At 73.8% G+C, this 57,267-nt stretch carries 46 protein-coding genes and 1 pseudogene (1 of these 47 only partly in view); 19 read left to right on the forward strand and 28 right to left on the reverse strand.

Going from position 1 to position 57,267, the window contains the following annotated elements; translation table 11 throughout:
* Window positions 1-90 (forward strand): annotated as a pseudogene (locus ABT026_RS20640) (DUF3152 domain-containing protein); the annotation flags it as partial.
* A 396-nt stretch (window positions 91-486) separates the two neighbouring features.
* Here ABT026_RS20640 and ABT026_RS20645 read toward each other — a convergent pair.
* Window positions 487-879, reverse strand: a complete 393-nt coding sequence (locus tag ABT026_RS20645) for a peptidoglycan-binding domain-containing protein (RefSeq protein ID WP_351116198.1) — start codon at window positions 877-879, stop codon at window positions 487-489.
* 536 nt (window positions 880-1,415) lie between these two features.
* On the opposite strand from ABT026_RS20645, the gene ABT026_RS20650 reads away from it, so the two are divergent.
* Window positions 1,416-2,102 carry a LysE family translocator gene (locus ABT026_RS20650; RefSeq protein WP_351116199.1) on the forward strand — a complete coding sequence of 229 codons (687 nt, stop codon included), beginning with the start codon at window positions 1,416-1,418 and terminating at the stop codon, window positions 2,100-2,102.
* A gap of 101 nt (window positions 2,103-2,203) precedes the next feature.
* Complete coding sequence (locus ABT026_RS20655) at window positions 2,204-2,887, forward strand: HAD family hydrolase (RefSeq protein WP_351116200.1); 684 nt, start codon at window positions 2,204-2,206, stop codon at window positions 2,885-2,887.
* A gap of 53 nt (window positions 2,888-2,940) precedes the next feature.
* Here ABT026_RS20655 and ABT026_RS20660 read toward each other — a convergent pair whose 3' ends face one another.
* Complete coding sequence (locus ABT026_RS20660; RefSeq protein ID WP_351116201.1) at window positions 2,941-4,359, reverse strand: sulfatase family protein; 1,419 nt, start codon at window positions 4,357-4,359, stop codon at window positions 2,941-2,943.
* Window positions 4,360-4,639: 280 nt separating this feature from the next.
* A complete protein-coding gene (locus ABT026_RS20665) occupies window positions 4,640-4,735 on the reverse strand; it encodes a putative leader peptide (RefSeq protein WP_351116202.1) in 96 nt (31 codons plus the stop codon).
* 862 nt (window positions 4,736-5,597) lie between these two features.
* Between ABT026_RS20665 and ABT026_RS20670 the strand changes: the two genes are divergently transcribed.
* Window positions 5,598-6,470, forward strand: coding sequence for a pentapeptide repeat-containing protein (locus tag ABT026_RS20670; protein WP_502968021.1), 873 nt, complete (start codon window positions 5,598-5,600; stop codon window positions 6,468-6,470).
* A 114-nt stretch (window positions 6,471-6,584) separates the two neighbouring features.
* Here ABT026_RS20670 and ABT026_RS20675 read toward each other — a convergent pair whose 3' ends face one another.
* The gene (locus tag ABT026_RS20675; protein WP_351116205.1) at window positions 6,585-7,838 is read right to left on the reverse strand and encodes an MFS transporter; all 1,254 of its coding nucleotides are present in this window, start codon (window positions 7,836-7,838) and stop codon (window positions 6,585-6,587) included.
* A 213-nt stretch (window positions 7,839-8,051) separates the two neighbouring features.
* On the opposite strand from ABT026_RS20675, the gene ABT026_RS20680 reads away from it, so the two are divergent.
* On the forward strand, window positions 8,052-8,567 hold the full coding sequence (locus tag ABT026_RS20680; RefSeq protein WP_351116206.1) for a hypothetical protein: 516 nt from the start codon (window positions 8,052-8,054) through the stop codon (window positions 8,565-8,567).
* 63 nt (window positions 8,568-8,630) lie between these two features.
* Here the strand turns inward: ABT026_RS20680 and ABT026_RS20685 are convergent, their stop codons facing one another.
* Window positions 8,631-9,788 (reverse strand): cellulase family glycosylhydrolase, encoded by a 1,158-nt coding sequence (locus ABT026_RS20685; protein WP_351116207.1) that lies wholly within the window; start codon window positions 9,786-9,788, stop codon window positions 8,631-8,633.
* A gap of 444 nt (window positions 9,789-10,232) precedes the next feature.
* Between ABT026_RS20685 and manA the strand changes: the two genes are divergently transcribed.
* Together manA and ABT026_RS20695 are read left to right on the forward strand one after the other, a co-directional pair.
* Window positions 10,233-11,456 carry a mannose-6-phosphate isomerase, class I gene (gene manA, locus ABT026_RS20690; protein WP_351116209.1) on the forward strand — a complete coding sequence of 408 codons (1,224 nt, stop codon included), beginning with the start codon at window positions 10,233-10,235 and terminating at the stop codon, window positions 11,454-11,456.
* Window positions 11,457-11,635: 179 nt separating this feature from the next.
* Window positions 11,636-12,574 carry an ROK family protein gene (locus ABT026_RS20695; RefSeq protein WP_351116330.1) on the forward strand — a complete coding sequence of 313 codons (939 nt, stop codon included), beginning with the start codon at window positions 11,636-11,638 and terminating at the stop codon, window positions 12,572-12,574.
* A 103-nt stretch (window positions 12,575-12,677) separates the two neighbouring features.
* On the opposite strand, the gene ABT026_RS20700 is transcribed toward ABT026_RS20695, so the two are convergent.
* The 4 genes from ABT026_RS20700 to ABT026_RS20715 form a co-directional block, all read right to left on the reverse strand.
* Window positions 12,678-13,712 (reverse strand): LacI family DNA-binding transcriptional regulator, encoded by a 1,035-nt coding sequence (locus tag ABT026_RS20700; protein ID WP_351116210.1) that lies wholly within the window; start codon window positions 13,710-13,712, stop codon window positions 12,678-12,680.
* Window positions 13,709-16,261, reverse strand: a complete 2,553-nt coding sequence (locus ABT026_RS20705) for a glycoside hydrolase family 2 protein (RefSeq protein WP_351116211.1) — start codon at window positions 16,259-16,261, stop codon at window positions 13,709-13,711. Before ABT026_RS20705 ends, ABT026_RS20700 begins: the two co-directional genes overlap by 4 nt.
* Window positions 16,262-16,484: 223 nt before the next feature.
* Window positions 16,485-17,036, reverse strand: a complete 552-nt coding sequence (locus tag ABT026_RS20710; RefSeq protein ID WP_351116213.1) for an RDD family protein — start codon at window positions 17,034-17,036, stop codon at window positions 16,485-16,487.
* Window positions 17,037-17,218: 182 nt separating this feature from the next.
* On the reverse strand, window positions 17,219-18,112 hold the full coding sequence (locus tag ABT026_RS20715; protein ID WP_351116214.1) for a Vgb family protein: 894 nt from the start codon (window positions 18,110-18,112) through the stop codon (window positions 17,219-17,221).
* Window positions 18,113-18,693: 581 nt separating this feature from the next.
* Here ABT026_RS20715 and ABT026_RS20720 point away from each other — a divergent pair.
* Window positions 18,694-19,167, forward strand: a complete 474-nt coding sequence (locus tag ABT026_RS20720; protein WP_351116215.1) for a DoxX family protein — start codon at window positions 18,694-18,696, stop codon at window positions 19,165-19,167.
* A gap of 108 nt (window positions 19,168-19,275) precedes the next feature.
* Here ABT026_RS20720 and ABT026_RS20725 read toward each other — a convergent pair whose 3' ends face one another.
* Complete coding sequence (locus tag ABT026_RS20725) at window positions 19,276-20,694, reverse strand: FAD-binding oxidoreductase (RefSeq protein ID WP_351116217.1); 1,419 nt, start codon at window positions 20,692-20,694, stop codon at window positions 19,276-19,278.
* Between the two features lie 244 nt (window positions 20,695-20,938).
* Between ABT026_RS20725 and ABT026_RS20730 the strand changes: the two genes are divergently transcribed.
* Entirely contained in the window at window positions 20,939-21,457 is a 519-nt protein-coding gene (locus tag ABT026_RS20730; RefSeq protein WP_351116218.1) for an HD domain-containing protein, read from the forward strand.
* 52 nt (window positions 21,458-21,509) lie between these two features.
* On the opposite strand, the gene ABT026_RS20735 is transcribed toward ABT026_RS20730, so the two are convergent.
* The 6 genes from ABT026_RS20735 to ABT026_RS20760 form a co-directional block, all read right to left on the reverse strand.
* Complete coding sequence (locus ABT026_RS20735; protein ID WP_351116220.1) at window positions 21,510-22,433, reverse strand: DUF72 domain-containing protein; 924 nt, start codon at window positions 22,431-22,433, stop codon at window positions 21,510-21,512.
* A gap of 10 nt (window positions 22,434-22,443) precedes the next feature.
* Window positions 22,444-23,562, reverse strand: coding sequence for an NAD(P)-dependent oxidoreductase (locus ABT026_RS20740; protein WP_351116221.1), 1,119 nt, complete (start codon window positions 23,560-23,562; stop codon window positions 22,444-22,446).
* Between the two features lie 215 nt (window positions 23,563-23,777).
* Window positions 23,778-24,782, reverse strand: coding sequence for a TauD/TfdA dioxygenase family protein (locus ABT026_RS20745; RefSeq protein WP_351116222.1), 1,005 nt, complete (start codon window positions 24,780-24,782; stop codon window positions 23,778-23,780).
* 205 nt (window positions 24,783-24,987) lie between these two features.
* Window positions 24,988-25,068 carry a putative leader peptide gene (locus ABT026_RS20750; protein ID WP_351116331.1) on the reverse strand — a complete coding sequence of 27 codons (81 nt, stop codon included), beginning with the start codon at window positions 25,066-25,068 and terminating at the stop codon, window positions 24,988-24,990.
* Window positions 25,069-25,120: 52 nt separating this feature from the next.
* Complete coding sequence (locus tag ABT026_RS20755) at window positions 25,121-25,384, reverse strand: hypothetical protein (protein WP_351116224.1); 264 nt, start codon at window positions 25,382-25,384, stop codon at window positions 25,121-25,123.
* 357 nt (window positions 25,385-25,741) lie between these two features.
* Window positions 25,742-26,158 carry a nuclear transport factor 2 family protein gene (locus tag ABT026_RS20760; RefSeq protein ID WP_351116225.1) on the reverse strand — a complete coding sequence of 139 codons (417 nt, stop codon included), beginning with the start codon at window positions 26,156-26,158 and terminating at the stop codon, window positions 25,742-25,744.
* A gap of 107 nt (window positions 26,159-26,265) precedes the next feature.
* Here ABT026_RS20760 and ABT026_RS20765 point away from each other — a divergent pair, with 107 nt between their 5' ends.
* Entirely contained in the window at window positions 26,266-26,835 is a 570-nt protein-coding gene (locus ABT026_RS20765) for a PadR family transcriptional regulator (protein WP_351116227.1), read from the forward strand.
* Window positions 26,836-26,843: 8 nt separating this feature from the next.
* On the opposite strand, the gene ABT026_RS20770 is transcribed toward ABT026_RS20765, so the two are convergent.
* The 10 genes from ABT026_RS20770 to ABT026_RS20815 form a co-directional block, all read right to left on the reverse strand.
* The gene (locus ABT026_RS20770) at window positions 26,844-27,275 is read right to left on the reverse strand and encodes a hypothetical protein (protein ID WP_351116229.1); all 432 of its coding nucleotides are present in this window, start codon (window positions 27,273-27,275) and stop codon (window positions 26,844-26,846) included.
* A gap of 14 nt (window positions 27,276-27,289) precedes the next feature.
* Window positions 27,290-27,895: a class I SAM-dependent methyltransferase gene (locus tag ABT026_RS20775; RefSeq protein WP_351116230.1), complete on the reverse strand. Its 606-nt coding sequence runs from the start codon at window positions 27,893-27,895 to the stop codon at window positions 27,290-27,292.
* 111 nt (window positions 27,896-28,006) lie between these two features.
* Window positions 28,007-28,213 carry a hypothetical protein gene (locus ABT026_RS20780; protein WP_351116231.1) on the reverse strand — a complete coding sequence of 69 codons (207 nt, stop codon included), beginning with the start codon at window positions 28,211-28,213 and terminating at the stop codon, window positions 28,007-28,009.
* Between the two features lie 128 nt (window positions 28,214-28,341).
* On the reverse strand, window positions 28,342-28,683 hold the full coding sequence (locus ABT026_RS20785) for a hypothetical protein (protein WP_351116233.1): 342 nt from the start codon (window positions 28,681-28,683) through the stop codon (window positions 28,342-28,344).
* A 186-nt stretch (window positions 28,684-28,869) separates the two neighbouring features.
* A complete protein-coding gene (locus tag ABT026_RS20790; protein WP_351116234.1) occupies window positions 28,870-29,037 on the reverse strand; it encodes a hypothetical protein in 168 nt (55 codons plus the stop codon).
* Window positions 29,038-29,126: 89 nt separating this feature from the next.
* Window positions 29,127-29,867, reverse strand: coding sequence for an SOS response-associated peptidase (locus ABT026_RS20795; protein WP_351116236.1), 741 nt, complete (start codon window positions 29,865-29,867; stop codon window positions 29,127-29,129).
* Window positions 29,825-31,732, reverse strand: a complete 1,908-nt coding sequence (locus ABT026_RS20800) for a N,N-dimethylformamidase beta subunit family domain-containing protein (protein WP_351116238.1) — start codon at window positions 31,730-31,732, stop codon at window positions 29,825-29,827. The genes ABT026_RS20795 and ABT026_RS20800 overlap by 43 nt, the downstream gene beginning before the upstream one ends.
* Complete coding sequence (locus ABT026_RS20805; protein WP_351116239.1) at window positions 31,729-32,988, reverse strand: condensation domain-containing protein; 1,260 nt, start codon at window positions 32,986-32,988, stop codon at window positions 31,729-31,731. The genes ABT026_RS20800 and ABT026_RS20805 overlap by 4 nt, the downstream gene beginning before the upstream one ends.
* Entirely contained in the window at window positions 32,985-33,233 is a 249-nt protein-coding gene (locus ABT026_RS20810; RefSeq protein ID WP_351116240.1) for an acyl carrier protein, read from the reverse strand. The genes ABT026_RS20805 and ABT026_RS20810 overlap by 4 nt, the downstream gene beginning before the upstream one ends.
* Window positions 33,234-33,342: 109 nt before the next feature.
* Window positions 33,343-39,384 (reverse strand): non-ribosomal peptide synthetase, encoded by a 6,042-nt coding sequence (locus ABT026_RS20815; RefSeq protein ID WP_351116242.1) that lies wholly within the window; start codon window positions 39,382-39,384, stop codon window positions 33,343-33,345.
* Between the two features lie 618 nt (window positions 39,385-40,002).
* On the opposite strand from ABT026_RS20815, the gene ABT026_RS20820 reads away from it, so the two are divergent.
* The 6 genes from ABT026_RS20820 to ABT026_RS20845 are packed head-to-tail and all read left to right on the forward strand — an operon-like array spanning window position 40,003 to window position 51,300.
* Window positions 40,003-41,397 carry a class I adenylate-forming enzyme family protein gene (locus ABT026_RS20820; protein WP_351116244.1) on the forward strand — a complete coding sequence of 465 codons (1,395 nt, stop codon included), beginning with the start codon at window positions 40,003-40,005 and terminating at the stop codon, window positions 41,395-41,397.
* A complete protein-coding gene (locus tag ABT026_RS20825) occupies window positions 41,394-42,878 on the forward strand; it encodes a condensation domain-containing protein (protein WP_351116245.1) in 1,485 nt (494 codons plus the stop codon). Before ABT026_RS20820 ends, ABT026_RS20825 begins: the two co-directional genes overlap by 4 nt.
* Window positions 42,875-43,789 carry a thiamine pyrophosphate-dependent dehydrogenase E1 component subunit alpha gene (locus tag ABT026_RS20830; RefSeq protein WP_351116247.1) on the forward strand — a complete coding sequence of 305 codons (915 nt, stop codon included), beginning with the start codon at window positions 42,875-42,877 and terminating at the stop codon, window positions 43,787-43,789. Before ABT026_RS20825 ends, ABT026_RS20830 begins: the two co-directional genes overlap by 4 nt.
* Window positions 43,786-44,751: an alpha-ketoacid dehydrogenase subunit beta gene (locus tag ABT026_RS20835; protein ID WP_351116248.1), complete on the forward strand. Its 966-nt coding sequence runs from the start codon at window positions 43,786-43,788 to the stop codon at window positions 44,749-44,751. The genes ABT026_RS20830 and ABT026_RS20835 overlap by 4 nt, the downstream gene beginning before the upstream one ends.
* Complete coding sequence (locus ABT026_RS20840; protein ID WP_351116249.1) at window positions 44,744-45,871, forward strand: 2-oxo acid dehydrogenase subunit E2; 1,128 nt, start codon at window positions 44,744-44,746, stop codon at window positions 45,869-45,871. The genes ABT026_RS20835 and ABT026_RS20840 overlap by 8 nt, the downstream gene beginning before the upstream one ends.
* The gene (locus tag ABT026_RS20845) at window positions 45,871-51,300 is read left to right on the forward strand and encodes a non-ribosomal peptide synthetase/MFS transporter (protein ID WP_351116251.1); all 5,430 of its coding nucleotides are present in this window, start codon (window positions 45,871-45,873) and stop codon (window positions 51,298-51,300) included. The genes ABT026_RS20840 and ABT026_RS20845 overlap by 1 nt, the downstream gene beginning before the upstream one ends.
* A gap of 54 nt (window positions 51,301-51,354) precedes the next feature.
* Here ABT026_RS20845 and ABT026_RS20850 read toward each other — a convergent pair whose 3' ends face one another.
* Window positions 51,355-52,254 carry an alpha/beta fold hydrolase gene (locus ABT026_RS20850; RefSeq protein ID WP_351116252.1) on the reverse strand — a complete coding sequence of 300 codons (900 nt, stop codon included), beginning with the start codon at window positions 52,252-52,254 and terminating at the stop codon, window positions 51,355-51,357.
* Window positions 52,255-52,516: 262 nt separating this feature from the next.
* Here ABT026_RS20850 and ABT026_RS20855 point away from each other — a divergent pair, with 262 nt between their 5' ends.
* The 3 genes from ABT026_RS20855 (at window position 52,517) to ABT026_RS20865 (ending at window position 56,815) form a co-directional block, all read left to right on the forward strand.
* On the forward strand, window positions 52,517-53,152 hold the full coding sequence (locus tag ABT026_RS20855; RefSeq protein WP_351116333.1) for an HAD family hydrolase: 636 nt from the start codon (window positions 52,517-52,519) through the stop codon (window positions 53,150-53,152).
* A gap of 197 nt (window positions 53,153-53,349) precedes the next feature.
* Window positions 53,350-54,114, forward strand: a complete 765-nt coding sequence (locus ABT026_RS20860; protein WP_351116253.1) for an ABC transporter ATP-binding protein — start codon at window positions 53,350-53,352, stop codon at window positions 54,112-54,114.
* A 121-nt stretch (window positions 54,115-54,235) separates the two neighbouring features.
* A complete protein-coding gene (locus ABT026_RS20865; protein ID WP_351116255.1) occupies window positions 54,236-56,815 on the forward strand; it encodes an ABC transporter permease in 2,580 nt (859 codons plus the stop codon).
* Between the two features lie 104 nt (window positions 56,816-56,919).
* Here ABT026_RS20865 and ABT026_RS20870 read toward each other — a convergent pair whose 3' ends face one another.
* Window positions 56,920-57,267 carry the 3' portion of an SSI family serine proteinase inhibitor gene (locus tag ABT026_RS20870; RefSeq protein WP_351116256.1) on the reverse strand. 105 nt of this gene lie beyond the right edge of the window, so only the last 348 of its 453 coding nucleotides appear in the window; its start codon lies off the right edge, out of view; the stop codon is at window positions 56,920-56,922.

Consider the following 57,267-nt stretch of genomic DNA (forward strand, 5'->3'; position numbering starts at 1 on the left):
CACCGCCTGGGCTACGGGCACGTGGAGTGCGCCAAGGACGGCGGGCTGGCTCCCGTGATGCAGCAGCAGACGAAGTTCCTGGACCTCGACGACCCCCCCGCCCGCCGCCCGACGGACCTTTTTCGAGTGGATCGGGAGGTCTCCTCCGGTCGGAGTCGATCGATGCGGACCGGACGAGTTGCCGTCCCCCGTCATTGCCTGCCGGGCGACGGGAGAATTCCGTTCCGCCTTCACGGCGGACGAAATGGTGCGGCGATTCCCCGGGATCCCCGCGTTGTCGGTGCGATCGTGGTTCGTCACCGCAACGCGGGGGAACATCCTTCCTCTCTCGCTCCGGCGATTCACCTCAAGTCGGCGCCTTCGACTGGATGCCGATGCCTGTACGGCGCTCCCCCGGTGATTTCGCCCGAGCGAAGGAAAGTGTGCCGCGGAGACCCGATGCCACCCGAAGATTCGGTGGCCCCCTGCGCTGCCGGCCGCGGAACCTCAGTAGTTCCGCAGCCCGTGCCAGGTGCGCGGGCCGACGATGCCGTCGACGGCCAGTCCGTGGTCCGACTGGAAGGCGCGGACCGCCGACCGCGTGGCCGGGCCGAACCGACCGTCGATGCCGGAGGAGCCCACGCCGTAGCCCAGGGAGACCAGCAGGCACTGGGCCTCGCGGACGGTCCGGCCGTCGGATCCGTAGGAGACGGTGGGCGGTGTGACGCGGTGGTCGTAGCCGCACTCCCAGCCGACGGACGTGGCCGGCGCGACGGCGCCGGCAGGTGCGACGGCGCCGGCAGGTGCGACGGCGCCGGCAGGTGCGACGGCTCCGGCAGGTGCGACGGCTCCGGGGCCGGCCGTCACCGTCGCGCCGACGGCGAGGACGGCGGCGAGCACTGCCGTGGCGGCGAGGCTGCGAGCTCCATCGTCATGACCTTTCGTGACCTTTCGACAAAGAGGCGATTTCCGGTGCGGCGTGGCGACGTGGCAATACTCCGCGCATTTCCTCGCCACGACGCAAACCTTTTCAATCGCTCCCCTGAATGGCAAGGGAGGTCTGACGGCATGACGCGTTCTTTGTGTTCCGGTCCGGCATGGGCGCCCTGGTTCGCAGTTCAGGGTGGGCGGCAGAAGAAGTACCCGCGCGGCGCCGTGGCTCGAATTGCCGGGAAGACCGCACGGGCGATCACGGCGATCGCAAAAGGTCTGGACAATGCGACCGGAGAATGGCACTGCGCGACAGAAAGCGGCGTGAACACATGTCGTTCCGCGACGGGAAATTGCCGCCCCTCCTCTCGACTGCCGCACCGCGCCGACCTCCCACGGCGGACAGCGGCGACCCCGAGGCGCACCGGCGCCCGAACTCGCGAATCCTGCCCGATATCGGGCAGGAAACTGGAGGTACGAGCGTCACGCCTCTAGGGTGAGCGCCCATGATCGCTGTAGACGCCCTGTGGACCTTCACGGTGATGGTGGGTCTGCTCACCCTCACCCCCGGACTGGACACCGCGCTCGTCCTGCGCACCGCCGCGATCGGTCACCGTCGCCGCGCCTGGGGCGTGGTCCTCGGCATCCAGAGCGGCACGCTCGCCTGGGGCGTGCTCACCTCGCTCGGGGTCACCGCGCTGCTGACGGCGTCCGAGGTCGCCTACCAGAGCCTCCGTTGGGCCGGGGCCGTGTACCTGGTGTGGACGGGGGCCAGGATGCTGTGGGCCACCCGACGGCCCGGCGACGCGACGGCTGTCCGCACCGGCACGCGGACGGGGCGGGAGACCGCGCACGGAACCAGCACGTCGGCCGACGCCGGGGCGCGCGAGCGGGACACGTTCTCCGACGGCTGGCGGCAGGGCGCGGCGACCAACCTCCTGAACCCGAAGGTCGGCGCGTTCTACGTGGCGTTGCTTCCGCAGTTCATCCCCGCCGACGCTCCGCATCTGGCCGCGGGGGTGTTGCTCACCGGGGTGCACATCCTGCTCGGGGTGCTCTGGGCGTGTGCGCTGATCGCCCTCGCCCACACGGTCCGGCACCAGTTGCAACGGCCCGTGGTGCGCCGCCGGCTCGACCGCGTCACCGGTGCGGTCGTCGCCGTCTTCGGTGTGCGGCTGGCGCTTCAGGAGTAATGCGCGGACGACGTCGTCCGCCCTTTTCCCCGCCCCTTTTCCCCTTCGCAGTCCCGGTCCTGTCGTCGACAGGACCGGCAGCCGCCCCGAGAGGACGTTTCATGCTCCCTGGCCCCCTGCCCCTCGCCCCCGAGGCCGTGGTCTTCGACTGCGACGGCCTGCTGGTCGACACGGAGAGCTGTTGGAGCGTCGTGGAGTCGGCCGTCTTCGCGGAGCACGGGTACCCGTTCGGGCCCGAGCAGAAGGCCTTGGTCGTCGGCCGGACCGTGGAGGCCGCGGCGGAGGTCATGGCCGAGTACTTCGGCCGGCCCGGCGCCGGTCCGCACCTGGCCGCCGAACTGCTGTCGCGCGTACGGGCGGAACTGGCGCGGGGCGCCGCCGCTCTCCCGGGGGCGGCCGAACTGGTGCGGGCCTGCAGGGCGGCCGGGCCCGTCGCCGTGGCGAGCAACAGTCCGCGGGAACTGGTCGACGCCGCGCTGGAGTCCGCGGGCCTGGCGCAGTACTTCGAGCATTCCTTCGCGGCCGACGAGGTGCCCTCCCCCAAGCCCGCCCCGGACCTCTACCTCGCGGCGTGCGAGGCGCTCGGGGCCGCCCCCGAGGCCTGTGTCGCCTTCGAGGACTCGGCCACGGGCGCCCGGGCGGCACGCGCCGCCGGGCTGTTCGTCGCGGTCGTCCCGTCCCTGCCCGGGACCGCGCTCCCCCACGACTGGCTGGGCGCGGCCCTCGACGGCCCCGGGCTGCTCCGCTGGGCCCGCGGCCTGCCGCGCCGGGGGACGCCCCGCTGACGCGGCGTCCGCCGGGGCGGGTCCTCCCGCGGTGGCGGGAGGACCCGCTGCGCTCAGGAGGCGTAGGGCAGCAGCTCCGCGTCGGTCCTCTCCCAGGCGGCCCGCAACTCCGCTAGCAGTTCCGGCCGTTGTGTGGCGAGGTCCGCCTGCTCCCGCTGGTCGGCGGCCAGGTCGAACAGGTGGTCCTTGCCCGCCGCGTCCCGGTAGTACTTCCAGTCACCGCGGCGCAGCGCCCGGTTGCCGCGGACCCGCCAGAACAGGTCGCGTTCGGGTACCTGGTCGCCGCGCAGCAGGTACCCGGCGAAGCTGTGGCCGTCCAGCGGGTGGGCGGGGTCGGGCCGGGCGCCGCCGAGCTCCAGCAGCGTCGCCGTCCAGTCCGGGGAGTAGACCGGCTCGTGGCTGACCTGGCGGGCGTCGATCCGGTCCGGCCAGCGCAGGATGGTCGGCACCCGGATGCCGCCCTCGAGCAGCTCCGACTTGGCGCCGCTCAGCGGCCACTGGTAGGAGAAGCGCTCGCCGCCGTTGTCGCTGGCGAAGACGACGACGGTGTTCTTCTCCTGGCCGGAGCGGCGCAGGGCGTCGAGCACCTTGCCCACGGAGGCGTCGAGGTTCTCGACCATCTCCCGGTACTTCTCCACGGAACCGCCGTCGTCGTGGCGGAGGCCCCCGAGGGCGTCTCCGGCGCGGATCCGGTCGGCGATCTCCGCGGCGGCCTCCTCGTCGTCCTCACCGATCCACGGCCAGTGCGGGGTGGTGAAGTTGAGGTTCAGCAGCCAGGGGCTGTCGTGGTCGCGGCCGACGTAGTCGACGGCGCGCTCGGTGAGAACGGTGGTGTAGTAGCGGAGGTCCTTGTAGGTCGCGTCGCCCTCGTACAGGTCGTAGTCGCCGAGCTGGCCCAGCTTGGAGAAGTACTCCAGCGCGCCGCCGAAGTTGCCGAAGAACTCGTCCCAGCCCGACCGGGTGGGGCTGTAGTCCGGCAGCCAGCCGCAGTGCCACTTGCCGATCAGCGCGGTGGCGTAGCCGGCCTTCTTCAGCAGGGACGCCAGGGTGGGGTGGTGGGGGTCCAGGCCCTGGGACCGGTTGCCGATGGGCTCGGCCAGGCCGCCCTTGGTGCGGCCGGGGTAGCGGCCGGTGTAAAGGCTGAAGCGGGTCGGCGAGCAGGTGGCCGAGCCGGAGTAGGCGTTGGTGAAGCGCACGCCCTGCGCGGCGAGCCGGTCCAGGTGAGGCGTCCTGATGTGCGGGGCTCCGTAGACGGACAGGTCGGCCCAGCCGAGGTCGTCCCCGAGGATGAACAGGATGTTGGGCCGTCTGCCCGAGCCGTGTCCGGGGCGTGCCCGGAACGGCCGCTCGGCGGGTGAATCCGCCGCGGGGACCGCGGGGACGGCGTCGGCGGTGACGGTGGTGCCGGCGACGGCGCCGACCGCGCCCGCGCCGACCAGGCCGCCGAAGAGACGTCGGGATATTTCAGGCATGCCGATTCCTCAGGACGGCGCGCCCGTGGAACAGGGCGCGACAGGGTGAAGGGTGAAGGAGGGAGAACGAGAGGTGTGGTGGGCCCCGGCGCGGGAGACGCGGAGCCACAGGCCTCGGAGCGCAGCGGTCAGCGGGACGCGGAGGCTCGTTGCGGGAGCGGCCTCATCGCCGACACCGGGACGGGTGGTCCTGGCAGACGTGGAGGCGGGTCATCGCGCCGGTCGCGGCATGCGGACCGGACCCCTGCGGGAAGCGGCCCGGGAAACGGGCCCCGGAGGGTCAGCGACAGATGGCGCTGGACTGGCGGCACAGGTCGACGTGACGGCGCGCTACGAGCGCGACGATCGCCTGTGGATCAGCAGCCTTGGGCCTCATGGGCAGGGACGATGCCAGGGGGCGGTGGACGCGTCAACGTGGTGTCCGGTCCATGGGACGGGCCGCGCCGCGCGGTTCTGACCACCGGTCAGGCGCTGGGACGCGACCGGTGGGTGTGGGCCGGTCTGGGAGGATGGCGACCGCTCCCGGGGCGCCACCGCCGCGCACCCGGGAGGTGTTCGTCGATCGACAGGGGTGAGCGGTGTCCGCACAGCACGGTAGGTCCTCGTCCGGGGGTGGGCGCGAACGGGCGTCCGTCGACGGCGGTGACGGGTGGACGCGTCCCGGCCGCCCGGAAGGCCGCGAGAGGCCGGCGGCTCCCGCGGCACGTGGGCGTGACGGAGCCGGGTCGTCGGAGGGCCGAGGCCGGGGCGGCGGACAGCGCGGGGGCGCCGCCGAGGGCAGGCGCCCGCCGGAGGGCACGAGGGAGCGACGAGGCGGGGACGCGGGAGCGGACGGAGAACGGCGGGCGGGCACCGGACGGCCCCAGGAGCGGCGGGCGGACACCCGACAGAGCCGGGAGCGGCAGGCGGGCACCGGGCCGCGCCGGAAGCCCGGGCCCGACACGGAACCGCGCCGGAAGCCGCGGCCGGACACCGGGCAGGCACCGAACCCCGAGCCCGACACCAGGCTCCGCCGGCAACCGAGGCCGGAAGCCGAACAGGCCCGAAGACCCCGGCCGGATACCGCACCGAGCGAGAAGTCCGGGGCGAGCGCGGGACAAGGGCGGAAGCCCCGGCCCGACACGAAGCAGCGCCGGAAGCCGCGGTCCCGTGTCCCTCGCGCGGAGCGAGCCTCACGGGGGGACCTCGCGCCCACGCGCGAAGGCGCCGTGCCGAACCTCCCGGCCCCCGCGGCCCACTTGGAGGACACGGACCACCCGGCCCACCAGTCCCGTGCAGTCGGCCCGGAGCAGGCGAACCGTACGGCGCTCGCGGTCGGCCAGGACCTCCGGGCCGACTGCGCCAACTGCTTCGGCCTGTGCTGTGCGGCCCTCCCCTTCGCCCGATCCGCCGACTTCGCCGTGGACAAGCCCGCCGGGCAGCCGTGCTCCCACCTTCGGCGCGATTTCCGCTGCGGCATCCACACGCGGCTGCGCGACTCGGGGTACCAGGGGTGCACCGTCTTCGACTGCTTCGGGGCCGGGCAGAAGGTCTCCCAGGTCACCTTCGGCGGCGTGGACTGGCGGCGGGCGCCGGAGACCGCCCGGTCGATGTTCGCGGTCTTCCCGGTGATGCGGCAGCTGCAGGAGCTCCTGCGTCACCTCACGGAGGCCCTCGGTCTCGCGGCCGCCCGACCCGTGCACGAGGAGTTGCGGACGGCGCGGTCCCGGGTCGACGGCCTGACCCGCGGCACCGCCGAGTCGATCACCGCCCTGGACGTCAACGCGCTGCGCGGCGAGGTGAACCCGCTGCTGCTGCGGGCGAGCGAGCTGGTCCGCGCGGGCGTCCCGGGGCGCCCGCGCGACCACCGCGGCGCGGACCTGATGGGCGCCAGGCTGGCCGCCGCCGACCTCAGGGGCGCGAGCCTGCGCGGCGCCCTGCTCGTCGCCGCCGACCTCAGCGGGGCGGACCTGCGCGAGGCGGACCTGATCGGGGCGGACCTGCGCGACGCCGACCTGCGCGGCGCGGACCTGACCGGTGCTCTGTTCCTCACCCAGGCCCAACTCGACGCCGCGAAGGGCGACGCGGCCACCCGGCTGCCGCCGGCCCTTCGCAGGCCCACGCACTGGTAGGGCACGCGCGCCGGTGGCGCTCGTGGTCCCGGCCGGTCGTCCCCCGGCCGTCACGCCCGGGCACCGGACCCTCCCGCCGTCCGGGCGCGGTCCGGATCGCCCGGGCCCCCTGGTTCAGCTCGCCGGTACCGCAGGCCGTCGCGCGAGCGTGACGGCCAGTGCCAGTGCCGGCAGCAGCAGGGCGGCGCCCACGAGGTTGACGGCCCGGAAGCCGCCCGCGGCCAGGACCGGGCCGGCCAGCGCGGCGACGGCGGCTCCGGCGTAGCTCATGCCCGCGTCGGCGGCTCCCTGCAGAGGCACCCGCACCTGGTCGTCGTCGACCGAGGCGAGCAGCGCGGACGCGGAGAGGGTGGAGAGCGACCAGCCGAGGCCCAGCACCACCAGGGCCGTCGCGGTCAGCACTTCGCTGTTCCCGGACGCGGCCGCGTAGCCGAGGGTGACGGCGGCCCACAGGACGCCTATCCCGAGGAGCGCGGTGCGCAGCGGGCCCCAGCGGTCCGTGAGGCGCCCGAACAGCGGGCTGAGCCCGTACATGGCGGCGATGTGGACGCTGATGACCACGCCGACGATCCGCAGGGACATGCCGTGGTGCTGCATGTGCAGCGGCGTCATGACCATCACCATGATCATCGTGGAGTGCGCGGTGGCGAGCAGTACGACGGCGAACAGGGCGGTGGGGCGCCGTGCCGCCCACCGGAGGGCGGCCAGCGCGCCCACGGTGGCAGGCCTCGGTCCGGCGCTCTTGTCTCCCGTGCCGGTCCTCGCGTCGTCGCCCCGGTAGAGCAGGGCGATCAGCGCGCACGCCCCGGCGAAGGCCGTGCCGGACAGCAGGTACGGCCCGGAGAGCCCCAGCACGCCGACCGACTCGCCGGCGGTCCGGCCGAGTGCGGTGAGGTTGGGGCCGGCGACGGAGCCCACGGTCGTCGCCCACACCACCACGGCCATGGTGCGGGCGCGGACCTCGGGCGCGACTCCGTCCGCCGCCGCGTAGCGGGTCTGCAGGTTGCACGCGGAGGCCACGCCGAACAGACAGAACCCGGCCATCACGAGGGCGAGGTGACCGGCCGTGGCGGCCGCGACGACGAGTGCGGCGCCCAGGGCCGCGATCGCGTACCCGACGCCCAGCGACCAGCGGCGTCCGCGGCGTGCCGCCAGCCGGGCCAGCGGCACCGCGGCCAGTGCCGAGCCCAGGACGCCGACGGCCTGGCCGAGTCCGGCCAGTTCGACGGCCCCGAGGCGCTCGACCAGCAGCGTGGTCACCGTGATGCCCGACGCGACGCCGACGCCGCCGAGCAGGTTGCCCAGCACGAGCACCCCGATCCGCCGCCGCTCGGCCCTGCCGCCCGCCGCCCGCCCGCTCCCCGTCATGCGCCCCGCCCTTCTCTCCTCACGACCGCGCCGCCTGCCGGGTGCGTCGCTGCGGGGAAGGATGCCATGCCCCGCCGACGGCCCCGTGGGCGGTCGGCGGGGCTCCGACAGGACGGCGTGCGGGCAGCGTGGAGGCTGCCGGTCGCCCCGCCGACGTGCCCCTGCGGGCGACCCGGGGGTTCCGTGGGACCGGGACGCGACAGGATGTGGGGCATGAACACGTTCAGGGCGGGCGACCGGACGTTACGGCTGACCAACATGTCGACGGACGTCCTGGTCCAGGTGCTGATGCTGGCGGTCAGTGACCTCGCGGAGACGCCGTGGGACCACCGGTACGCGGCGCTGTGGGCGCTCCAGGACCAGGGGATGGCGGGGCTCGGAACGGTCGGGTTCGACCTGGCGGGCGTCCCCTGGGGGGATTCGGCAGCCGAGCGTAGGCGCAACACGGTGTTCGCCACGACGGTGACGGACCTGGCCGCGGCCGGGCACCGGTGGTGGGAACTGGACTACGAGCCCGCCCTGGCGGCGGCGCAGCTGCGCGAGGTGCGGTCCCTCGTCCTGCACGGCGCCCGTGTCGCCCCGCCCGGTCAGGGCGCCATCTGGTTCCCGTCCGAGGCGGAGGCCCTGCGCGCCTGCTGCGTGAGGCACCGCGTGCTGACGGGCCGTCCGCACCGGCCGGGGTGGTGCGTGCTGTGCGTGGACGAGGGGTGGGAGTCCTCGTCGGGGTGACGCGGCGTCGGCTCCCGGGGGGAAGGGAGCGCGGGGGCCGGCGCCGCGTCGGTCCCGGCGGTCTCAGTGGTCGGCGCGGCCGCCGCGGACGACGCAGGACCGGGAGTTCTCCCAGCCCCAGCCGTCGCCGTCCGGGTCGGTGGCACTGCCGTTCACGCAGTAGGGGTAGCCGTTGGGCGCCGTGCCGCCGCCCGTGCCCGTGCCGGAGCCGTAGACGGTGGCGCGCCGGGAGGTGGCGGCCACGCCGTTGGCGCCGTTGAAGAAGCGGCTGCCCCAGCTGGTGAGGGATCCGGCGTTGAAGCCGCTCACCATGTCGAGGTACTCGACCCCGCCGCCGTTGCCGCTCCACGACCAGCCGATGTAGCCGATGCCGAGGGACTGCGCGGTCGCCATGATGGCGTCCTCGTCCGGGTTGCCGTCACTGTGTTGGTTGCCGAACTCGCCGACGACGATGGGCAGTTTGTTGGTGACGAAGGTGTTCAGGTAGCTCTGCACCTCGGCCGCCGTGTCGTACACGCCGTACATGTGGATCGAGAAGACGGTGTTGCGGTCCGGGTCGGAGGCGAAGACCGAGGCGGCGTTGTCGCGCATCGTGTTCGACCAGTCCTGGCCCCAGTTGGGCGCGTCCACCATCAGCGCGTGCCGGAAGCCGACGCCGCGGAGCTTGGCGATCGCCCGCTTCGTGGCGTCCGTCCAGCCGGTGTAGTTGTTGTTGCCCCACGGCTCGTTGCCGATGTTGACGACGACGTAGTTCTCCTGGCCGTCCAGCGCGCTCTTGATGCCGATCCAGTAGTCCGCCGCGCGGTCGAGGGTGGTGGCCGCGCCGTCCTCGCCGTACCCGGTGGTGTCGTGCACCTCCAGGACGCAGATGACCTTGCTCGCCTTGCACTGGCCGATGATGGACGTCACCTGGGAGGCCGAGGTCTTCGTCCACCGGTCGCCGCTGCTGAGCACCACGCGGACGGTGTTGGCTCCCTTGGCGGCGATGTCGGCGAGGGAACTGGTCCGGTCCGGATACCAGGCGTGCGCGTGGTTGACGCCGCGCATCACGAACTGGTTGCCGTTGGCCTCGTGGATTCGCCCGTTGCTCACCCTGAGGCCGTTGGGCGCCGCCTCGGCCTCGCCGGTGGCGGGGCCGATGACGGAGATCATCAGACCGACTGCGGCGGCGAACGCCGTGCCGGCGACGGTGCGCAGTAAGCCTCTGCTCTTCGGTGCCATGGTGCTCCTTCGGGGGTCGGAGAACTCGGTGCGGGCGCGTCGGCCGGTCGGGGGGTCCGGCACGGACGCGCGACCGACGGCAACGTTGTCGCCCGTCGGTCGACACCTATGACAGCACCTGTTGTTTCAGTGGTGTCAATAGCGGCGTCGCGATTCTCGGAAACCATGGACAACGAAAGCAGCCGCGGCCAACTAAACCGGTCACTGAACAACACCACGCCTGCCGGACCTGTTGTCGACCCGGACGTCCTGCCCTAAGGTCCTGTCCGGCCATGCCAAGGCGATGCCGGGCCGACGACACAAGCCGAGTAAGGCAGGTCCGAGTCCACGCCCACCCCTCTCTACCGACACCGGCATCGACATCCTCGATGGGTATACCGGTTTAGTTGTTAACCCGCTCAACTGTCTTCCGGTCGCCCCTGAATGGCGGCTACGGTACCGACCGTGGATGCACTACGACCCGTCATCAAGCCCTATGCGTGGGGCTCCCGTCACGCACTGGCCGGACTTCAGGGCCGCGAGCAGCCGTCCGCAGGACCGGAGGCGGAACTGTGGATGGGCGCCCACCCCGCGGGACCCACGGGCCTGACCCGGGACGGCGCCGCGACCACCCTGCAGGCCGTCGTCGCGACCGCACCGGAGCGGGAACTCGGCACGGTGTGCGCCCGTCGGTTCGGCGGACGGCTGCCGTTCCTGCTGAAGGTGCTGGCCGCCGAGCAGCCGCTGTCCATTCAGGTGCACCCCGACCGCCGCCAGGCCCGTGCCGGGTTCGACGCCCGGCTGGACGGCGGTGCGGGGCAGGGGACCTACGCGGACGACTGGCCCAAGCCGGAACTCCTGTACGCGCTCACCGACTTCGAGGTGCTCGCGGGTTTCCGTGACTGCGGCGAGGGAGCCGCCGCGCTCGAGGAACTCCGCCTCGCGCGACTGCGCCCGGTGGTGGACGTCCTGCGCACCGGTGACGGCGCCCCCGCGCTCACCGAGGCCCTGCGCACCGTGCTCACGTGGCCCCGCCACGACCGCGCCGCGCTGGTGAACGCCGTCGTGGAGGCCTGCCGCAGGCGGGCCCGCGTGCCGGGACCCTACGCGGCGGCCTACGACGCGGTGGTCCGCATGTCCGCCCACCATCCCGCCGATCTCGGTCTGGTGGCCTCCCTGCTGATGTGTCACCGGGTGCTCGCGCCGGGAACGGCCCTGTTCATGCCGGCCGGCGGGCTGCACGCCTACGTCCGCGGGGTCGGTGTGGAGCTGATGGCGAGCTCCGACAACGTGCTGCGCGCCGGGCTCACCGCGAAGGAGGTGAACGTGCCCGAGCTGCTCCGGGTCACCGACCCTGCGGTGCGGGTTCCGGTGGTGTGCTCCGTCGCCGTTCCGGGGTCCGGCCGCACGCGGGTGTTCGCCTGCCCCGCCGAGGAATTCGCGTTGTACCGAACGGAGTTGGGCGCGCTGCCGGAACGTCTCGTCCCCGGGGTGGGTCCCCGCATCGTCCTGTGCGCGGAGGGCAAGGCGCTGTTGCGCGGGCTCGACGGCGATGAACTCCCGCTCGGCCCGGGAGCGTCGTGCTTCCTCTCCGACGCCGACGAAGGGGTCACGGCCGAGGGGGACGGCACGCTCTTCGTGGCCGCTCCCGGACCCGAGCCTGTCGCCGGGACGGCAGGGCCCTCCTGACCGACCTCCACACCTCAGCCCGTCCCGCCGTCATGTCCTCCTCCGGGCATGTCGTCGGACCGATCCAGCGAAGGAGGACAACGTTGTCCGTCACGACCCCCGACCCGGCCACCGACCGGCTGGACCAAGCCCCGGTCCCGGCCCCGGTCCCGGCTTCCGAGGGAAGGAGGAGCTCACGGGTGTACGCGGCCCTGGACATCGGCGGCACGAAGATCGCGGGCGCCCTGGTCGACGACGAGGGCGCCGTCCTGCACCGCGCCGAGACCCCGACCCCGGCCCGTGAGCCGGCGGCCCGGCTGGTGCGGGCCGTCGACACCGTCGTCGACGCACTGTCCGCGCACCCCGCCTGGGGCGCGGTGCGCGGACTCGGCATCGCCTGTGCCGGGCCGGTCGATACCCTCTCGGGCACCGTGAGTCCGGTGAACATCCCGGCCTGGCGGGGCTTCCCGCTGGTGCGGACGATGCGGGCGCACCCGTCGCTGCCCGACGGCGTCGAGCCGGTGCTGCTGGGCGACGCCGTGGCGATGGCGGCGGCCGAGCACTGGCACGGGGCCGCCCGTGGCGTCGCCGACGCGTTGTGCATGGTGGTGTCGACCGGCGTGGGCGGGGGGTTCGTCCTCGACGGCCGTCTGCACCCGGGCCCTTCGGGGAACGCCGGGCACATCGGCCATGTCACGGTCGACCTGGACGGCCCGCCCTGCCCGTGTGGTTCGCGGGGGTGCGTCGAGGTGTACGCCAGTGGTCCGGCGATCGCCCGTCACGCGGTGGCGGCGGGATGGAGACCGCTGGACGGCGCGGAGCCGACGGCCGCGGACGTCGCCGCGGCGGCGCGTCACGGCGACGGGCGCGCCCTGGCGGCCTTCGACCGGTCCGCCCGTGCGCTGGCCGCCGGCATCGCCGGCAGCGCGACCTTGCTGGAGATCGAGGTGGTGGTCGTCGGCGGAGGCGTCGCCCAGGCCGGCGACACGTTGTTCGGACCGCTGCGGCGTCACCTGCGGCGCTACGCGGCCCTGGGCTTCACCCGTGACCTGGAGGTACGGCCTGCCGCGCTGGCCCGGGACGCGGGGCTCGTCGGCGCGGCCGCCGCGGCGCGAGGGCGGGTCCCTGCGGGGCTCTGAGGGGCGGCGGCAACGGGCAGCGTGCTGCCGGGGCCCTGACCATGCCTGGGGGCGTGGCGGTACACCCGCCACGCCCCTCAGCGGCCTCGTCCTCCCCCGCGCCTCAGGGACGGGGAGGCGCGGTCGAGCCGCGCGGCATGAGCGAGGGCGTCGCCACCGGCCGGGAGGGCACCTCCTGCCCGGCGAGCACGTCGAACAGGACCCGCGCCACCTCCGCCCCGAACCCGTGCACGTCGTGGCTCATGGCCGACAGGGTCGGATGCGTCAGCCGGCACAGCTGGGAGTCGTCCCAGGCGAGCAGGGACAGGTCGTCCGGCACGGAGACGCCCATCTCCGCGGCGACGCCGAGACCGGCCACGGCCATGATGTCGTTGTCGTAGACGATGGCCGTGGGGCGGTCCGCCCCAAGGAGCAGCATCCGGGTCGCCCGGGCGCCCTCCTCGCCGGAGAAGGCCGTCTCGACGTGCCGGCCGCCGCCCAGGCCCAGTTCGTCCATGGTCCGCTCGAAGGCCTGCGCGCGGATGCCGCTGTGGCCCAGGTCGGCGGGCCCGCCGACGCGGGCGATGCGCCGGTGACCGAGGGCAGCCAGGTAACGCACGGCCTCGGCGACGGCGGTGGCGTCGTCCGTCCACACCGACGGGAACCCTCCGGTGAGGCTCGGGTGCCCCACGCCCACGGCGGGCAGACCGAGCCGGCGCAGAGGGCCGATACGCGGGTCGTCCTGGCGGAAGTCGACCAGGATCGACCCGTCCACCTGGCGCTCCCGCCACCAGCGCTCCTGGAGCGTGATCTCCTCCTCGAGGGAGCCGACCAGGCGCAGGAGCAGGGAGCAGTCGTGCTCGGCGAGCACGCTCTCGATGCCGGAGATGAACTCCATGTAGAACGGCTCGAGGCCGAGGAGCCGGGCCGGCCGGCACAGGGCCAGCCCGACGGTGTCGACCGACTGCCGCGACAGGCTGCGGGCAGCCGAGTTGGGCGCCCAGCCCAGGCGCCGCGCGGCCGCGAAGATGCGCTCCCGGGTCGCCTCGGACACGCCCGGCTTGTTGTTGAACGCCAGCGAGACGGCGCCCTTGGACACGCCGGCGGCCGCGGCGACGTCCTTGATGGTGACGCGTCCTGGTGGGGCCGGTGTGCTCACGCGGGTTCCACGCAGAAGAGGGCCGCGCGCACGGCGTCGAGGCCGGCCCCGGCGGCGGAGTCCACCCGGAGGCGGACGTGCTCGCCGGGGAGCAGGGTGCGCAGCCCGGTGTCGCAGACCGCGTCCGGTCCGAGCCGGTCGGCCTGCAGGAGAAGGTCTCGTACCAGAGTGTGTGCAGTCACCACGACCTCGACATTACCGCCACCGTCCGGCGCCTCCTCCACCGCGATGTCGAAGCGGGGCGCGGGGTAGGCGAAATCCTTGTCCGGGACGGGGAGGTGGACGGCGCGCAGGATCTCCGCGCCGGCCTCGCCGCCCGCGGCCGCGTCGGCGACGAGCAGTTCGTCGGCGGACGCGGGGTCGGGGGCCAGGTCGAGGGGCACGGGCAGCCGGACGGCCTCGCGCGGGGCGACGGCCAGGTCGAGGGTCCGTTCCGCCACCGTCGTGCCGTCCGCCCGCATCCGGCGCAGGGTCACCGAGGCGTTCCAGGGGTCGGCGCCCTGGTTGACCACGGCGAGCACGGGCACCTCTCGACCGTCCGCCCCGACCGGCCCGTCCGATCCGGCTGGCCCGTCCGATCCGGCTGGCCCGTCCGATCCGTCCGGCTGCCCCGGCTGCCCCGGCTGCCCCGGCTGCCCCGGCTGGAGGGTCAGCAGGCGGTCCGCGTAGACCCGGCGCAGTTCGTGGTGGAGCGGCTTGAGGCGGCCGTCGCCGTCCACCGCGGCCCACGAGGTGACCGGCCAGCAGTCGTTGAGCTGCCACACGACGGCGCCGGCGCACACCGGCCAGTGCGACCGCCAGTGCTCGATGCCGGCCGACACCGCGCGGGCCTGGACGACCTGCGTGAGGTAGTGCCAGCGGTCGAAGTCCCCCTTGGGCGGGGTGAAGTGGTGTGCCAGGCCCCGTTCCAGTTTCCCGTTGCCGTCCTCGGCCTTCTGGTGGTGCAGCATCCCCGGCGAGTCGGGGGCGAGGGTCTCCCCCGGCAGCGCGCGCCGCAGCGTCGCCAGCGTGGGCGGCGCCTGCCAGCCGAACTCGGCCACGAAGCGTGGCACCGAGTCGCGGTACTCGGCGTAGTCCCGGCGGTTCCACACCTCCCAGGAGTGATGGGTGCCGTGCGCGGGCTCGTTGGGGTGGTGGTCCCAGGAGCCGGACCAGGGGCTGCCGGCCGAGTAGGCGCGGGTGGGGTCCAGTTCGGCGGCGATCCGCGGCAGCAGGTCGAGGTAGTACCCGCCGCCCCAGGAGTCGCCGTCGAGCTCGGGCTCCCAGCCCCAGTCGCGGAAGCCCCACAGGTTCTCGTTGTTGCCGTTCCACAGCACCAGGCTCGGGTGGGACATCAGCCGCACGACGTTGTCGCGGGCCTCGGCCTCCACCTCCCCGCGCAGGGGCTGCTCCTCCGGGTAGGCGGCGCAGGCGAAGAGGAAGTCCTGCCAGACCATCAGGCCCATCTCGTCGCATGCCTCGTAGAAGGCGTCGTCCTCGTAGATGCCGCCGCCCCAGATGCGCACCAGGTCGATGTTGGCGTCCGCCGCCTGCCGCAGTCTGGCGCGGTAGCGCTCGGGGGTGACCCGGGAGGGGAAGGCGTCGTCGGGGATCCAGTTGACGCCGCGGACGAAGACGGGGACGCCGTTCACCACGAAGGTGAAGCGGGTGCCGTGCTCGTCGGGCGCCCGGTCCAGCACGATGTCGCGGAAGCCGATCCGGCGCGACCAGGCGTCGAGCCGCCCGCCCTCGGCGGTGTCCTGGTCCACCAGGGTCACGTCCAGGTCGTACAGGGGCTGTTCGCCGTATCCGCGCGGCCACCAGAGCTCGACGTCGGGCAGCTCGAGGGTGAGCACGGCGGTGTTCCCCTCCACGGTGGAGCTCGCCCTGACGCCGCCGGCCTCGGCCCGTACCTCGAGGCGGCGGTGCGCGCCCCGCTCGGTGCGTTCCACGTCGACGTGCAGCTCCACCCTGCCCGCACCGTCGCGGACCGTGACCAGCGGCCGCACGCGGGCCAGGCGGGCCGTCGACCACCGCTCCAGCCGGACCGGCCGCCAGATCCCGGCGGTGACCAGGGTCGGTCCCCAGTCCCAGCCGAAGCTGCACGCCATCTTGCGGATGTACTGGAAGGGCTCCGGGTAGACGTTCGGCCGCTCTCCCGTCACCGCGCGGACGGCGGCGGCCTCGTCGTAGGCGGAGGCGAACTCCACCCGCAGCAGGCCGTCGCGGCCCGTGACGTCGAACCGGTGGCTCCGGTGCATGTTCCGGGTCCGGCCGAGCTCCTGGCCGTCCAGGGTGATCACGGCGGCGGTGTCCAGGCCGTCGAAGACCAGGTCGGTGCGCTCGTACGACGGGTCCGACGCCGTGTCGGCGGGCGCCAGTTCACGGGTGTACGTCCATGCCCGGCGGCCCACCCAGGCCACCTCGTGCTCGCCGAGACCCAGGTAGGGGTCCGGGATCAGCCCGGCAGCGAGCAGATCGGTGTGGACGCAGCCGGGCACCTGGGCGGGCAGCGGATTCCCGTCGTGGTCGAGGCTCCAGCCGTCGGCGAGCTGGACGAGTTCCATCATGGGCGGACTCCTTCGGCAGGGCGTGCGTGCCTGGCACTTGAGCAGCGCGCTCAACCTAACGCCCGCGGGTGAACCGGTCTAGGCCCAGATTTCCACCGCGTCTCCCGTGCTCCGCAACACCCCCTCACACCGACTGAACTGGCGACGAGCCCATCGGGCCCGTGGATCACTCACCGCGCGGACCCGGGGGACCCGTCACGCACCGACCGTCTTCTTGACCGGTTCACTCACCCGCGAGCTTGGTGGTCAGGACGACGCTGTCCGCCGCCTTGTCGTGCAGGCACTGCTGGAACGGCTTGTCCCACAGGCACCACAACCCGTCGAGGAGGCCCAGGAAGGGGACGAACCCCATGAAGAAACTCATGAACCAGCGCAGCCACGCTCGCCCGAAGGACAAATCCTCCCCGTCGCCGACCCGGGCGACGCGCAGGCCGCAGATCCGCTTCCCGTAGGTGGCGCCCCTCTCCCAGATCATGACGGGCTCGTAGCAGAGGAGGGCCAGACCGAGCAGTCCGTAGCCCACGAAGCCGATGAGCACCTCGACCGGCTCCGGAGCCTCCAGCACGTTCTGGAGGACGGTGACGACGCCGGCCACCAGCAGCCCCGCGAGGAGCATGAACACCCCGTCCAGGAACCGTGCGGCGAGCCGCGCGCCCTGGTTGCCCAGCATCTCCGGAGGCGGACCGGGCGGCAAAGAGGGCGGAGGCGGCGGGGGGTACATCGGCGGCCCGAAGCCGTGGGGCGGCTGCTGGTACGGGGACGGGTGGGTGCTCATGAGCGGTCCAAGGTGATCCGGGGGCGGCTGGGTCAGGGCTGCGTCTCCGACCGGTCACCAGCGCAGGCGCAGCGACATGGAGGGTTTCGAACTTGGGCGCGCGCGTCAACGCGAGCCATCGGCAGTGCGGTTGGGCCCGCCGGGTCGCCTTCCCCCGGGCCCGGGCGGCCCTCCCTCGGGGGCTACGGCTGCACCCGTGCGACCGCACCCGTCTCCAGGGCCGCCCACACCGCGCCGTCCGGCCCCAGGGTGATCCCGTGCGGTTCGGACGCCGGCGAGGGCAGGGCGTACTCGGTGATCTCCCCGCTGCCGGTGATGCGGCCGATGCGGTTGGCTCCCCACTCGGTGAACCAGCAGTCCCCGGTGGAGGCCGCGACGACGGCGTGGGGCTTGGCCGTGCGGTCGGGGAGCGGGAACTCCTGGACGACGCCGTCCACCGTGATCCTGCCGATCCGGCCGGCCCCGATCTCGACGAACCACAGGGCCGCACCGTCGCTGGTGATGCCCACGGGTGCGGCCCCGGTGGTGGGGAGCGGGTACGTCTCGACGTACCCGTCGACGGTGACGCGGCCGATCGCGTCCGCCTGGTTGAGGGTGAACCACAGCGCTCCGTCGGGGCCCGCGGTGATGCCCGAGGGGAAGCCGCCCGTGCGGGGAAGCGCGAACTCGGTGATCCGTCCTTCGCCGGTGACACGGCCGATCCGGTCGGAGTTCATCTCGGTGAACCACATCGCGCCGTCCGGGCCGGCGGTGATGCCGAAGGGGCCGCTTCCCGCTGTCGGTACGGGGAAGGACCGCATGTCGCCGTCCGGGGTGACGCGGCCGATCCGGTGGTCCTGGGACCGGGTGAACCACAGTGCCCCGTCGGGCCCGGGGGCGATGACCATGGGGCGGCAGGTGGCGGAGTCCAGCGGGAATTCCTCGAGTGCGCCGTCGAGGGTCAGACGCGCGATGCGGCCGCCGTGCACCAGGGTGAGCCACAACGCGCCGTCGGGTCCGGAGGTGATGCCGTAGGGCCCGGCCCCGTCGTCCGCGACGGTGATCTCCCTGACGGTTCCGGCATCGGAAGGGTGCACGGCCAACTCCTCGCGAAGGCCGGATCCTTTCCTGCCTCCGCCTCACCTTGTCCGCGAAGGGACGGCGGGTGCAACCGCGTTCCCGGGGGAAGTCGGGGCACGGAATGCGGGGAGCGGGACCGCCGGGGCGGAATGCGAGCGGATCGTCCGGCCCGCCTCGTCCGCGGGGCCGGAATGCCGCTCCCGGCGGCGCGAAGGCACGACCGCTATCCGGACGCGCCCGGCGGGCCCGGCGTGCGGGACACCGCGGCCGATGTCCGCCGCGGCGGCGCGGACCGCGCTGTGACCAGCGGCGACGCGTGCCGGATCGCCGCCGCTGCGCCCGCGCGTTCTCGCACGTGTCGGGTGGGTGACGTACCTTCACCACGCCGGTACGCCGATTTCGTCTGGACGCCGATCACCGGGCGAGTTCACCGACTCAGGGGTCCCGCCCGTACCCAAGGAGTGCCGGAAGGAATGGCGGGCGGGGAACGTGGGCGCGGCTGAGTCGAATCGCTATTCTGCGTTCGAGGGTTGAACGAACGATCGATTCAAGATCGTCAAAATGTAAACTTCTCCAAACCCCCCACGAGGAGTAAGTCATGAGCGTGCCGCCGAACGATTCCCCGGAGCTGTTACGCACCGCGACCCCTGTGGTACATGGCGCATTCCGTGCGGTGACCGGCTTCTTCTTCGCCTGCCACGGGGCGGCCTCCCTCTTCGGTGTTCTCGGCGGCGCCCACGGCGGCGGCACCGTGCCCACGCTGGCATGGCCCGGCTGGTGGGCCGCCGTCATCCAACTCGTCGGCGGATCCCTGGTCGCCCTGGGCCTGTTCACCCGCACGGCAGCCGTGATCTCCTCCGGCTCCATGGCCTACGCCTACTTCAGCGTCCATCAGTCGAACGGACTGTTCCCCCTTGTGAACGGCGGTGAGGCCTCCGCCATGTTCTGCTGGGCGTTCCTGCTGATCGCCTTCATCGGCCCCGGAGCCTTCGCGCTGGAGAACGTCCTGCGCCGTGGGACGCCGACCGCCAGGGCGAGCGAGCCGGCGACACCCGTGCGGGCCACTTCCTGATCGGTCCCGCGCGCCGACGACTCCTGCCGCGGGCTCCTGCCAAAGGGCGGAGCCCGCGGCAGGCTTCATCTCCGCGCGGCTTCGACGCCGCAGTTCCCCCCTGGCCGCTCATTCCTGCCGGGGCGTGATGTTGGCGTTGAGCCGGAAGAGGTTGCCGGGGTCGTAGGTCGCCTTGACCGCCGTCAGCCGTTCGTACTGCGGCCCGAAACTCTCCTGGACCAACTGCTCGCCCTCCTCGAGGAAACCGGGGAAGTTGAGGTAGATGCCGCCGGAGGAGAAGGCCCGCAGGGCGGCGAAGGTCTCCCGCACCCAGCCGATGTTCCGCTCCGAGTCGGCCGCCTCCGACCAGTTGCCCTCGATGCCGACGAGATGGGCGTCCCCCCGCCCGGTGAAGGCGGTCCCCTCCCACGGGGCCCGCGCCATCGCGCCGCCCTGGAACCAGAGGTCCACCGTCGACGCCGGTGACGGGGCACGCTCGGCGAGCGCGGCGAGCCGGTCGATCAGCTCGTCGGTGAGGCCGGGCAGGCTCACGGACTTCCAGTAGTAGTGGTTCCCGTCGGGATACTCCTCGTCCAGCAGGGACTGAACGTCGAGGTAGGTCGTGACGCCACTCAGGTCGAACAGCGGTTCGGCGATCTCCCGCAGCGGCCGCAGTGCCCTCTCCCCCTCCTCGGCTCCGCCGGGGAAGAGCGCGAGCACGGCGACGAACGGTTCCCCGTGGATGTGTGCGGGAAGCGCCTCGTCCGCCGGGACCCGGCCGAACACGGCGAGCGGGGCCGTCCTCTCCCCGGGCTCGGACACCAGGCTCTCGACGTGGCGCAGCACGTCCCGGGCGTACCGTGCCGGGTAGTACACGTTGCAGAAGTACACCTCCGGCCCGACCGGGTGGAGCCGGTACGTGAACGAGGTGACGACGCCGAAGTTCCCCCCGCCGCCGCGGATCGCCCAGAACAGGTCCGGATGGCGCTCCGAGTCGGCCTCGCGGACCTCGCCGTCGGCGGTGACCACCGTCGCGGACATCAGCGCGTCGCAGCTCAGGCCGTGGGCGCGGCGCAGCCACCCCATGCCGCCGGACAGCGTCAGGCCCGCGACACCGGTCTGCGACACCACGCCGAGCGGCACGGCCAGGCCGTGCCGCTGGGTCGCCCGGTCGACGTGGCCCAAAGTGCAGCCGCCCTGCGCGCGCACGAACCGCGCGTCGGGGTCGACCTCGACGGTGGTCATCCCGGACAGGTCGACGACCAGACCGCCGTCGCACAGGGCGTACCCCGCCACGCCGTGGCCGCCGCCGCGCACCGAGAGCGGGAGGCGGTGGTCACGGGCGAAACCGACCGCCGCCACGACATCCGCCTCGCCTGCGCACCGCGCGACCAGGGCCGGCCGCCGTCGGATCGAGCCGTTCCACAGCCGTGTGGCCGCCGCGTACCCGGGGTCGTCCGGTTGGAGCAGTTCGCCCCGCAGGACGGCCCGGAGGCCCTCGACGGCGGAGGCGGGCGCCTCGGCCGGTCCGCTGTCTTCCGCACCCATGCGGATCACCTCCCGCCCCCAGCCTCACCCGACGCGGCACCGGGCGCGAGCCACGGGTGGCTGTTGCGGTCACGACGGGGTGGGTGCGCGCCCCGTCTCGTGGCGACGCGGTGGCGTCCGCGACAATCGGAGCCCTCGCACCGGCCCGCCCGGTCACCTCCGCCGGGCCCGTTCAGGGTCGGTGGCTCGGCCGGGCCCGTTCAGCGTCGGTCGGCTGCGCCCGGCCCGTCAGGAAGGAAGCCCGATGAGGACCGTCGAAGAGGTCGAGGCGCTGGCGTCCGCCGCGCACGCCGGGCAGGTCGACAAGGTCGGCGTGCCGTACGTCGAGCACGTCCGGGCGGTCGCCGCCGGGCTCGTGCCGTTCGGGGACCGGCTGGTGATGGCGGGGCTGCTGCACGACGTGGTGGAGGACACCGCCTGGACCGCGGAGGGGCTGCGGGCGGCGGGCGTTCCGGACGACGTGGTCGGGCTCGTCGAGGCGGTGACCAATCAGCCGGGCGTCCCGTACGAGGAGAAGATCCGCCGCATCACAGGGAACCGGGAGGCCACGCTGGTGAAGATCGCCGACAACGCCCACAACAGCCGCGCCGACCGCGCGGCCGCGCTCCCGGAGGAGGCGCGCGCCCGCCTGGGCGCGAAGTACCGGGCGGCGCGCGAGGTCCTGTGGGCGGCGGTGGACCGGGCCGACGTCGAGGCGGTGGTCACGATCGTCAACCCGGCCCTGCTGGACGAACTGCGCGAAGGCCGGGCGGCCCCGTCATGACCCTCCCCGCCCGACCCTCCGGTCACCGGTCACCGGTCACCGGTCCGGCGACTCACCGGTCCGCCCGGTCACCTGTCCGGGCGCCCACGGAACCGGCGGCCGCTGAACCGGCGTTCGCGGGACCGGTCGCCGCGGGGCCCAGGAGGCGGGTCATGGTTTCGGCGGCCCGCACGGCCGCGTCGGCGCAGCAGTTGTTGAACAGCACGTGCAGCTGCTCCACCTGCCCGGCCAGGTCGAGCAACCGGGGTGTCCACTCGGCGAGTTCGGCCTCGTCGTAGGTGTGCCGGAACCGGTCCTCCTTGCTGCCGGAGCCCCAGGCGGGACTGCGGCCGTGGAACCGCACGACGGACAGACGCGGCGAGGTCACGGGCGTGACCGGGGGTATCGAGGACGGCAGCGTCTGCGTCATGTCGACGGCCACCGCCGCCATGCCGTGCCGGGCGAGCAGCGCGCGGGTCCGGCCGGCCTGGTCCTCGCACCACCACTGCGGGTGCCGGAACTCCACGGCGACGGGCCAGCCGTGCGTGCGCCGGGCGGTGTCCGCCAGGAAGGTCTCGGCCCGCGTGCCGGGCCGGAACCACGGCGGGAACTGGAAGAGCACGCTCCCCAGCCGCCCGACCTCCCGCAGCGGGGCGACGCCCGCGGTGAAGCGTGCCCACACCTCGTCCAGGACGTCCGGGTCGCGGGCGTCCGCCGGCAGCCCGGGCGGCATCACGGCACCGCGTGTGGGGTGTCCGGTCAGCAGGGAGAACGCCTTCACGTCGAACACGAAGCCGTCGGGCGTCCGCTCCACCCAGAGGCGGCTGTTGCGCTCGCTCGGCAGGGCGTAGTACGCCGAGTCGACCTCCACGACCGGGAACTGCTCGGCGTAGTGCCGCAGTCTCCCCTCGGCGTCCCGTCGTCCCGCCGGATACCAGCCGCTGCCGACCAGCGCCCGGTCGGTCCAGGAGCACGTGCCCACGAGGATGTCACCCATGGACCTCCCGTTACCCCGCCCGGCCGTTTTCCCCCGTGGTCCCCCGCTGCGCGCCGCCGGTCAGGAAGCGGGCGAACTCGTCCACCAGGCGGGTCGAGGCTTCCCGCGTCGCTGATCGGGTCATGCCGGCCGCGTGGGGCGAGAGGGTGCAGTGCGGGTTGCTGGTCAGCGGCGAGGAGAAGCGGGCGCCCTCGCGCGTGAAGACATCGACCGCGGCCCGGGCGGGTCCGGCGGCGGGGTCCCGCAGCACGCGGTCGAGGGCGTCCTCGTCGACCACGGCGGCCCTGCTGGTGTTGACCAGGACGGAGCCGGGCCGCATGGCCCGCAGTTCGGCCTCCCCGACGAGTCCTGCGGTCTCCGGGGTCGCCGGAACGTGCACCGAGATCACGTCGCAGGCGGCCAGCAGTTCGGCCAGGGACTCCACCCGCTGGCCGGGCCACCCCGCGGCCCGGTCCGGGGTGAAGCGCGGCGATCCGAGGACCAGGACCTCGCCGCCGAAGGCACGCACCAGGTCGGCCACCCGGCGGGAGACGGCGCCGGTCCCCACCAGCCCGACCCGGGCGTCGGACAGGCCGGGGGCCGGCAGACCCGTCGTGGCGTCGCCCCACGCACCGGCACGGAGCTCCCGGTCGCGCCGGGAGACCGCGCGCAGCGCGTCGAGCATGAGCGCCACGGTCAGCTCGGCCACCGCCGACGCGTTGGCGCCGGGGGTGGTGCGGATCGCGACCCCGAGGTCACGGGCCGCCCGGTGGTCGAAGGTGTCGGAGCCCGTCGCGGCGCGGCCGGCCAGCACGAGGCGCCGCCGGAGGCGCTCCCCCGTGGCCTGCTCCAGCACGGCGCGCGTGAGCGGGATGCCCGCCCGGCACTTCAGCACCTCGTAGCCCTCGCCCTCGTCCTCCAGGCGCCGGCCCAGTTCCCGCTCGTCGAAGCCGTCGAAGTCCACCGTGTCCCACGCGGCGGCGATGCGGGCGCGAAGTGCCGCGTCGTGCACCCTGCGGACGTTGACCGTCGGCACGAGGCCGAGACCGGCCAGGGCGGTCAGCTCGGTGAGCGCCTGTTCGCCGGGTGCGGGGTCCACCACGAGGACGCGCCGGGCAGCGGAGGTGTCGTCGTTCACGATGATCAGCATGCCCGCGCCCTCCGCCGCTCCGTCCTCCGGGCCGGGGTGGCCGACGCCCGCTGCCCCCGCGTCGTGGGCGGAGCAGCGGACGTCGACCCTCGGGGCGGGGGCGTCGGCCCCGGGAGCGGGCGGTGGGCCCGGGAGCGGGCGGTGGGCCCCCGGGAGCGGGGGCCCTCAGGGCGGAGGCTGGCCCCCAGGGCGGGGTCGGCCCTCAGGCGTGGATGTCAGGCCTCGGCGAGCACCCCGTCGGTGGAGGCGCCGGACGCGATGCCGTACTCGGGCTCGGGCACGGACTCCGGGGCGAGCAGCACCGAGCGGCGGCCGTCCACCCCGATCGGCACGTCCCCGTCGACCGTGACCCGGCGCAGGGTGCGCTCGTGGTCGTGGGAGTCGTCCACGCCGTAGTGCTGGGTGGCCCGGTTGTCCCAGATGGCGACGTCGCCCGCGCGCCACTGCCAGCGCACGGTGTTCTCCGGGCGCTCGACGTGCGACTGGAGGACGGTGAACAGGGCGCGCGAGTCACGGCCGTCGAGCCCGGCGAACCGCTGCAGGAAGTTGCCCAGGACCAGCGTGCGTTCGCCGGTCTCGGGGTGCAGGCGCACCACGGGGTGCTCGGTGCGGAAGGCGACCGAGGTGAAGACCTCGCGGTGCTGGAGCAGTTCGGCGGACACGGCGCCCGGCCGGACGGCGGCGTAGTCGTAGTCGTTGGTGTGCAGCCCGCGCAGGTTGTCGGCCAGCAGCCGCAGGGGCTCCGGGAGTTCGGCGTAGGCGGCCGCCGTGTTCGCCCAGAGGGTGTTGCCGCCGTAGGGCGGGATCACCTCGGCGCGGAGGATGGAGAAGGCGGGGTAGGCGGGCACGAAGGTCACGTCGGTGTGCCACTGGTTCGCCCGGCCGCCGTGGTCGTTGTCGATGCCGAGGGCGTAACGGCCGTCCACCGAGGGCACGGTGGGGTGCGCGACGAGTTCGCCGAGCAGCCGCCCGAACGCCTCGTGACCGGCGGCGTCGAGGTGGTGCTGGTCGCGGAGGAAGACGACCTTGTGCTCGAGGACCGCGGCGCGGATCGCGGCCACGGTCGCCCGGTCGAGGTCGCCGCCGAGGCGGACCCCGGAGATCACGGCGCCGATGCGGCCGCCGACCTTCTCGACGGTGACGGCGGCGTCCGCCTCGGCGCGGGTGGTGGGGGCCTGGGCGGCGCCGGTCGCGGGGGCGACGTCGGTGGTGGAGGTCATGGTGTTCCTTTCACGGGAAGCCGGCCGGCCCGGCCCTCCGCCGAGCGGCGCGGGCAGGGCATGCGGACAGGAGGGTGCGGCCCCGAACGGGGGGCGCACCGGCCTGACGAGGCCGAGAGGAAGGGAGGGGCGCACGCGCACGGCGGCTCGGGCCGCGCGAGGGCGCGGGCCAAGCGAGCGGCGCGCGTGCGCGGAAGGGTCGGCGTCAGCTCTCCGGACACGCCGCCGAGGCGAGGCGCCCCAGGTCGACGTGGCGCCGCGTCACGAGGAAGGTCGTCGCGGTCATGGTTCGAGCATGGTCAGGCGGCCGCGGCCGGTCAAGGAATCACGGGACGGCTTCACGAGCCCGCAACGAGCCGGACGCGCTCATCCTGACCGCCCGCCCCCGGGCCGCCCGCCTCGGTACCGCCTGCCTCCGGACCGCCCGCAGCCGGCGCACAGGCCGCCGGCTTCGCCCCGGTGGTCAGGTGCAGGTCCGTGCCGCGGATGCGCCAGGTCGCCGGCACGCTCACCACCGAGGCGAACACCAGGTACCCGCAGGCCAGTCGCGGCGCGCCGCCGCCCACCGCGAGGAAGGCCGTCAGCAGCAGCGGCGAACGCACGGCTCCGGCTCGCCAGGGACGCCGACGTCTCGCTCCGCCCGTCGACCGCGTACCGCCTGGCGCAGAGCGCGCACCGCGAATCCGCCGTCGCCGACGCCCTCGCCGAACTCCTGGGCGACGCCGACCAGCTGACGCGGATCTGGGCCGCCTTCGGGCCGGCCGAGCGCGACGATCCGCGAGGTGTCACCGGCGCCGCCCTGGTCGGCCCCGTCGAGGACCGTGCCGCCTGGTCGTGGATCCTGGACGCGCCCTCGCGGTACGAGGAGCGCGTGAGGGAACGCCCGGTACCGAACCCCGCGACCTGATCGGGGCGCGGACCGGCGACCCCGCGGGTGTTGCCGGGAGCCCGGCGTCGGGTCAGGCCTGGACGAGGCCGTCGGCGACGAGGCCGGCGAGGACCGCCTCGCCGAGGGCCCGCACCGCGGAGGCCGGGCGGACCATGACGGTGAACTCCTTGATCCGGCCGTCGTCGTCGAAGTGCAGCAGGTCGATGCCGTGGATCTCCTTGCCGTCGACCTCGGCACGGAAAACCAGTACCGCGGAGTCGGTGGCGGATCCGTCGGCGGTCTGTACGGTGCCGGCGGTGTCGCCGACGTAGCGGAAGTTCCCGAAGGTGCGCAGCAGGACCCCGAAGAGGCCCATGACCATGGGCCTGCCCTCGAAGGGCGTGAACTTCACCGGGCTGTACAGGCGGATGTCCTCGGTGAAGAGCTCCTCGATGGCCGCGAGGTCACGGCTGTCCACGGCGGTGCGGAAGCGGTCGGCGGTGTTCATGGCGTGTACTCACCTTCCATAGTCATGGATATGATTAGTCAGATTCATGACTACCATAGGATCTGCCTCGGTGACAGAGGCGGGCGAGAAGACGAGGAGGCGGGGAGATGGCGCTGCGGCACGCGGTGCTGGCGGCACTGCTCGAAGGGGAGCTCAGCGGCTACCAGCTGGCCAAGGCCTTCGACCTGGGCGTCGCCAACTTCTGGTACGCCCAGCCCCAGCAGCTCTACGCCGAGCTGGGCAGGCTGGAGCGGGACGGGTTGGTCCGGGGCCGGGAGGTCGTGCAGGAGAGCCGGCCCAACAAGCGCCTGTTCGAGGTGACGGAGGCCGGGCTGACGGAACTCGAGGCGTTCACCGCGGTCTCCACGAAACCCTCCTTCATCCGCGACGACCTGCTCGTCCAGGTCCAGGCGGCGGACCGGGTGGACACCGCCGCGCTGATCACGCGGCTCGAGGAGCGGGCCGCGTTCGCCCGCGCCAAGGTCGACCTCTTCGGGAAGCTGCTGCGCGCCATCCGCGGCGACCGCACCGAGGAGGAGTTCCTGCGCCACGGCGACCGGATCGGCCCGTACCTGACCTGTCTGCGCGGCCTCGCCTTCGAGGAGGGCAACCGCGACTGGTGCGAGCGCGCCGTGGCGGTCCTGCGGGAGCGGCGGGGCAGCCCTTCGCCACGGTGAGCACCGGGTCATCGGCCCGACGGCGGCCTCACCCACGGCGCGAGGCGCTGGCCCGGGGCCAGGTCGTCGCGCCAGTACCGCAGTACGGTGCCGTGCACGATCTCCAGCCGCTCGGCGGCGACGAGGCAGGGGAACAAGTCCCGTCCGCCCGCGTCGGCGTCGAACGCGACGAGCACGGGCGGCTCCTCGCCGAGCCGCCGGGCGACGCCCGCGCGCTCCTCGTCCGTCGGGGCGCGGAAGACCGGGTCGTGGAAGCCGGCCGGGCAGCTCACGAAGGCGGGGTCGCCGAAGACCAGTTCCAGTCCGTGGTGGTACGTGAGGTCCCACCCCGCCGCGAGCCGGAACTGACCGGAGTCCCAGGCGATGACGTCCCAGTCCCACCAGGACCCCTCGGGCAGGCGCAGGACGCCCTCCCGGCGCTCCCGCTCTCCCTCCCCCACGGGCCCCGACCGCGTCAGCGGTGGTGGACGGAGACGGCGTAGCCGCCACCGTCATAGGGGTCGGCGTCCCAGGTGGCGAAGCGGTCGACGAGGGCGAGGCCCGCGGACTCGCAGTGGCCGTCGTACTGGCTCAGGGTGAGGGTGGGCGAGACCGGCAGGTGGGCCTCGTCCAGGCCGAAGCCGGAGACCAGCAGACCGCCCGGCCGCAGCACCGCGGTCAGGCGCCGGACCACCGTCGCGACGGTGCCGTCGGCGACCAGCTGGAAGACGTTGCCCGCGACCACCACGAGGTCGAAGTCCTCGGCGCCGCCGAGGGCCTCGGCGTCGAGTTCGGCCAGGTCGGCCTGGAACCAGGGCAGTTGCGGCGCCTGCTGTCTCGCCACCGCCAGCATCGAGGCGTCGAGGTCCACGCCGACGCAGTCGTACCCGAGCTCGGCGAGCCGGATCATGACACGGCCCGTGCCGCACCCCGCGTCCAGCACCCGGGCCCCGGGCGGCACCAGCGCGGCGCAGAACCGCGCCTCGCCGTGCATGTCCTTCCCGCTGCGCGCCAGCGCCGCGAACCGTGCGGCGTAGTCCTCTCCGGACGTCCCACCGGTCAGGTCGTTCCAACGGCTCATACGGCCACTATAGAGAGGCCCACGTGCCAGGCATGACGGCCGTCCCGGGCACGCGCGACGGTCCACGAACCACCGGCCCGGCGCCGAGGACACCCGGCAGACCCGGCCGGGTCAGGCGGCCACGTCGCCCCGTACGGCGGGCCGCCCGCCGGCGGCGGGCCCACGGCGGGACTGCTCGACGGCGGGCCCGGGCTCGTCGTGGTCGAGGCCCAGGATCCGCTGGAGCGTCTCGATGTCGGCGGACGCGGCCAGCGCGTGGGCGGCCCGCACGGCCAGCGCGCCGCGACTCGCGATCGGTCGAACCTCTGAGGTGCGCATGGGGAGCCCTTCGTCGCAGGACGGAACCGGCCTTCCGGACGGGCACCAGGCTCACCCCCTCCCCCGCAGCCGCCCTCGAGCCTCCCTCGAAACCGCCGGCACCCGCTGCTCCCCTGGACGACGCGGCGTCACGCGTGGCTGAGGATCGCAAGCAGCGCCGCGCACTCCGCGACGACCTGCACGGCGAGCGCTCCACGCCTCAGCTGTGCGACCGGCGCCGCCAGGGCGACGAGACAGGCCGTCGCAGCGAGGCCGAGGCTCCAGGGGAAGAGCTGGTCGGGCAGGGCCGGAGAGCATCCCTCCCCGTAGGTCAGACAGCGCGCAGCGCGCTCGGACGTCAGGGTCAGCACACCGGCGGCCAGGGCAGCCGGCGCGAAGAGAACGGCGACGAGAACGGAACAGGACCGCGAGCGGTCGGGTCGTGCGGCGGGCCCGGCCGGGGGCGTCCGAAGGTGGGTGTCGATGTCCATGACCCGATCCAACGCCGGAAGGCGTCCGCGGCGCCCTCGTACGGATACTCAACTGCCGGTGCGCGGGTACTCAGGCGCCGGCCTGCCCCTCGCGTTCGGCCCCTGCTGGAGGCACGCCCGTGACGTGGAATCCCGGGGAGTGGCGAGAGGCGAACCGCCGCCGAGGGCGGTACCCGCCCGCGCCGGTCAGCCGCCGCTGGAGGGACGGCCCCTCAGGCGGGCGAGGCCGAACCAGGCCGCGCCCAGGGCGACCAGGGCGAGGGGCAGCGCCCCGGGTTCGCTCTCCGTGACGATCATGAAGGTCATCAGGGCCAGCCCGATCAGGCTGATCGCCACCGGTACCGCCGTCCTCATCCCGCCGCCTCTCCGTCGATCACGTCAGGTATCGAATATCGGCGGGTACCTATCGTTTGTCAATAGACGTCGGCGACATGCGCCCGGCCTCAGCCCACCGGGTCGAGGAGCTGCGGCCCGTTGCTGCGCGTGTTGTTGACGGCCGGGGAGACGGGCCGGGCGTCGAGCCGGCCGTCCGCGGGGCGGGTGAGCAGGGCGCGGAGGTGGTCGGGGTCCTCGTGGCGCGGGTCCAGCCAGTCCTCGTAGTGGTCGGCGGCGAGGGCGAGCGGCATACGGGGGTGGACGCGGCCCGCCTCGTCGGTGGCCTCGGTCGTGATGACGGTGCAGGTCAGCAGCCAGGCGGCGGGGTCGTCCCCGTCCTTGACCTCCGGGTTGCGCCAGTACTCGTACAGACCGGCGAGGGCCATGACCTCGCCGTCGGCGGGGTGGATGAAGTACGGCTGCTTGCGCGTCCTGCCGGTGGCCTCGTCCTTCACCTGCTCCCACTCGTAGAAGCCGTCCGCCGGCAGCAGGCAACGGCGGCGGGCGAAGGCGCGGCGGAAGGCCGGCTTGTCGTGCACCGTCTCCACCCGGGCGTTGATCATCCGGGAGCCGATCTTCGGATCCTTCGCCCAGGAGGGCACCAGGCCCCAGCGCGGCGTTCGCAGTTCCCTGCGCACCGGCGCCCCCTCGTCCTCGCCGCGCGGGGCGCGTTCGAGGACGGCGTAGACCTCGTCCGTGGGGGCGACGTTCCAGTTCTGTTCCAGGGTCTCCTCGGGGCGCCATTCCACCACGTCGAAGATCCGGGTCAGTTCCTGAGGACTACGGGTGGAGACGTAACGGCCGCACATGCCTCCACTGTGGCACGGCCGGCACCCGCGAACGAGGCGACCTTCCCGCGGCGCAGGAGTTCGTCGTCGCCCGCCGTGACCAGCCAGCCGGCGTGCGCGGTGAGGGCGCGGACGCCGGAGGTCCCGGCGAGCGGCGTCCAGTGCGGGTCGGTGGGCAGGCGGGCGAGCAGTGCGCCCGCGGCGTCCAGGGCGAACAGCCTGCCGTTGGCCGCGGCGAGGCGGCGCAGGGGCCGCTCGCCCGGCGCGACGGCATCGCGCTCCCAGTGGTCCGGCGTGGCGAAGGAACTCCTCCACAGGTCGCCGTCCGCGGTCAGGAGGTGGAAGGCGCAGTCGGCGACGGCGAGGCCGACGGCGTCCCGCGGCGCGGGGCACAGGTCGAGCCAGCCGTCGCGCTCGCGCCGCAGCAGTCTGCCGTCGGCGGTGACGCCGTAGAGGCCGCAGCCCACCTGGCCGGCCGCCTCGCGGGGCGCGGCCAGCGCCACCACTCCCCCGCCCGGTCCCACCGGCTGCCAGGGCAGGTTCTGGCCGCACAGTTCGCGGCCGAGCAGCCGGTCGTCGGGGCCGATGCCGTACAGGGTGCGGCCCTGGACCGCGAGGGCGCGCAGCCCGGCGGCGTCGCCGACGACCTCCCAGTCGGGGAGGGCGGTGGAGAGCCGGTCCAGCACGTTGCGGGTGATCCGGTCCACCACGGGGTCGTCCAGGGCGTGGCCCCAGTTGACGGTGGCGGCGTTGAAGACCGTGCCGGCGCCGTTGGTGAAGACGCCCATGGTGGCCGCGCCGCCCTGGCCGTGGGCGCTCCAGTGCCGCAGGTCGGCGGTGGCCAGCACCACGAAGGTGGGCGGGGTGCCGTCGTGGCAGGTGACCCGGGGGATGCCGTGGACCTCCCGGTACTCTGCGGCGTCGGTCTCGTAGCCGAGGCAGCCCTGGCCGAACTTGTCGCCGTCGCCGAGCCCGGTGCCGTCGAAGACCCAGTGTCCGGCGAAGCGCGCGGTGTACGACTCCTCGAGCATCCGCGCCATGTGCGGGCCCCAGATACCCGCTCCGGCGCGGAAGCTGACGCCGGTGAGGCCGTTCTCGGGCCGGCCGGTGGCGGACCACTCGACGGTGGCCAGGGCGGGGTCGGCGCACGGGTCGTCGAGGGCGTCGCGGTGGCAGACCATGGTGCGGCCGTCGTCCTCCAGCCTGATCTGCCACCAGGCCGTGTTGCCGGAGAAGAAGGCCGCGTTGCCGCCCTGCCGGACGAACTCCTCGACGCAGTCGCGCATCCCGGCCGACCAGTACTCGTCGTGTCCGTTGACGACCAGCAGCCGGTGCCCGGAGAGCAGTTCGCGGCCGTCGTGGAGGTCGAGGTTGGAGCAGTAGGCGACCTGGTAGCCGGCCGGCCGCAGCCAGCGCAGCAGGCCTTCCTCCCACCGCTCGGGCGGGGGTCCTCCGCCGGGGCGGTCGAAGCTCACCCTGCGGGCGCGGGTGGGCGACTCCGTCCAGTAGAGGCCCTCTCCGGGTTCCCCGGCGCGGTTGTAGGCCTGCCAGGTGGTGAACGGGACGCTGACCAGGACGGGCGCGGTGGGGACGGCCTCCCGGACGACGAACCAGACCTCGTGGTCCGCGGGGGCGGCCGTGCCGGGCAGCTCGCGGGGGCGGTCCTCCTCGGGCAGGTCGCCGAACCGGGCGCGGTAGAGGGAACTGGGCCAGTCCTCGGGGATCTCCAGTTCCCACCAGGGGCCGGCGGCCAGGCCCCGCAGGACGGCCCGCCCGTCGGTGGCGTCGGTGACCGTCACCGGCACCGCTCCGGGCGCCTCCAGCCGGAACCTGAGTGTCGCGCCCTGCGGGCAGGAGGTGGCGGTGGCCCAGGCGGTGACGCTCATGCGCCGGCCTCGGCGACCACCAGGGACTCCAGGTCGAGCAGGAACCGCTCCATGCGCCGGCGCGGCAGGAAGTGGGTGTCGGCGGTGAGGGAGACCTCCAGGTCGCCGCCGACGTGCACGCAGAAGCGGCAGTTGAGGCGGTCCTGGCTGAGCGGCCAGGACAGGGTGGTGGCCGGGAGGGCGGCCCGGATCTCCTCCGGTGCGCGCGGCGCCGGGCCGGGTTCGGCGAAGCGCTGGTCGTTGAAGCAGCACAGGGGCTGCACCCAGTCGCCCCGCATCCGGTCCAGCGGGTCGTGGAAGGCGCTGCGGTAGGCCCGCAGCGAGGCGGAGCCGGCTGCGCCCAGCAGGTCGTCCAGGCCGCGGTCGGCCCCGTCGAGGACGAAGACGCCCTCCTGGGACACCATGCTGACCATCCGTGCGGTGTCCTGCCGGAAGCGGTTGTGGACGATGGGCAGCACCACGCTCCGGTCCTTCCCGGTGCACCGGTTGACCAGCGCGGCGGTGGCGGTGAGCAGCACGGTGGAGGTGGAGGTGTGGTGGCGGGCGGCGACGGCCCGCGCGGCCAGGCCGAGCGCCGGGGAGGAGAGCTGGGCGCGCCAGACGCGGGGCCGGTCGACGCGGTCGGCCTCCGGGGTCTCCCGGTCGAACATCACCTGGTGGGGGACGGCCTCCCAGACGGCGGCGGCCCGCCGGGCGACCCGGCGGCCCTCGGCCCCGGCCTGCCAGCGGGCGAGGTCGAGCGGGCTGGCCGCGGTGGGCCGGCCCGCGGCGGCGCCCCGCAGCAGCAGCATCCGCAGGTCGCGGACGGCGACGTCCGCTCCGAGCCCGTCGGCGGCGAGGTGGCAGAAGGCGAGCACGACGTGGGTGACCCGGGGCCCGTCGGTGACCAGGGCGACCCTCAGCGGCCATTCGTTCTCGTAGTCGAACCGGGTGGAGCACAGCTCGGTGAGCAGTTTCTCCGGGTCGTCGGTGGAGAGCAGCACCGGCAGCTCCCCGCCCTCCGCGAGCCGCTGGCGCGGCAGGTCGCCGCCGCCGGGCAGGTCGAGCCGGGTGCGCAGCGAGTCGTGGGTGCCGAGCAGCGCGGCGAGCGCGGCGGTCGTCTCGTCGAGGGAGCGGACGCCGGGGACCTTCAGGACGCGGCCGAAGTTGAAGTAGTGGTCGTCCGGCGCGGTCCGTTCGATGGCGTCCCAGATGGCCAGCTGGCCCCAGGTGAGGGGGCCGGTGCCGCCGAACGGCCCGGCGAAGGGGAGGATCACCGGTGCTCCAGGTGGTCGGCGAGGGCGCCGAGGTCGTCCAGCATCGTCCAGTCCCGCTCGCCGAGGTCGAGTTCGACGTCGAACTCGGTCTCCACCGCGTCGATCAGCCGCATCCGGGACAGCGAGGTGAGCCCGAGCACGGAGAGCGGGACGCCCGCGTCGCGGGCCTGCTCGGCGGGGATGTCGCCGTCCGAAACCTCGGCGACGAGTTCCGCGAGCCGCTGCGTGATCTCGTCTCTGGTCATGTGTTTCCTTCCTGCGACGGTGTGGTGCGGTGGTGCGGTGTCCTCGCGGGCCGGCCGGTGTCCGCTCGCGCGGCCGGTGTCCGGGCGCGCCGTTGGTTCGCCGGTCCGGTCAGGACGGTTCCTGGGCGAGCAACAGGGCGGCTTCCTCGTCGGTGAGCTGTTCGAGCTCGGCGAGCAGCCGGTCCTCCAGCGCCCGGGCGACGCCCTCGACGGTGCCCTGGTCGAAGAGGGTGCGGATGGGCAGGTCGACGTCGGTGGCGGCGCGCAGCCGGGCGATGACCCGGACGGCGAGCAGGGAGTGGCCGCCGAGGGCGAAGAAGTCGTCCAGCGCGCCGATGCGGGGGGTGTCGAGGACTTCGGCGTAGACGTCGGCGACCAGCAGTTCGGCGTCGGTGCGCGGGGCGGTCCACTCCTGGGTGCGGACGGGGGCGGGGAGCGCTGCCCGGTCGAGCTTGCCGCTGGGGGTGAGCGGCAGTGCGTCCAGTTCCACCCAGGCGGCGGGCACCAGGTGCGGGGGGAGGGTGGCGCGCAGTTCGTCCGGGAGCGTTCCCGGGTCGCCGACGGTGTAGCCGACCAGGGTCTGGCCGTGGACGGCGACGGCGCCACGGCCGCCGAGGTGGGCCTCGATCTCGCCGGGTTCGATCCGGAAGCCGCGGAGTTTGACCTGGTCGTCGAGGCGGCCGAGGAATTCCAGGCGGCCGTCGGGCCGCAGCCGGGCGCGGTCGCCGGTGCGGTAGTACCGCTCCCCGTCGAGCAGCGGGAAGCGTTCGGCGGTGAGGTCGGGCCGGCCGAGGTAGCCGTCGGCGAGACCGGCGCCGCCGACGCACAGTTCTCCGGGCGCGCCGGGCGGCGTCTGCTCGCCGTGCGGGCCGAGCAGGAGGACGCGGGCGCCGCCGACCGGGCGTCCGATGGGGGGCCGTCCGTCGGTGGGCTCGCCGGTGAGTTCGTCGGCGGTGCAGATGACGGTGGCCTCGGTGGGGCCGTAGGTGTTGACGAGCCGGACGCGGTCGCCGAACCGTTCGCGCCACCGGGCGACGGCGCTCTCGTGGACCTGTTCGCCGCCGAGGATCACCAGGCGCAGGGTGTCCGGCCAGGGGATGTCGTCGATCACCTCGACCAGGTGGTGCCAGTAGGCGGTCGGCAGGTCGAGGACGGTGACGCCGTCGAGGTGTTCGGGCAGGGTGACGGCGCCCTCGGGGAGCAGGTCGACGCGGGCGCCGGAGGCGAGTGCGGGGAAGATCTCCTCGACGTGGGTGTCGAAGCTGAGCGCGGCGAACTGCACGACCCGGTCCTCGGGGCGTAGTCGGTAGGCCTCCCGCATCCAGGCGACGCGGGCGGCGAGCGCGGCGTGGCCGACGACGACACCCTTGGGGACGCCGGTGGAGCCGGAGGTGTAGATGACGTAGGCGGCGTCGGTCGCGGTGGTGCCCGGCAGCGGCTGCGGTCCGTCCGGGGTGAGGACGACGCGGGCGCCGCTGTCCTCGGCCATGTGGGCGAGGCGCTGCTCGGGGTAGTCCGGGTCGAGGGGGAGGTAGGCGCTGCCGGCGCGCCAGGCGGCGAGCATCGCGGCGACGGCGTCGGGGTGCCGGCCGAGGCGGATGCCGACCACCGCGCCGTGGGGCAGGGCGGCGGCGACTTCGGCGGCGCGGGCGTCGAGCTGGGCGTAGGTCAGGCTCAGCTCCCCGCAGGCGACGGCCACCCGGTCGGGGTGCTCGCGCACGGCGCGGGCGAGGAGTTCGGGGACGGTGGGGAGGTCCGCCGCGAGGGGCGGGCCTTCGAGGACGGGGGTGTCCCGGGGGGTGAGCAGCGGGAGGGCGGAGAGCGGGGTGCTCTCGTGGTCGGGCAGGGCGCGCAGGAGTTGCCCGAACCGCTCGGCGAGCCGGGTCATGGTGGAGTCCTCGAACAGTCCCGCGTCGTAGACGAGGGTGACGACGAGTTCCCGGTCGTCGTGCCAGGCCTCCAGCATCAGTTCGAACTTGGCCTGCTGGAAGCCATGGTCGAAGGGGGTGCTGCGCAGTCCGGCGAAGGCGTCGGCGGGGCGGTGGGTCTGCTGGTTGTGCAGGATCGCCATGGTCTGGAACAGCGGGGTGCTCGACAGGTCGCGCTCCACCCGCAGTTCGGCGACCAGTTGCTCGAACGGCACGTCCTGGTGGGCGAAGGCGCCGAGGACGTCGGCGCGGGTGCGGCGCAGCAGTTCGGCGACGTCGGGGTCCTCGGAGAGGTCGCCGCGCAGGACGAGGACGTCGGTGAGGTAGCCGACGACGTCCTCCAGTTCCAGGCGTTCGCGGCCGGCGGTGGCGGTGCCGACGAGGATGTCGTGGTGGCCGGTGTGCCGGGCGAGCAGGGTCTGGTAGGCGGCGAGCAGCACCATGAACAGGGTGCAGCCGTGGGCGCGGCCGAGCCGGGTGAGGGCGTCGGCCTCGCGGGCGTCGAGGCGGATCGGCACCAGGGCGCCGCGGCGGGCGGGCACGGGGGCGCGGGGGTGATCGACGGGCAGGTCGAGGGGGGTGGGGTCGGCGAGGTGGTCGCGCCAGTGGGCGAGTGCGGCGGTGGTGTCGCGCTCGCGCCGCCAGGCGGCCACGTCGCCGAACTGCAGGGCCACGTCGGGCAGTCGGCGTCCGGAGTAGAGCGCGGCGAGTTCGTCGTGGAGCAGGTCGAGCGACCAGCCGTCGCCGAGGATGTGGTGCAGGACCAAGCACAGGACGTGGTCGTCGGCGCCGTCGTCCGGGCCGTCGTCCGGGCCGTCGTCCGGGCCGCCGCGCTGGCCGACGCGGATCAGCGCGGCCCGCAGCGGCGGCGCGGCGGCGAGGTCGAACGGCGCGTTGGTGCGGGCGGCCACCGCCTCCAGGGCCTCCCGGTCGTCGGCGACGGCCAGTTCCTCCAGCGGCATGGGCCCGGCCGGTTCGACGACCGCGGTGGGCGCCCCGTCGGCCTCGGGGAAGCGGGTGCGCAGGATGTCGTGACGTGCGGTGAGGTCGTCCAGGGCACGCCGGAGCGCGGCCGGGTCGAGGGGGCCGTGCAGCCGGTGGACGATCCACATGTTGTAGGCGGCGTCGTGCGGGTCGAGCCGGTGGAGGAACCACAGCCGTTCCTGGCTGTGGGAGAGCGGTGCGGGGCTTCCGGCGGGCCTGGGACGCGGGCCCGGGTCGGCGTCGGCGTCGGGCCCCGCGGTGTCGAGCAGGGCGGCGAGCGAGGCCACGGTGGGGCGGCGGAACAGCTCGCTGACGGCGACCGGTACGCCGGTGCGTGCGGTGAGTCGCGCGGTGACCATGGCGGCGCGCAGCGAGTGGCCTCCGAGGGCGAAGAAGTCGTCGTCCGCCCGGACGTCCGCCACCTCCAGGATCTCGCCGAAGACGGCGGCGACCAGCTTCTCGCTCGCGCTCTCCGGCGGTCTGCCGGTCGTGTCCCGTTCGGCGGCGGACGGGTAGGGCAGGGCCTTGCGGTCGACCTTGCCGTTGGGGGTGAGCGGGAGCTCCTTCAGGGGGACCCAGCGGGTCGGGACCATGTAGCCGGGCAGGCGGTCGGCGAGGTGGTCGCGCAGGTGCGTGGCCGACCGGGCGGCGTCCTCGGCGGAGGTTCCGGGGGCGGGGACGTGGAAGGCGACCAGTTGCTCGTCGGCGACGCCGACCACCGCCTGCCGTACCTGGGGGTGGGTCTCCAGCGCGGTGGCGATCTCGCCGAGTTCGATGCGGTGGCCCCGCAGTTTGACCTGGTCGTCCGTGCGGCCGAGGAACTCCAGGGTCCCGTCGGCGAGGCGCCGGACCAGGTCGCCCGTGCGGTAGACCCGTTCGCCGTCGAGGTCGGTGAAGCGCGCGGCGGTGAGCTCGGGGCGGCCGAGGTAGCCGTCGGCGACCCCCGCGCCGCCGATCAGCAGTTCCCCGGGGACGCCGACGGGCACCGGGGCGCCCGCCTCGTCGACGACGTGACAGGTGGTGTTGGCGAGGGGGGCGCCGATGCTCACCCGCTCGGGGTGGTGCGGTACCTCCCAGGCGGTGGACCAGATGGTGGTCTCGGTCGGCCCGTACATGTTGACCAGCCGGCGCACCCGGGAGCGGAGTTCGGCGGCCAGGCGCGGGGGCAGCGGCTCGCCGCCGGTGAGCGCGGTGAGCGGGGGAAGGTCGCCGGTGAGCAGCACCCGCCAGCCGGAGGGGGTGGCCTGGACGTGGGTGACCTGTTCGGCGTGGAGGAGGCGGCTCAGGACGGCGCCGTCGCGGGCGGTGTCGGCGTCGGCGACGACGACCCGGCCGCCGGTGACCAGCGGCAGGTAGAGCTCGAGGGCGCTGATGTCGAAGGAGAGGGAGGTCAGGGCCAGCCAGCGGTCCTCGGGTGTGGAGCCGACCAGGGTGCGCAGCGCGAGCAGGAAGTTGGTCAGGGCCCGGTGCGGGACGACGACGCCCTTGGGGTTGCCGGTGGAGCCGGACGTGTAGAGGACGTACGCGGTGTCGGCGGGCGCGGGGCGGCGGGCCGCGGCCGGGTCGGCGGCCGCCGACGGGTCGAGGACGTCGTCGAGGTCGGCGTCGGTGAGGACGAGGGCGGGGCCGCAGTCCTCGATGACGTAGGCGACGCGGGACGCCGGGTAGTCGGGGTCGACCGGCACGTACGCGGCGCCGGCCATGACCACGCCGAGCAGCGCGACGATCATCTCCGCGCGGCGCGAGCTCCGCACGGCCACCCGCGCGCCGGGGCCCACGCCACGCTCCCCCAGTCGCACGGCGAGTCCGGCGGCCGCGCCGGCCAGCTCCCGGTAGGTCGCCCGGGTCCTGCCCGAGACGACGGCGACGGCGTCCGGCGTGGCCAGCGCCCGCTCCAGCACCAGGTCGACGAGCGTCTGTTCCGGGAGGTCGACGGCGGTGTCGTTCCACGTCTCGAGGAGGGCGCGCTCCTCGGGCGGCAGCAGGTCCAGGCGTGAGACCGGCTGCCGCGGGTCGGCGACGACGGAGGTGAGCAGCTGCCGGTAGCGGTCGCAGATCCGCAGGGCGGTCGCGTCGTCGAACAGTTCGCTGCTGTGGATCAGGTAGGCCTTCAGGGAACCGTCGGGCTCCTCGAAGAGGTCCAGGGAGAGGTCGCAGCGGGCGGGGTGCCAGCCGAGCGGGAAGGGCTCGGCGTCCAGGCCGGGCAGCGGGTCGGTGGCGTCCCCCTCGCTGTGCAGGGCGAACATGGCCTGGTACAGCGGTGTCCGGCTGAGGTCGCGTTCCCGCACGAGCGCGCCGACCAGGCGCTCGAACGGGGCGTCGGGGTGCGAGAGGGCGCCGAGCACGGTCCTGCGGGTGGCGCGCAGCAGGTCGCCGAAGGCGGGGTCGCCGGTGAGGTCGCAGCGCAGCACCAGGTTGGTCGACAGGAAGCCGACGACCCGCTCGAGTTCGGGGCGTCCGCGGCCGGCGGCGGGCGTGCCCACGCAGAAGTCCCGCTGGCCGCTGTGCCGGGCGAGCAGCACCTGGTAGGCGGCGAGCAGCACCATGTACGGGGTGCAGCGGGCCTGTCTGGCCACCTCGCGCACTCCGGCGGTCAGTTCGGCGGAGATCCTGAACTCGGTCTGCCCGCCCGCCGGTCCGCGTTCGGCGGGGCGCGGCCGGTCGGTCGGCAGGTCCAGGGCGGGTGCGCCGGAGAGCTGGCCGATCCACCAGTCGAGGTCGGCGGGCTCGTGCCGCGCCGCGGCGAGTTCGCTGTACTGGAGCGGCGGGGGCGGCAGCTCCCGCCCGGCGTAGTGGGCGGCGACCTCGTCCCACAGGACGTTGAACGACCAGCTGTCGCCGTTGATGTGGTGCGTCACGGCGCACAGGACGTGGTCGTCGGGGGCGAGCCGCACGAGGGTGACCCGGAACGGCGGCTTCGCCGCGAGGTCGAACCGCGTGTTGGTCCGGTCGGCGACGATCCGCCCGGCCTCCTCGACGGTGGCGGCGTCGACCAGTTCGACCTCGACGGGGGCCGGGTCCTCCACGACCGCCGTCGGTACGCCGTCCGACTCGGTGAAGCGGGTGCGCAGGGCGTCGTGCCGCTCCACGACCGCGGTGAGGGCCTTCTCCAGGGCCGCGACGTCCGGTCTGCCGCGCAGCCGGAAGGCGTACGACAGGTTGTTGGACGGGTCGTCCGGGTCGAACCGGTGGAGGAACCACAGGCGCTGCTGGCCGATCGAGAGCGGTCCGGTCTTCACTCGTTGACTCTCCGGGGTCATGGGGCGGCCTGGGTGGGGCCGGGAGCGGCCCGGTGGCGGGCGGTCCGGTGGCGAGCGGTCCCGTGGCCGGGCGTCCGGTGGTCGGACGTCCGGTGGCGGGCGGCGCCCGGGACTCGCCGCCGGGCCGGAGCGGCGCCGGGCGGAAGGGTGCGGCGGGGGCGGGCGGAGGGTGCGGTCACGGATCGTCCGGCGGGCCGGAGCGGATCCGGTCCGGCCGGTGTGCCGGCCCCGCCCCGCGAGTTGCCGGGCCCCCGTAAGCCCTGTGTCATGTCGGCTGCGTCCCACCCGTCCACGGACGTGCCGGATGACCGGCCGTCCAGATTTCGCCACTCGTGTGGGGGGAGGAGTGCGCTTGGATTCGCGCCACTATGAACAGTCGCCGGTGCGGCAGTCAAGGGCTGTCCGGAACGGTCACGGAGGAGGCGGTTCCACCCCTCCCACGTTCACCGAGAGTGACACGGGATCCGGACGTTTCGCCCGCCGGAATAGTCAAACCCCTTGCGAAAACTGAGGGTTGACGTTCCACCAGCACGCTGACAAGCTGCTGCCTCGCGACCCCCACATTGGTCCATACCACTACGGTTGCGTAGGAGCACCATGAGCGTGACGCTCTGCCATCTGCTTCGGGAACGAGCCTCCACCGAGCCGGAACGGGAGGCCATGGCTCTCAGCGGCGTGGGAGCGCTCCCGTTCGATCTATGGGAGAAACGTTCCGACGCCGTGGCCGCCGGACTGCTCGGCCAGGGAGTGACCCCGGGCGAACGGATCGGACTGGTCTTCGGCAACGGCGACTGGCTGGAATACGCCGTCGCCTTCCTCGGCGTGCTCAAGGCGCGGGCGGTCGCCGTCCCGCTCTCCGACCAACTGGCCGAGGCCGACGTGGAGTCGATGCTCCGCCACTGCGGTGCGACCAGGGTGCTGCGCCCCGGGGCGCTCCCGTCCGCCGAGGGCACGCCGGAGCTCCCCCACCCCGGCGACCCGGCGCAGATCCTGTACACCTCGGGCACCACCGGGCGACCCAAGGGCGTGCTGGCCACCCACGCGAACCTGGCGCACGGCTGGGGCGGGCGGCGCAGACCCTTCGCCCACTCCCAGCACCTGGCCCACGCCTTCCCGATCGGCACCAACGCCGGCCAGTGGATGCTCGCCAACGCCATCGGCGCCCATCCCACCGTCGTCACCCTCGGCCGCTTCACCCCGGGGCGCTTCGCCCGGCTGATCGAGCAGTACCGGGCGGGCACCGTCTTCCTGGTCCCCACCATGGCGATCGAGATGCTGGCCGCGGGCGCGCACACCCGGCACGACCTGTCCGGAGTGCTGCTGCTGGGGTCCGCGGCCGCCCCGCTGCCGGCCAAGGTGGCCGCCGAACTCACCGTCGCCTTCCCCAAGGCGACCATCGCCAACTACTACACCTCCACCGAGGCCGCGCCCGCGCAGACCGTGATGCTCTACGACGCCGGGCGCCCCTCCAGCGTCGGCCGGCCCGCCTCCGGCGGCGCGGTCAGGATCACCGGGCCGGACGGCAAACCGGCGCCCGCCGGGGAGACCGGCGAGGTGTGGATGCGCTCCCCCACCGCGAGCCGCACGTACTTCGGCGACTCCGGCGCCACCGGTGAGGTCTTCCGCGACGGCTGGGTCCGGATGGGCGACCTCGGCCGGATCGACGACGACGGCTACCTCTACCTGGTCGACCGGGAGAGCGACGTCATCAAGTCCGGGGCGTACAAGGTCTCCACGCTGCACGTCGAGGAGGCGGTGTACCAGCACCCGGACGTGGTCGAGGCCGCGGCCTTCGGGGTGGCCCACCCCGCCCTCGGCAAGGCGGTGGCGATCGCGGTGGTCGGCAGCGTCGACCACACCGAACTACGGGCCTTCCTCACCGGGCGGCTGGCCCCGCACGAGCAGCCGTACCGCCTGGTCACCCTGGACTCCCTGCCCCGCAACCACGGCGGCAAGGTCGACAAGCGCACGCTCCGAGAGGCCGTCCGATGAGCCAGCTCTCCCCCGCCCAGCACGGCATGTGGATCGCCTCCCGGAAGGGAGCCGGCACCGCGTACCACATGCCCGTCGTGATCCGCCTCTCCCGACAACCGGATCCGGACACCCTCGCCAAGGCCTGCCACGCCCTGGTGCAGCGGCACCCCGTGCTCGGCAGCGCCGTGGCCGAGAGCGACGGAGTCCCCCGTCTGGTGCCCGCCGCCGAACTGCCGGTCCTTCAGCGGACGGCCACGGTCGACGAGGTGGTCGGCCGGCCGTTCGACCTGGCCGCCGGCCCCCTGGTGCGCTTCGCCCTGGTCGGCGCGGACACCCTGGTCGTCGTCGCCCACCACCTGGTCTTCGACGGCGGCTCCAAGGACGTGCTGGTCGCCGACCTGGGCACGCTGCTCGCCGGCGGCGTCCTGGACGGTCCCGCAACCGCCCGGGCCGAGGACGACGCGGCGTCGCCGGACCCGGCGGAGGCCACCGCCTTCTGGGCCGGGCGCCCGCACCAGGCCGAGCAGACCGTCGTGGCCGGCGAGGTGCTGCGCTCCCGCGCCACCTCGGAAGGGGCCCTCCTCGAGTTCCCCCTCGACGTCCCCCGGCTCGACGGACTGAGCCGCTTCGAGGTGCTGACGGCCGCGCTGCACACCCTGCTCGCCTCCTACGGCAACGGCGAGGTGGTCACCGCCCTGGACCTGTCCACCCGGCCCGAGGAGCTGGGCGGCGAGATCGGCTGCTGGGTCAACGAACTGCCGCTCGCCTCCCGCCCGGCCTTCGGCACGCCCTTCCGCGGTTTCGCCGCCTCGCTGCGCGCCGAGCTGCGCGGCATCTACCGGCACCGCGAGGTCCCGCTGGCCCGGGCCGTCCCGGGCCTTCGGCCGCACGCGGCGCTCGCCCCCGTCTCGCTCAGCTACCGCCGGCTCGCCGAGGAGCGGCCGGCGCTGGGCGAGGTGGAGTGGCTCGCCTTCAACCACGGCGTCCGCGGCGCCCTGCAGTTGCAGGTCGTCCAGGGCGCCACCGGTGCGTGGGTGTCGCTGCGCCACGATCCGCGGGAGCTCACCGACCCGGCACGGTTCGCCGACGACCTCACCCGGCTGCTCGCCGCCGTCGCGGAGGGGCCGGACCGGTCGCTGGGCGAGCTGACGCCCTTCACCGCCGTCCCGGCCACGGGGGCCGTCGCGCCGCCCGCTGCCGACACCGCGTCCTCACCGGACGCCGCGATCGCCCCCTCCACCGCGGCCGCCCCGGACGCCGCGTCCACCGCGTCCACCGCGGACGATCCGATGATCGCGCAGGTCACCGCCATTTGGGAGGCCGTGCTCGAGCTGTCGCCGATCGAGCCGCACGACGACATCTTCGACCTGGGCGGCCACTCGCTGACGATCACCCAGATCATCTCCCGGATGGAGCAGCAGCTCGGCGTGGAGATCTCGCTGGACGACTTCTTCGACAACCCGACCGTCGCGGGCGTGGTGGCGGTGGTCCGCGGATGACCGTCACCACCTCCGAGCGTGGGCACGCGCCGCCCCTGGAGGAGCCGGCCGACGAGGACCTCTCGCTGCTGCTCTCCGTCCGGGCCTTCGAGCTCAAGCTGCTGGAACTGTTCGGCCAGGGCATGCTCAACGGCACCACCCACACCTGCCTGGGGCAGGAGTACATCCCGGTGGCCCTGCGACCGCTGCTGCGGCCGGACGACCACGTCTTCAGCAACCACCGCGGTCACGGCCACTACCTGGCGCGCTTCGAGGACTACGAGGGTCTGCTCGCCGAGATCATGGGCCGGCGCGGCGCGGTCTGCGGCGGGGTGGGCGGCAGCCAGCACATCCGCCGGGACCGCTTCCTGTCCACCGGCGTCCAGGGCGAGAGCCTGCCGGTGGCGTGCGGGGTCGCGCTGCACCTGAGGCGCGCCGAGCCCGGTGCGCTGGCCTGCGTCCACATCGGGGACGGCACCTTCGGCGAGGGCGCCGTCTACGAGGCGCTCAACCTGGCCGCGCTGTGGCGGCTGCCGCTGCTCGTGGTGGTGGAGAACAACGGCATCGCCCAGACCACCCCGGTCTCCGCCAACATGGCCGGCACCGTCGCGGGGCGTGCCGCCGCGTTCGGCATCGACCACGTCCGCACCGACTCGGTGGACCTCGGCGTGATCCGCCGGCTGCTGGCCCCCCGGATCGAGCGGGTCCGCGAAGGGCAGCCGCTGGTGGTGGAGTTCGCCACGCACCGGCTCGGCCCGCACAGCAAGGGCGACGACACCCGGCCCGCCGAGGTCGTCGAGCGGGCCAGGGCGGCGGACTGGTACGGCCGGTACGCGGCCCTGTGCCCGGAGCGGTTCGCGCGCCTGGACGCCCGGGCCCGGGCGCACATCGACGAGGTGGCCCGTGACGTGGCCGGTCGGGAGCCGTCATGAGGGTCTCCGAGAACCTGAACGCCGCCCTGCACACGGTGCTGGAGCGCGACGCGGGGATGCATCTGCTGGGCGAGGACGTCCTCGACCCGTACGGCGGCGCCTTCGGCGTCACCCGCGGGCTCTCCACCCGCTTCCCGGACCGGGTGCTCACCACGCCCATCAGCGAGAACGCCGTCACCGGGGTGGCGGCCGGGCTGGCGCTGGCCGGGGACGGCGCGGTCGTGGAGATCATGTTCGGCGACTTCGTCACGCTGGCCTTCGACCAACTGGTCAACTTCGCCGCCAAGTCGGTCTCCATGTACGGCAGTCGGGTGCCGATGCGCATGGTGGTGCGCTGTCCCGTCGGCGGCGGCCGGGGCTACGGCCCGACGCACAGCCAGAGCCCGCAGAAGCACTTCCTCGGCGTGCCCCATCTGGCGCTCTACGAGGTCTCGCCGTTCCGGGACAACGCCGAGGTGTTCGCCGAGATGCTGGCCCGCGAGGAGCCCTGCGTCCTGTTCGAGGACAAGGTGCTCTACACCCGTCCGATGGGCGAGGTCGAGCCGCCGTTCACACTCCAGCAGGACGGCCCCGTCGCCCGGATCGGACTCACCGACGAGCCGGACTGCGTGATCGTGGCGGGCGGCGGTGTGGCCCACCGCGTGCTGGAGGCGATGCGCGGCCTGCTGCTCGAGGAGGAGATCGTCTGCACCCTGCTGGTGCCCTCCCGGCTCTACCCCGTCGAGCTCGACCTTCCCCCGGCCCGGCACGTCTTCGTGGTCGAGGAGGGCACCGCAGGGGGCACCTGGGGCGCCGAGGTGGCCCGGGTGGTCCACGAGCGCCACTGGCAGGACCTCGCACGACCGGTGACCCTGATCCACTCCGCGGACTCGGTCATCCCCACCGCCCCCCATCTGGAGCGCGAGGTGCTCGTCGGCGCCTCGGACGTCCACCGTGTCATCCGGGAGACCCTGCGTGGCTGAGCTGTCGATGCCCAAGCTCAACAACAACGACACCGACTACGTGCTGACCGCGTGGCTGGTCGAGGACGGCGAGGCGGTCACCGAGGGCCAGCCGGTCGCGGAGGTCGAGACCTCCAAGGCGAGCCAGGAGGTGGAGGCGGAGTCCGCCGGGACGTTCCGCCGGCTGGTCCGGGAGGGCGCGCGCTGCCTGCCCGGCGAGGTGATCGCGGAGCTGGTGGCCGAGGGCGCGCAGCCCGCCCTCCCCCGGCCCGCGGGGCCCACCGCGTCCGTCGCGTCCCACGCTTCCGCCGCTTCCGCCGCGCGCGGGGCCGGCGGGCCGCCGGTCACCCGGCCGGCGCAGGAGCTCGCGGACCGCCTGGGCGTCACCGCCGGTCAACTGGCCACGCTGGACGTGGCGGTGGTCCGCACCGAGGACGTCCAGGCACTCGCCGACGCGCAGGCCGGATCCCCGGGTCCCGCGCCGGACGTGCCCGCCCCGGCGGCCGAGGAACGGCCGGGCGTGCCGCTCACCCGGGTGCAGCAGGCCGTGGCGCGGGCGGTGGAGCTCTCCCACCGCACCGTCCCCGCCGCGTACACCGTGGTCCGGATGGACCTCGGTCCCGTCCTGACCCGGGCCCGGGAGCTGACCCGTGAGGTCCGCCGGCCGGTCGGCCTGGCGGAGCTGTTCGTCCAGCGGGTCGCCGCGCTGCACGCCGACTTCCCGCGGTTCTTCTCCTCGATCGACGGCACCATCGCGATCCCGGCCGAGGCCCCGCACATCGGCGTCACCGTCGACCTCGGCGAGGGTCTGTACGTCCCCTGCCTCCACGACGCCGCGAACCTCACGCTGCGCGAGATCGCCACCCGGCTGACCGCCTACCGGATCGCCGCCACCAAGGGCGGCTTCGACGAACGCGACCTGACCGGCGCCAACTTCGTGATCACCCTGCACACCGACGGGGACGTGGTGCTCGCCATCCCCTTCGTCTTCCCCGGCACCGCCTGCGCGCTGGCGGTGACCGCCCCGTCGGACGGCACCCAGGCCCACATCGGGCTCGCCTACGACCACCGCCTGATCAACGGCCGGGACGCCGCGCTGTTCCTGAAGGCCCTGAAGAACTCCGTGGAGGGGCTCGTCTGATGTCGGCCGTCGAGATGTCCGAAGCCAAGAGAGAACTGCTGCGCCGCCGTCTGGCGCGCCGCGAGGTCCAGGTCCAGGGGATACCGCGGCGCGAGGAGGGCAGCGAGCCGGTGCTCGCCCCCGCCCAGGAACCCCTGTGGTTCATGGAGCAGTTCGTCCCCGGCACCTCCACCTACAGCGTCGTGCTGTCCATGCGGCTGCGCGGCCCGCTCGATGCGGCGCGCCTCGGGGAGGCCCTGGCCGAGCTGCCCCGGCGGCACGACGCCCTGCGGCACCGGTTCCCCGCCGACCAGGACGGCCGTCCGGTGGTCCGGGAGCTCGCGGAGTGCGAGGTGCCGCTGGCGTGCACCGAGGCCGCCGACGACGAGGAGACCGCCGCCGCGATCGACGCGGAGAGCGCCTTCCCGCTCGACCCCGCCGAGGGCCCGCTGCTGCGTTCCCTGCTGGTGCGGCGCGGCCCCGAGGACCACGTCCTGACGCTGCTGGTGCACCATCTGGTGGCCGACGGCCGGTCCGCGCAGCTGCTGATGGCCGATCTGCTCGCCCTGTACCGGGGCGAGGCGGCGTCCGCTCCCGCCACCCGGTTCTCCGACATCGCGGCCTGGCAGCGCGAGCGGACCCACGACCGCGACAGCGCCTTCTGGCGGGAGCGGCTGGACGGTCTGCCCCGCCTCGACCTCACCACCGACCGGCCCCGCCCGGCGGTCCAGCGCTTCGACGGCGCCTCGGTCACCCGCACGCTCGACCCCGAACTCACCGCCGCCGTGGGCGAACTGGGGCGGGCGCACGGCGCCACCCCCTTCATGACCGTGCTGGCCGCCTTCACCGCGCTGCTGGCGCGGTGCACCGGCCGGGACGACTTCGGCGTGGGCACGCCGGTGGCGGGGCGGACCCGGCCGGAGTTCGAGGACGTCGTCGGCATGTTCGTCAACACCCTCGTGCTGCGGGCCCGGTTGGACGACGACCCGACCTTCGCCGATCTGCTGTCCCGCACCCGGGACACGGTGATCGACGCGCTCGACCACCAGGAGCTGCCCTTCGCCCGACTGGTCGAGGAGCTCAACGTCCCGCGCGATCCCAGCCGTCAGCCGCTGGTGGACGTCCTCTTCTCCCTGCACGACCTGGCCTCCGGCGACACCACCGGCACAGGCGGAACCGGCCCGGGCACCGCCGGCCCGGGCGGCACCGGCGACGCGGCCGGCGAGGACGCGAAGGCGCTGACGGCCGACGACTTCCCCCTGCCGCCCGGTTCCGCCCGCCACGACCTGGAGCTCTACCTCACCCCGTCCCCGGACGCCGGGCTGAACTGCACCTTCGTCTACAAGACCACCCTCTTCGAGGCGGACACCGTCGCGCGCATGGCCGGCCACCTGGAGACCCTGCTGCGCGCCGCCGTGACCGGCCCGGACACCCCCGTCAGCCGGCTCCCCCTGCTCGACGACGCCGAACGCGTCCTCCTGGAGGAGTGGAACGCCACGGAGGCGGACTTCCCCGCCGACCGGACGCTGCACGGCCTGATCGAGGACCAGGTCCGGCGCACCCCCCGGGCCACCGCCGTCACCTTCGCCGGCGCCTCGCTCGACTACGCCGCGCTGGACGCCCGGGCCAACCAGGTCGCCCACCGGCTGCGCGCGCTGGGCGTCGGCCCCGGCTCACTGGTCGGCGTCTGCGCCGACCGCTCCCTGGAGCTGGTGTGCGGGCTGCTCGGCGTCCTGAAGACCGGCGCCGCGTACGTGCCGCTGGACCCCGAGTACCCGGCGGACCGCGTCGCGTTCATGCTGACCGACGCCGACGCCCCGGTGGTGCTCACCCAGAGCGCCGTCGTCGACGGCGAACTGGGCCCGGCGCTCGGCGCGACCGGCGCGGCCGTCCTCCTGCTGGACCGGGCCGCGGAATGGGACGACCGCCCCACGACGGCGCCCGAGCCCGCCGGTGAACCGGACACCGCGGCCTACCTGATCTACACCTCGGGCTCCACCGGACGGCCCAAGGGCGTGCCCAACCGGCACCGGTCGATCGTCAACCGGCTGGACTGGATGCAGAAGCGGTTCCGGCTCACCGCCGGGGACACCGTGCTCCAGAAGACCCCGGCCGGCTTCGACGTCTCGGTCTGGGAGTTCTTCTGGCCGCTGGTGACCGGCGCCCGGCTGCTGCTGGCCGCGCCCGGCGGTCACCGCGACCCCGCGTACCTGCGGCGGCTGATCGAGACCGAGGCGGTCTCCACCGTCCACTTCGTCCCCTCGATGCTGAGCCTCTTCCTCGCCGAGGACGACGTGGCGGGCTGTTCCTCGCTGCGGCGGATCGTCTGCAGCGGCGAGGAACTCCCCGTCGACCTGGCCCTGCGGTGCCTGGACGCCCTGCCCGGCGCCGAGCTGCACAACCTGTACGGCCCGACCGAGGCGGCGATCGACGTCTCGGCCTGGCACTGCACCGAGGAGAACCTGCGCGACCGCGCCCGGGTGCCGATCGGCCTGCCGATCCAGAACGCCGAACTGCACGTCCTCGACGCCCACGGCGAGCCGGTGCCCGTCGGGGTGCCCGGTGAACTGCACCTGGGCGGCGTGCCGGTGGCGGCGGGCTACCACAACCGCCCGGAGCTGACCGCGGAACGCTTCACGGGCGGCCGGTACCGCACCGGCGACGCGGCGCGCCGGCTGCCCGACGGCAGCGTGGAGTTCCTGGGCCGGCTCGACGACCAGGTCAAGCTGCGCGGTCTGCGGATCGAGCTCGGGGAGATCGCGGCGGCGCTGCGCGAGCGGGCCCGCGTCCGGGAGGCCGCGGTCGTGGTCAGCGAGGACCAGCGGTTGATCGCCTACCTGGTCGGCGGACCGGAGGACCCCGCGCAGGCCCGGGAGGCCGTCCGCGGTGTGCTGCCCGAGTACATGCTGCCCTCCGCCTACGTCGCGCTGGACGCCCTGCCGCTGACCCCCAACGGCAAGCTGGACCGCAAGGCCCTGCCCGCCCCCGCGGTCACGACCGCCGAGTACCGCGAACCGGTCACCGAGACGGAGCGGACGGTCGCCGCCGTGTGGGCGGAGGTGCTGGGGCTGGAACGGGTCGGTCTGGACGACGACTTCTTCGACCTCGGCGGGCACTCGCTGCTGGCCATCCAGGCCGTGGCCAAGCTGCGCAAGGCGCTCCCGCCGGGCGGTCGGCAGGTCGGCGTGGTCGACGTGTTCTCCTGCCGCACGGTCTCCGACCTGGCCGCGCTCGCCGCGGAGGCGGCCCCCGAGGGACCGCGCCCGCTGCTCCAGCGGCTCACCCCGCCACGCCCCGCCGCCCGGGTCAGTTACGTCTGCGTGCCGTACGGATCGGGCAGCGCCATCGTGTACCAGCCGCTCGCGGAGGCGCTGCCCGGCGACGAGGCGCTGTACGCGCTGTCCATCCCCGGCAACGACATCGGTCTCGACGAGGAACCGATGGACTTCGACGAGCTGGCGGAGCGGACCACTCAGGAAATCCTCGCGATCGAGGGCCCGTTGGTGGTCTACGGCCACTGCGGGGTCGGCGCCGCGCTCGCCGTGGAGCTGGCCCGCCGGGTGGAGGCCGCCGGACGGGAGGTCGAGGCGGTCTACATCGGCGCGATCTTCCCCTTCGCCCGCCCCGGCGGCCTGTGGAGCCGGCTCGTCCGGCCGGACGTCCTCGACCGGCTGCGCGGCAGCCGCCGCGACCTCGACTCGCTCAAGGCGCGTGGCGTCGACCTGGACGAGCTGGAGCCGGGGGTCGCCGACCGGATCGTCCGCACCATGCGGCACGACTCGCGGGCCGCCGAACGCTACTTCACCCGGCTCTTCGACACCCCCGACCGTGAGCGGCTGCGGGCCCCGGTCGTCTCGGTGATCGGCGAACGCGACCCGGCGACCCATATGTACGAGGAACGCTTCCGGGAGTGGCACTTCCTCACCGACACCGCCGCCCTGGTGGTGCTGGACGAGGGCGGTCACTTCTTCCTGCGCTACCGGGCCGAGGAACTGGCCGACGTGCTCCGCGTCCACACCCGGCTGGACGATCCTCCGCCGCGTGCCGAGGACGACACCTGGTGGGTCCACGAGGTCGCCGACGCGGGGCAGGACAGCGCGCCGGCCGACACGGTCAGGCCCGGCATGGGCCGCTTCCTCACGATCGCGGCGGGCCAGCAGATCTCGCTGATCGGCTCGGCGCTCACCGGCTGGGCGCTGCCGATCACCGTGCTGATGGACTCCGGTTCCATCGCCCAGTTCTCCGCGCTGGCCGTGCTGAACCTCGCGGGTCTGCTGCTCTCGCCGCTGGCCGGGGCGATCGTGGACCGGGGCAGCCGGCGGAAGGTGATCCTGCTCGCCGACGTCGCCTCCACGGTGGTGACGGCGGTGCTCGCGGTGCTGGTGCTGAGCGGTGGTCTTCAGCAGTGGCACACCTACGTGCTGGTCGCCGGCCTGTCCGTGACCAGCACCTTCCAGCGGCTCGCCTTCGGCTCGGCGGTGCCGCAGCTGGTCCCCAAGCACTTCCTGGGGCACGCGATCGGGGTGACCCAGCTGACCAACGGCGTGGCGCAGCTGGTCGTGCCGCTGGTGGCGGCCGGGCTGCTCAGCCTGATCGACCTGGGCGGCATCGTGCTGATCGACGTGGCCAGCTACGCGTTCGCCATCGTCACGGTCGCCCTGGTCCGCTTCCCCAACACGCTGCCGTGGCGTCCCCGGGAGCCGCTCACCACCGAGATGGCCAAGGGGTTCTCCTACACCTGGCGGGACCGAGGGCTGCGGTCGATGCTCGGCTTCTTCGCCGTCCTCAACCTCTTCCTCTCCCCGCTGATGCTGCTGGTCTCCCCGCTGGTGCTCTCCTTCGCGAGCCTGACCGAGGTGGGGACCATCTCCGTCGTCTCCGGCCTCGGGGTGCTGCTGGGCGGCGCCACCATGGCGGTGTGGGGCGGCCCGAGCGGCAACCGCTTCCGGGTGGTGCTGGTGACCACGGTCTGCATGGCCGCGGGCGGTCTCCTGGTGGGCCTGCGGCCGTCCCTGGTGACGGTGGGCGTCGGGGCCTTCGCCCTGACCTTCTTCCTCACCCTGATGAACAGCGTCTACACGACGATCGTCCAGCTCAAGGTGCCGTTCCGGTACCACGGCCGGGTTTTCGCCCTGAACACGCTGGTGGCCTGGTCGACGCTGCCGATCGGCATGGGCCTGATCGCCCCGCTCGGCTCCGGTCTCTTCGACCGCCTCCTCACCGAGGACGGCGCCCTGGCCTCCACGGCGGGGCTGCTGGTCGGCACGGGTCCGGGCCGCGGCATCGCCCTGATGTTCGTGCTCTGCTCCGCGGCGATGGCCCTGGTGGTCGTCGGCGCCCTGCGGATGCCGCGGCTCCGTCACTTCGACACCGAGATGCCGGACGCGGTCCCGGACGACCTCCTCGGGGTGGAGACCCTGAAGGAGCGCCGGCGCACGGCAGGGGTCTGACGCGGGGGCGTGCGGGCTTGGCCCGCACGCCCGCCTCGGGAGGGTTCGGGCGGGTCAGCGCGTGGCGCGGTACGCGGCCGTGATCTGCCGCACCACGACGTCCGGGTGGGACATCATCACGACGTGGGAGGCGCCCTTGACCTCGACGGTCCTGCTCCGGGCGCGTTCGGCCATGAACCGTTGCAGGGCCGGCGGGATGACCCGGTCGGCGCCCGCGACGACGTACCAGGACGGCAGGGTCCTCCAGGCCGGGACCCCACTGGGCCCCGACAGTCCGTTCAGGCTGCCCGGCCGCTGGGAGACGGCCATCACCCGGGTGGTGGCGCGTGGCAGGTCCGCGGCGAACACCTCGTGGAACGCCGCCGGGTCGATGTACCCGTCGGCGTCGGTCCCGCCGGGCAGCGGCCGGGTCACCAGCGCGCCCTCCAGCCGGCTGCCGGGGAACCTGCGCGCCAGTTGCAGCGCGTTCTCGCCTTCGTCGGGCGCGAAGGCGGCGGCGTAGACGAGGGCCTTCACGTGGTCGTGGCCCCGGGCGGCGTTGGTGATCACCTCGCCGCCGTAGGAGTGGCCCACCAGGATCACGGGGCCGGGCAGCGTCGCGAGGATGCCGGACAGGTACGCCGAGTCACCGGCGAGGTCCCGCAGGGGGTTGGCCGGTGCGAGGACCTGGTGCCCCGCCTCCAGCAGCCGGGCGGTCACGGCGTTCCAGCCGGAGGCGTCGGCGAAGACGCCGTGGACGAGCACGACGGTCGCGCCGGTGGCCCGGCCGTTCGCCTCGTCCGCGTCGGCGCGGGACGCGGTGCCGGGCCGTGAACCGGTGCCGGCGGCGGATCCGGCGCCGTCTGCGGATCCGGCGCCGTCGGAGGCGTGCGCGGCGGCGCCGAGCGTGAGGGCGCCGCCCGCCCCGATCAGCCCGCCGAGCACGCGGCGACGGGAAGGGGCTTCGGAAGTCATCGGACGGGGTCCTTTCGTCGGAGGGCGAGGGGCGAGGGGCCGAGCCGGCGGGTTCCTGACCCGGTCCGCCCGACCCTGCGCCGCCCACGTCGGCCGGCACGGGATCACTCCTGGTCACGACCGTCGCAGGACTCCGATCGTTCACGCCGTCGGCGGTTCGTCGCCCCGGCACGCCGAGGGGACTCCGAGCGTTCACCCCGCGACGACCGATCGGCCGAGACGGTGCCATCCTCGACGGGTGTCCTCCTCCTACGTGGGTGCCGTGTTCTTCGACGTCGACGGCACGCTGGTCCCCGGCACCAGTTCCTCGGTCTTCCTGGCCGGCTTCCTCGGTCACCACGACGAGCTGGCCGCGGCGGAGGACGCCTACGCCGCGGGCGAGCTGGACAACCGGCAGGTGTCCGAGCTGGACGCGAAGGCCTGGGCGGGGGTGACCGAGGAGCAGGTCTCCCGTCGGCTCGACGCGCTGCCCCTGGTGGCGGGCATCGCGGAGACCGTGAGCTGGTGCCGGAGGAACCGGCTCGCCCCGGTACTGGCGACCCTTGCCTGGTGGCCGGTCGGCAGCCATCTCACCGGCCGCTTCGGCTTCCACGCCTTCGGCGGCCCCCGGCTGGAGGTCGTGGACGGCCGCTACACCGGCCGGGTCGCCCACCACTTCGACGAGTACGACAAACGGGACCTCGCCCTGGCCCAGGCGCGGGACCTGGGGCTCTCCGCCGTCTCCTGCGGGGCCGTCGGGGACAGCCGGTCCGACCTGCCCCTGTTCGCCTCCGCCGGGGCGAGCGTGGCGTTCAACGCCTCGGGCGCGGCGCGGGTGGCCGCCACCGTGGCGGTGGACGGCGACGACCTGCGCGCGGTGCTCCCCGCGCTGGAACGCCTGGTCACGGCCGTCCCGTAGGGGTCCCGGAGATCGCGCTCCCGTACGGCACAACCCGCACCGCCGGCCGCCCGACGTCATACCGCAGGAGGAGGGAACCGTCCCGCCGTCAGCCTCCGGAGGGCACCGGGAACGGGCACCTGGAGGGACGGTCCGTGGCCCCGGGGGGCGTCAGGATGGTCAGGTCCCACAGCAACAGCCCTCAGGAGTGCAGTCACGTGACCACCACCGCCCACCGAACCACCGCAGTGGCCGCCCGCGCCACGGAGCTGTCCAAGGTCTACGGACAGGGCGAGACCCAGGTGGTCGCGCTCGACCGGGTCACCGTGGAGTTCCGGCAGGGCGAGTTCACCGCCATCATGGGCCCGTCCGGCTCCGGCAAGTCGACGCTGATGCACTGCGTCGCCGGCCTCGACACCTTCAGCGGCGGCTCCGTCCGGCTCGGCGAGACCGAACTCGGCGCCCTCAAGGACAAGCAGCTCACCAAGCTGCGCCGCGACAAGGTCGGTTTCATCTTCCAGGCGTTCAACCTGCTGCCGACCCTGACCGCGATGGAGAACATCACCCTGCCGATGGACATCGCCGGCCGCAGGCCCGACAAGGAATGGGTGGAGCGGGTCATCGACATGGTCGGGCTCTCCGGGCGGCTCCACCACCGTCCCGCCCAGCTGTCCGGCGGCCAGCAGCAGCGCGTCGCCGTCGCCCGCGCACTCGCCTCCCGGCCCGAGATCGTCTTCGGCGACGAGCCGACCGGCAACCTCGACTCGCGCTCCGGCGCCGAGGTGCTGGGCTTCCTGCGCCACTCCGTGCGGGAGCTGGGCCAGACCGTCGTGATGGTGACGCACGACCCGGTGGCGGCCTCGTACGCGGACCGCGTCGTCTTCCTCGCCGACGGGCGGATCGTCGACGAGATGCTCGCCCCGACCGCGGACGGCGTGCTGGACCGCATGAAGGCGTTCGACGCCAAGGGCCGCACGAGCTGAGCCCACGGGCTCCCTCCCTGCCCAGGCACTCGGTCCGCCGCTGCCACCCGGCACGCCCCCGTCACCCCCGTCCGGCCCGCGTCGACCGCGGACCCGGACGCCCCACCACCTGGACACCCACATGTTCCGTACCGCCGTGCGCACCGTCCTCGCGCACCGGACCAGACTGCTGATGACCGTGCTCGCCGTGATGCTCGGCGTGGCCTTCGTCTCCGGCACCCTGCTCTTCACCGACACCCTCTCCAACGCCTTCCGGAGCCAGTCCGCCAAGAGTTACGACGACGTGGCGGTGGCCGTCACCTCCTACGGCGACCCCGACGACCCCGAGGCCGACCCCGGCGTCCCGCAGAAGACCCTCGACAGGATCCGGGCGCTGGACGGCGTGGCCGCCGCGTACGGCCGCGTCGACGGCTTCGCCGGCGTGGCCGACCCCGACGGCAAGCTCATCGCCGGCGCCTTCGGCAGCCCCAAGGGCTCCAACTTCGCCCCGGGCGAGGACGGCAAGGACCCCCGCTACACCTTCACCCAGGGTTCCGGCCCGCTGAAGGCCGGACAGATCGCCCTGGACGAGGGCACCGCCGGCAAGGGCGGTTACGAGGTGGGCGACCGCGTGCGCGTCGCCACCAACGGGCCGGTCAGGACGTTCACCCTCAGCGGCGTCTTCACCACCGACGACGGCGAGGTGAAGGCCGGCGGCAGCCTCGTCCTCTTCGACACGGCGGTCGCCCAGAAGCAGTACCTCGAGGAGGGCTGGTTCAGCGACGTCACCGTCGTCGCCGCCCCGGGCGCCGACGACGAGCAACTCCTCGACGCCGTCGAGCCGCTGCTGCCCGCGTCCGCCGAGGCCGGCACCGGCCAGAAGCTCGCCGCGGAGCAGGCGAAGGAGATCGAGTCGGGTCTCGGCGCACTCAAGCAGGTCCTGCTGGGCTTCGCCGGCATCGCGCTCTTCGTCGGCGTCTTCCTGATCTCCAACACCTTCTCGATGCTGGTCGCCCAGCGCACCAAGGAACTGGCGCTGATGCGCGCCGTCGGCGCCTCGCGCAAGCAGATCACCCGCTCGGTCCTCGTCGAGGCGGCGGTGGTGGGCGCGATCGCTTCGGCGGTCGGCTTCGCCGTCGGCATCGCCCTGGCACTCGGGCTGCGCTCGGGCATGTCCGCGTTCGGCATGACCGTCCCGCCGGGGCCGCTGGTCGTCACCGTCACCCCGGTGGCCGCCGCGCTCGCCGTCGGCGTGCTGATCACCATGCTGGCGGCCTGGCTGCCGGGCCGTCGGGCCGCGAAGATCCCGCCGGTGGCGGCGATGAGCAGCGTCCACGCGGTCGCCACCACCCGGTCCCTGGTCGTCCGCAACTCGGTCGGCGCGGTGGTCACCGCGATCGGCGCGGCCGCCATCGTGTGGGGCGCGGGGGTCGGCGGCGACGACGGCCGGCTCCGGGTCGCGGGCGGCGCGTTCTTCGCGCTGATCGGCGTCATCGTGCTGATCCCGCTGCTCTCGCGTCCCGTCATCGCGCTGATCCGCCCCCTGCTCACCGGCCCGTTCGGCGTCTCCGGCAAGCTCGCCGGGCAGAACGCGGTCCGCAATCCCCGCCGCACCGGCGCCACCGCGTCCGCGCTGACCATCGGTCTGACGCTGGTGACCGGCCTGACGGTGCTCGGCGTGACCGTCGGCCAGGCTCTGGACCGGATGACCACGGACAACATCAAGGCCGACTACATGGTGGTGATGGCGAACGGCGGTCCCCTCGACCGGTCGGCGCTGACCGCCCTGGAGAAGGCCGACGGCGTGTCCGCGGTCTCACCGCAGCAGGCCGTCTCCCTCCGGCTCGCAAGCGACGGCAAGGGCGAGGACACGGCGGACGGGAAGCCCCGCCGGGGCGACTACCTCTCCGCGTCGGCGGTCACTCCGGGGGCCGTCGAGAAGGTCCTGCGCATCGACGTGGTGCGGGGTGACCTGGGCTCGCTCGCCGAGGGGGGCGTCGCGGTCGCCGAGAAGACGGCCGCCTCGAGGGGCTGGAAGGTCGGCACGGACATCCCCGTGACCTTCGCCGACCGCGAGCACGGCACCCTGACGGTCGGTGCGGTCTACAAGGACAGTGAGTTCCTCTCCCCCGTCGTCATCGGCACCGACGTCGCCGACGCCCACGAGGCGAAGCCGTACATCCCGCAGATCTTCGTCACGATGGAGGGTGGCGAGTCCGCGGCGAACGAGAAGGCCCTGGCCCACGCCCTCGGCGACAACCCGGCCATCACGATGATGGATCACCAGGACATCCGCGACGAGTTCGGCGGCATGATCAACCTGCTGCTCAACATCCTCTACGGCCTGCTCGCGATGGCGCTCCTCATCGCCGTCCTCGGGGTGGTCAACACCCTGGCGATGTCGGTCTTCGAGCGGCAGCAGGAGATCGGCATGCTCCGCGCGATCGGCCTCGACCGACGCCGGGTCAAGCGGATGGTCCGGCTGGAGGCCGTGGTGATCTCCCTGTTCGGAGCGCTGATCGGCGTCGGCCTCGGAGTCTTCCTGGGCTGGGCGATCGGGCAGACCATCAGGTCGTCGATCCCGGGTTACGAACTGGTGCTGCCCTGGGACCGGATCGCTCTCTTCCTGGTGGCCGCGGGCCTCGTCGGCGTCCTCGCCTCGCTGTGGCCGGCCCGCAGCGCGGCGAAGCTGAACGTCCTGGACGCCATCAAGACGGACTGACCCCCGCCCCACGGCGCGCGGGCCGGGTCCTTCACCCAGGTGAAGGACCCGGCCCCCTCGGTCGCGGGCAGGCCGCATCGAGGCCGTGGGCGTGGGCGTGGGCGTCAGAACTGGAACACGAGGTTGCTGCCGACCGCGGCCTCGCAGTCGTTGCCGTACGTCTTGGTGAAGGACACCGGCTGAAGCCGCCAGGTCCCGGTCACCGTGATCGTGACGGGCAGCCAGACCCCGGGGCAGCCCATGCCGGAGGCACGCGGGAGCTGGTCCAGCTTCCCGTTGACGGCGGCGATCTTGGCGCAGGCGTCCTCCGGCTTGGGGTGCGTCCCGCCGGCGGGCTCGCACAGGAGCGTCACCTGCTTGTTCACCGAGCCGCTCCAACTCGAGCCGCTCCTGGTCATGGTCAGGCTCGACAGCGCGGCGGCACCGGCCACCGAACCCTCGGACGCCGACGC

This window comes from Streptomyces sp. NPDC002734, assembly GCF_040295685.1.
GTDB lineage: Bacteria > Actinomycetota > Actinomycetes > Streptomycetales > Streptomycetaceae > Streptomyces.

What these genes read in the sequence shown, in the direction of transcription:
- ABT026_RS20650 (WP_351116199.1), top strand. Translation starts at nt 1,416, where the DNA reads ATGATCGCTGTAGACGCCCTGTGGACCTTCACGGTGATGGTGGGTCTG.
- ABT026_RS20655 (WP_351116200.1), top strand. Translation starts at nt 2,204, where the DNA reads ATGCTCCCTGGCCCCCTGCCCCTCGCCCCCGAGGCCGTGGTCTTCGAC.
- ABT026_RS20660 (WP_351116201.1), bottom strand. Translation starts at nt 4,359, where the DNA reads ATGCCTGAAATATCCCGACGTCTCTTCGGCGGCCTGGTCGGCGCGGGC.
- ABT026_RS20665 (WP_351116202.1), bottom strand. Translation starts at nt 4,735, where the DNA reads ATGAGGCCCAAGGCTGCTGATCCACAGGCGATCGTCGCGCTCGTAGCG.
- ABT026_RS20675 (WP_351116205.1), bottom strand. Translation starts at nt 7,838, where the DNA reads ATGACGGGGAGCGGGCGGGCGGCGGGCGGCAGGGCCGAGCGGCGGCGG.
- ABT026_RS20680 (WP_351116206.1), top strand. Translation starts at nt 8,052, where the DNA reads ATGAACACGTTCAGGGCGGGCGACCGGACGTTACGGCTGACCAACATG.
- ABT026_RS20685 (WP_351116207.1), bottom strand. Translation starts at nt 9,788, where the DNA reads ATGGCACCGAAGAGCAGAGGCTTACTGCGCACCGTCGCCGGCACGGCG.
- ABT026_RS20705 (WP_351116211.1), bottom strand. Translation starts at nt 16,261, where the DNA reads ATGATGGAACTCGTCCAGCTCGCCGACGGCTGGAGCCTCGACCACGAC.
- ABT026_RS20710 (WP_351116213.1), bottom strand. Translation starts at nt 17,036, where the DNA reads ATGAGCACCCACCCGTCCCCGTACCAGCAGCCGCCCCACGGCTTCGGG.
- ABT026_RS20720 (WP_351116215.1), top strand. Translation starts at nt 18,694, where the DNA reads ATGAGCGTGCCGCCGAACGATTCCCCGGAGCTGTTACGCACCGCGACC.
- ABT026_RS20725 (WP_351116217.1), bottom strand. Translation starts at nt 20,694, where the DNA reads ATGGGTGCGGAAGACAGCGGACCGGCCGAGGCGCCCGCCTCCGCCGTC.
- ABT026_RS20730 (WP_351116218.1), top strand. Translation starts at nt 20,939, where the DNA reads ATGAGGACCGTCGAAGAGGTCGAGGCGCTGGCGTCCGCCGCGCACGCC.
- ABT026_RS20735 (WP_351116220.1), bottom strand. Translation starts at nt 22,433, where the DNA reads ATGGGTGACATCCTCGTGGGCACGTGCTCCTGGACCGACCGGGCGCTG.
- ABT026_RS20740 (WP_351116221.1), bottom strand. Translation starts at nt 23,562, where the DNA reads ATGCTGATCATCGTGAACGACGACACCTCCGCTGCCCGGCGCGTCCTC.
- ABT026_RS20745 (WP_351116222.1), bottom strand. Translation starts at nt 24,782, where the DNA reads ATGACCTCCACCACCGACGTCGCCCCCGCGACCGGCGCCGCCCAGGCC.
- ABT026_RS20750 (WP_351116331.1), bottom strand. Translation starts at nt 25,068, where the DNA reads ATGACCGCGACGACCTTCCTCGTGACGCGGCGCCACGTCGACCTGGGG.
- ABT026_RS20760 (WP_351116225.1), bottom strand. Translation starts at nt 26,158, where the DNA reads ATGAACACCGCCGACCGCTTCCGCACCGCCGTGGACAGCCGTGACCTC.
- ABT026_RS20765 (WP_351116227.1), top strand. Translation starts at nt 26,266, where the DNA reads ATGGCGCTGCGGCACGCGGTGCTGGCGGCACTGCTCGAAGGGGAGCTC.
- ABT026_RS20775 (WP_351116230.1), bottom strand. Translation starts at nt 27,895, where the DNA reads ATGAGCCGTTGGAACGACCTGACCGGTGGGACGTCCGGAGAGGACTAC.
- ABT026_RS20780 (WP_351116231.1), bottom strand. Translation starts at nt 28,213, where the DNA reads ATGCGCACCTCAGAGGTTCGACCGATCGCGAGTCGCGGCGCGCTGGCC.
- ABT026_RS20785 (WP_351116233.1), bottom strand. Translation starts at nt 28,683, where the DNA reads ATGGACATCGACACCCACCTTCGGACGCCCCCGGCCGGGCCCGCCGCA.
- ABT026_RS20790 (WP_351116234.1), bottom strand. Translation starts at nt 29,037, where the DNA reads ATGAGGACGGCGGTACCGGTGGCGATCAGCCTGATCGGGCTGGCCCTG.
- ABT026_RS20795 (WP_351116236.1), bottom strand. Translation starts at nt 29,867, where the DNA reads ATGTGCGGCCGTTACGTCTCCACCCGTAGTCCTCAGGAACTGACCCGG.
- ABT026_RS20800 (WP_351116238.1), bottom strand. Translation starts at nt 31,732, where the DNA reads ATGAGCGTCACCGCCTGGGCCACCGCCACCTCCTGCCCGCAGGGCGCG.
- ABT026_RS20810 (WP_351116240.1), bottom strand. Translation starts at nt 33,233, where the DNA reads ATGACCAGAGACGAGATCACGCAGCGGCTCGCGGAACTCGTCGCCGAG.
- ABT026_RS20820 (WP_351116244.1), top strand. Translation starts at nt 40,003, where the DNA reads ATGAGCGTGACGCTCTGCCATCTGCTTCGGGAACGAGCCTCCACCGAG.
- ABT026_RS20825 (WP_351116245.1), top strand. Translation starts at nt 41,394, where the DNA reads ATGAGCCAGCTCTCCCCCGCCCAGCACGGCATGTGGATCGCCTCCCGG.
- ABT026_RS20830 (WP_351116247.1), top strand. Translation starts at nt 42,875, where the DNA reads ATGACCGTCACCACCTCCGAGCGTGGGCACGCGCCGCCCCTGGAGGAG.
- ABT026_RS20835 (WP_351116248.1), top strand. Translation starts at nt 43,786, where the DNA reads ATGAGGGTCTCCGAGAACCTGAACGCCGCCCTGCACACGGTGCTGGAG.
- ABT026_RS20845 (WP_351116251.1), top strand. Translation starts at nt 45,871, where the DNA reads ATGTCGGCCGTCGAGATGTCCGAAGCCAAGAGAGAACTGCTGCGCCGC.
- ABT026_RS20850 (WP_351116252.1), bottom strand. Translation starts at nt 52,254, where the DNA reads ATGACTTCCGAAGCCCCTTCCCGTCGCCGCGTGCTCGGCGGGCTGATC.
- ABT026_RS20865 (WP_351116255.1), top strand. Translation starts at nt 54,236, where the DNA reads ATGTTCCGTACCGCCGTGCGCACCGTCCTCGCGCACCGGACCAGACTG.